This is a genomic window from Bacillus sp. 220_BSPC (assembly GCF_001054655.1).
GTDB lineage: Bacteria > Bacillota > Bacilli > Bacillales > DSM-1321 > Peribacillus > Peribacillus frigoritolerans.
The window spans coordinates 1-44,425 of sequence record NZ_JVPL01000279.1 but is presented as its reverse complement, the minus strand read 5'-3'; the positions used below and the strand labels follow the sequence as shown (position 1 = coordinate 44,425).

Below are 44,425 nucleotides of genomic sequence, written 5' to 3'. Positions count from 1 at the left end.
AAAATAAAAAGAGCCAAAAGGCTCTCTTAAATCATCGAATGGAGTTTAAACTCTAATGCTCCCCTCAATTTTATACCTAATTCAGGATACTCATTTAAACCGGTCCATACATTAACCCAACCCTCATTTTGTTCAAACAGTTTGCTTATTAGTGTATCATCATTTTCTTTCAAACCTTTTTTTAAATTTCATTGATTGCCCTCATTATCTACTATTTCAGTATAATCTTAATATCAGTTTCTTGATCATCCTCTACTTTTATATCTGTTGTAATTTTGCTCATGACCCAAATCCACACAAAATCCTCGAAATCATCAAGGGTAAGAATATCTATTCATCGATATTTACAACTACGTAAGACTAAAACTGTAACGCCTAAATGTTTGTACTTTGTGTGCGTGGGAGGCTTTTTGGCCATTCTTCTCCCAATTCGTTGTTTAATTGGTTTGCATGTAAGCCTTTCCACAAAATGATGTGCAATGGATTCAGGAGAAGTATCTCCAGTTTGTAACTTTTGTATGCTTTTAGCGGCCTGATATCCCAAATCGAAAATATTAATGTCTATAGAAGAAAAGGCAGGTAATGATAGTTAAGTTGAATGGACTTCCACACTGTGTATAGAAGTCTTTTTGTCTGTTATTATTTAGATTATTGGATAATTCAGCTCGTAATTTGGATAGCAATAGTATGGTGGTCTAAGTGCTATTTTAGACATTGGCCAAGAATCCTCCATATAGACCATCTTTACTTTTTCATTTGAATGGTTTACTAGCAATAGCTTTACTTCTGGATTAAATTCATATCTCACAATGGTAACTCCCTTCCATTAGGAATGTGTGGATTCTCCCCCATCAACATGAAGAACTTGACCAGTAACAAAACGAGAATCATCAGAAGCAAGATAGACAAAGGTTGGTGCGAGTTCAAATGGATGGGCAACTCGTTCCATTGGATTAAATGCTCCATATACAGCAACTTGGTCTGACGAGAAACTTGCTGAAATAAGTGGGGTCCAAATTCGGCCGGGGGCCACGGCATTGACTCGGATCCCTTGTTTCACGACATTTTTAGCCAAGGCACGTGTCCAACCAACTATTGCGCCTTTTGTGGCCGTATAATCAATCATTTGCTGCTCACCTACATACGTCACCACTGAAGAAGTGCCAATGATTGAGCTACCTGGTTTTAAATGAGGAAGCGCTGCTCTTGTTGTGTAAAAATGAGAGTATATATTAACTTTGAAGGTGTCATCGAATTGCTCATCTGTAATGTCAAGCAGACTGAGTTGTTGGAATTGGATACCAACGTGGTTACAAAGAATATCGAGACGTCCAAACGTATTTACTGTTTGTTCTACAATGGAGATACACTGTTGTTTGTCTCGCAAGTCACCAGGCATTAGAAAACAACGTTGTCCGAGTTGTTCAATCCTCGTTTTTGTTCTATTTGCATCCTCATGTTCATCTAAGTATGAAATAGCAACATCTGCACCTTCTTTAGCAAACGCAATTGCTACTGCTGCACCAATACCACTGTCACCCCCAGTAATAAGTGCTACTTTTCCTGTTAACTTTCCACTCCCTTTATAGTTCGGGTTTTCGATAATTGGAAGGGGTACCATAAATTTTTCCACTCCGGGATGGCGCAGCTGGCGCTGTTCAGGTAAACTTATCGGAATTTCTTCGTAACGTGTGATTTTTCCATAGTTAGGGTACATGGGATAAGGTTGAGTTTTCATGTTCGCTTTAAACATTTGTTGCATTTGCTTTATTTGGTCTAATTGACGACTTTGATCCTTTTGATCCATGGAAACCTCCTATAGAAATAATTTTCTTCTATAGAATGTTTATGTTGTTCACTACAAATAAAGTAAAGAAAGTGTGAAAAAAGTTGTTTACTTTCAACACAGAAGCGTATTCTTCCTCAAAAGAGACACCTTTTTTCTTTATTGAACTGACCTTTAGGACAAGGAGCTTTACTCACCATTCTACCCCTTTAACGGATCAACTTATTGTTACTTAACAGTTCTTTAATCCCGGCTACCTCAAGAATAGTACCTAAAAAAACAGGTCAACCAGAAAAAACCGGCTAACCACATAATACGATTTGGCCCTATTGCTGAATAACAAAAGCATACATTGAAAGATTTTAAACATAAATCAACAGCTTGATTTAGAGATAGCCGCCCCTGTTATCTATGAAAAAGAAACAGATTCTAGCCATAAGCTAGAAAATCACACAGGTATTTTAAGTGGCCTAAGAAGTCGAATAAGCACTTTTACACTACGACCTTACTTTTAATAAAAAACACCTTATAAGGTTAGCTAGGCAGTCCATGGCCGGGGGAATTCATTTTCCTTTTTTAAAGGAATCGAAATCATATTAAAGAAACTAATTTTAGATCTAGAACATTTGAAAGACATTAGCTAAAACTGAACAGGGATTTATGGTGTGAGGGTATTAAGTAATTCTGTTCGAAATATCGGAGGGAATTCACACCAGAATGTAGAATAGGTGAATTAAGAGTGATATCAGTGTGAAGGGAATGTGAATCATGAAAATTAAGGAAATATTGGACGACCTATTGATAACAGGAAATACCATAGCCAAGATCGCAAAAGAGAAAGTTCGTATTGGTGAGAAGAAGTTAAAAGAAGCTTTACACAATGCTGGATACGAGTATCGAAACTCTGGGCAAAAGGGCTGGTACTATATAGGTGAAGGGGAAGAACCTCTTTATACATCAGTGTTTGAGTTCATCAAATCAAATAATAGTCACCCTAAGGTGAAACAGATTACACCTATACGTGCATTCAACGTGAATCAAAGTTCACACGACACGAAAAAGGGTTCACATCCTATTCCCCTCAACGTGAATAGCGCACGAACTCAAGATAAAAGTTCGATTCACACGGAATTCACACCAGAAGAAAGAGCGATTCTTAGAGATTTAATAAGAGGATATGTTCTTAACGACCAGCAAGATAGTCATGACGATGACTTGTATCAAAGGGTAGTGACTTTAGAAAAAGGCAAAAAGGTACGGAAGACGATGGTCATAAATGAGGAGGTTGGTGCTTTGCTGGATAGCTTCGCAGACCAACAGAAATTCAATAAATCCGATCTTATTGAAATTGCTATCCTCGATTTGGTTAAAAAGTACAAATAAAAGCCCTTCTCCAATACATGCTGCTACTTTCTTAGAATACTTGGGGCATCGATGGTTTTCTTTTTCTTTATTCTACCTGATTTCAATAGAATTAGAAAAAGACAGCCGGGGATGGCTGCCTTTTCGGGTGAGGGAGGGAAGTAATGATAGGTAAAGAAATTACTCGTGAGGTTCTAAAGAAGAACGGAAAAGGACCATATAACCAGAGAATAATAAAAGAAGAACTATTGAAAATCAAGTTTCTTTTTTATGTTTTTCGTATATTTATGTTATAATGTGGAATATATAAAAAAGACGAGATGCGCTAACATCTCGCCTTAGTAACCAATCCAAAGTGGGTCGGTTGCTCCTAAATTTTGCGCTTATTAGAAGGCCGCCCGTGCTTTTTGGACAGAGAACGGGTGGTTTTCTTTTGGACTTTTTTAGCAGGAAGCAAGCTAAATAAATAAACAACTGTCGAATTGGCAACGGTTTTAGCCACTTCCACTAGTACGTCTTTTAGAATATCCATTGCGGTCACCCCCCTTCACTCTTAGATATAAGAGATAGGGTTAGGGCAACCTCCCACCCGGCCAGTTACATACGGTAATTATACCATATTTATGTAGAAACGAGGCGGATGTTTGCTAAAACTTACATAATAATGGTTCATATACACACACATACTAATTCAATTACCAAGTCTCTAATAATATGAAATGTAGGTGTAAATGTAATAGGAAAACTCAAACAAACTTTTTTTAATGTCCAGTTAATTGACCAATGAACTCAACATCATCAACCTTCCATCCTTGCTCTTTCACAAAAATGAGCGAAGTTTTAACGATAACCGTGTCGGTTGCAGCCACATTGTTAAATTCCGTAGTGAGTTTAAATTCATTAAAAAATTCAGCTTCCGTTTTAGAGGTCTGATATTCAAATGGCTTCAGGCCCACCATGGACGACTTCACCGATCCTTCCGAATCTGGAAGTTCTGTTCCGGAAGGATGGGTCGCTTTGAATCCTTGATCGGTCATGAATAGTTCAACTTTTTTATACCGTTCGGCAGTAGTTTGATAGGTGAAAAAACTCTCCAGAAACTGGCGGTTCACCTTTAAAGCATCCGTGTTTTGGATGGAGGATAGGGACTGAATCTGCTCTTCATAGTTCCCCTGGTTGGCTCTGACTTCCTGTAGCTGTGAACGCAAACTGAAAACGTACATAATAATCAAAGCAGCAATGATGAATACTATCATTAAAAGCAAGAAATTTTTCTTTTGGGTTGGCTCCATGCCCTGCACCTCCATTTCTAGATCCGTCTAAAACCTAGGAAGGGATATAAGTTTTTCCATTCTTCAACGGACGAATAAGAAGTTCCACCACTGCTATTGGCATTGATAAATTGACCATTCCCCACATACATGCCAACGTGCGAAGCCCCTGGTTTATAGGTGGAGAAAAAAACGAAGTCACCCGGCTTTATATGTTCCTCTGAAACCGGCTTTGTTTTGTTGTACTGCGATTGAGCTGTCCCGTACATATCCACGCCGACCTGTGCAAAAGCATATTCCAACAGCCCACTGCAGTCAAACCCTCCTGCTGCTGGTGTCCTGCCTCCCCATACATAGGGTCTGCCGAGGTACTGTTTCATGATGTTATGAACTTCCTCTACATCAAAAGATTGCGAACCGTCCCCCATGACAACCACGCTTCCATTTCCAACCTTGTAATATTGCATGACATGGTCCACATAATTCACATCACCGTAACGGCTCCACCCTTCCCTAGCAGCCATCCTATGACTAAACTGGGTGGCTACTTAGCCTCCACGCTCCAATGCGTATCCGATAAATCCATCTCCAAAGTTGTAACTTTGCAAAGCTAGGTTTACATCACCTTTGGCTTGCTTCATCACTTCTGCAAAATGTTTCACGCCTACCTGAATGGAATACTCCGGGTCGGTAATGGCACCGGGTGGGAGCCCGATTGATTCGGAAGATTGCATCACATCCAATTCACGTCCACCTGATTCCTGTTGGATCATGGCCAGGATAAGTCCGACATATTCCCCAACCCCATTTTGTTCCGCATATTTCCGGATTAACGGCTCGTATCGTATGACTTCAGAAGACACCTGCGCTGTTCCCTCTGCTCCTTCACCGGACTTACCTGATTCAAGCTGGTTCTCACCGCCCAAGCTAATTGAAATGAACAAGGCAAATCCGAAGAGCGATGTAAGGAGGAGAAGGATGCCTGCAATGATCCAAGAGAAAGGGTTTTTGAGAATGGCAATGGTTCCTGCGGCCTTTGCACCTTTCTTTAAAACGCCTTGCATAGGAACTCCTTTCTAAAAAGAGATTCTGACAAAACAATGAGTGTGTATGTTCACAAACATACCTGTCATGATAACTACTCACTTCTCTCGAATTATCATTTTCGATCCTTTTCGGTCTCCTTGGCTTTGGGTTTACTGCCCTCCGAACGTTTGACGGATACGGAAGGTGATACTTTAGCTTTTCTAGCATCAATCTTCTTTTGGATTTCCCATTGCGTTAGGTGTTTGACTGGTTCTCTTGATGCTGCTGCTTCTTGTTTGCTTTCCATTTTTGTGGCCGGATTACGATGCGGGGAAGTTTGCTTTTCAGGCTTATGTAATCCCTCTCCGTTGCCTGGGAGGCTTAGGTTGTTCTGGTTTTCTATTATTCTCTTGACTAGTTGAATTCGGCGGGTTCGCACCCGGCTTACGGGCTCCCGAAACCGTACGCTCAGAACTTTGTGAAAGGTGGCCACTGACTGGTCCTTTGCCTGTTGCCCCTTCATCCTTTTCACTTTTATAATCCTTTAAATCCACAATCGCAGCTCCCGCATTTCGTGAAGCTGATCGGTTGGCCATTCCTGTATTTAAACCCGTTGCTGTATTGATTGACCCTTTTCCGATTGCTTTTTTTCCTTGATTTCCCCCTACACCTGGTTTTTGAGGTGTATTCTCGCCAACCACTTTTCGATGTTCTGACCTTCCACTGTTTGCTATAGTTGGATGGGCGTAGGTCTTTAACCCCTCCCTATTTTCTCGTGTGAGGGAGGCAAATTATATATATTCTAACGAGGTTTATTTTAAAATAATCCAAATGTTTATTGTGGTTTTATCGCCAATATATCGGGTAACTTCAATATTTAGCTTAAATGGATTATATCTTTTTTAAATCAATTTTTTTAGTCATAAAATATGTTAATATGCTCTCTTCCTAAGGTCTAAATGATAATTTCCCCTAATCCCCATTTGTGCATCTTTTTAGCTGCAAGCAAGGGTTCCGAGCTTGTAGAAGATAAAAGGCTTATTCCTTTCTTAACCCGATTGCACAAAGGAAGAACAATCAAATCGCCTCTGGCTATTTTACTAAAATTTCCATTTAACCAAAACAGATATTTCGTACCTAATCGAATCAATGGACCATATGTAATAGCTTCCAAATCGATAGAGGCCCACCAAAAATGATTCAAGGTATTGGATCCAGCTGCAATTCTTTTTTTTTCAATTAATGCATCTGCTTCATTGTTCACCTACGAAAAATAAGCTAACAAGTTGATAAGAACACTAGAATGTGTTCAACATCCATCAAATAACCACAATACTAGCGTTCCATTCCCTTTTGTCTATGTCTCTTGTTTTTATTCTTCTGTTCAAGTTCATCTTCTCTCCATTTTCGATCAGCTTCACGGATTGCACTCTCAAGAATAGAAAAGAAATCAGTTCCATCATAAGACAAAAAATTAGAATTTTGATTAGATTTCGGACCGAAAGTAGTTGAACGCTCAAGTTGGGAGTCCTCTTCTTTACCAATTGACTGGACATCAAATGCACTTTTAAGTTGATTCATTCGTTCTTGGCTAATTTCATCTGAATATTGCATGCATTCATAATAGAACATATGTTTATAAGATTGATTATCCGTTTGGAAATCTGGATACTTCTTATTTAAGAGCTCAATAGATTGATTTCGTTTATATGTATTCATATTACCGTTATTAATTTGATAAAAAGAGAAAATAATTTCCATTTGTTCATCTTTAGAGTATTTCCTTGGTGGGTTTGAAAAATCCTCAGGCCTAATGCTTGTCCCATAGTACTCTTCTGCCATGAGAAAGAATTCCTTTTGTTCAACCGATAAATAATTACGTCCATCCCAATTAGGATACATACCTTGAAGTCGGTGATCATAAAGCTGACCCAACAGGCCTAATGATTTATTCAAATTCTCTTTTTGTTTTAATAAAAACTGCATTTTACGTAACTCTTTTTCAGAAGCATTTTTGATGGTTGATCCATCAGCAAAATTAACCCCATTTTTCAAACGCAAATTCTCGAACTGCTTTTCTCCACGTTGTATTTCTTTTTGTATGGAAAGAACAAACTGTGGTCTATTGTTCAGTAAAACATATAAGTCCTTTTCGATTTGTTTTTTCTCTAAATCAATTATAACTTTTTCAATTTCATGGCTACTTAACCTTTTATTCTGCGTGACCGTCGTTTCAACAACCTCAATTTTTTGTTCTTTAGAATGATCCTCAATATTAAAATTCGGATAATACTTTTCTAAAAACCTATTGGCCTCATTTTCCAAAATATTTTCAGCTTGATCTAACATGTCTGTTTCTCGTTCAATCCGGTTCATTTTTTTAAATGTATCAACGGAATCCTGACTAAACTCTAGTCGCGCATGCCATTTGTCTAACTGGCTCCTTCTAGTGTTAATGTTTTCGTAATTGACAAAAAGTCGTAAGGATTTGGCTGAATCACGTAGCTGTTTTTTCTCTAAAGGAGTGAAGCGGCGAACAAACTTCTCTGTTCTTTCTTTTATCTGTTTTTCTTTCTTCACTTCTGACAGTTCGATAATGATTTTGTTGTACTCTTGACGCTCCGTATTTATCCGAATTCTCTCAGATTCTTTTCCTTCATTTTGCAGCTGCCTTGCAACAACTCCTTCATGAATGGTCGGGAGTGTTTCAAGCCCTTGATCTTTATTCGATAAATGTGTGATTCTTTCAGGAAAACCATTTTTCTCTAAGAATTGATTTGCATAAGTCGCCCACTGCTCTCTCCAGTAAACAAGCTTTTCTTTGGTATTCCAATCAGTTGTATGTATGGCTTTTATTTGTTGTTTTCCATTCATGATTTCTTTAATCTTCACTTGTTTATTTCCCCATGTTCCCTCTTCATTAAAAGGTCGAATGGTTAACATGATATGAAAGTGTGGGTTTTCTTCATCATCTCTATGGATCGCTAAATCTGCAACCATTCCATCCTTCACAAAAACCTCATTACAAAATTCAATCGCTAATTGTTCTTGCTCTTCATGAGATAGTTCCTTTGGTAAGGCAACATTTATTTCACGGGCCAGTTGTGCATTCCATTGTCTTTCTACTTTCTCCACTTCATTCCACAATTGCTGACGATCATATACCCATTTAGGAGCATGACTAGGCGCAAGAATATGAGTAATCGGTTCCACTTGTCTTTTATAGAACTTGGACTCATTGGTTCTTTCATCTACCAATCTCTCACCAGATCGATATGCAGCTGCAGCAATGGTATTTTGTTGCTTTTTTCTTGAAATAATTTGATTTGAGAAATGATAGATGGCCACGGTTCAAGCACCCCACTTTCTTTTCATAACATGAGCGAAGCAAATTTTTCAGACGCTTCACGAAATTGGTTTCTTCGAAGAAGGAGCCAATGCACAATACCACGATAGTGGTATATAAGTGCGCCCTTGATCTTAATCTTCGGGATCATTCTACCACTTTCCATATTATAGGACAAGTGCTACAATTAGGAAAACTATCCGTAAGGGGTGCTAGTGTTGGTAAAACAGAATACGAAAGAACAAATTTTAAGTATTGAAGAGCAAATCAAAAGATTGAAGGAAAAACAGAAAAGGATATTGAACAACACTCAAAGGGAGATTGGGAAATATCTAATGGATTCATGGGAAGTGGAAGATGTGAATGAAGCAAAGGAATTAATTGATTCATTTAATCATCAAGTGAAATCATTAAGTGAAGCCTCTTCTTCAAAAGAGGATGATGAGGAAGAGAAGAATTTTCCACAAAATCCACCTAAAGGGTAATTCATATGCCTAATGAAGAATTACAAAAAATGAAGGACAGAATAAAGGTTCTGGAGCAAAAGAAGAGGGTTTTAGAACATAAAGTTTCAAACGAAGCCAGAAAAGAACGAACGCGCAGACTGATTCAAAAAGGAGCACTTTTGGAAAAGTACTTAGAAGAAGAAAGTATGTCCCTCAAGGACACTGAAAACTTACTAAAAGTATTAGCTAATTTTACAAATAAAAATAAAGAATATGTAATTCGACAGATAAAAAGTTTAGATGAAGAAGTCCATTAAAAATAAAGATAAAGCCATTCTTGAACGCCCCATAAATCAACCACTCATAAACAGTTTCGCTATTTTCTTCATTTCAATTTTCGTAATAGAGGCATCATTTTTTATCCTTTTAGTTTTTTTACTTAGTATAAATTATTTAGTTCTTATCAGTAAGGGTATTATTTTGTCTTTAAATTATCATTAATGAAAAAACCAAAATTAGATCAAGTAAAATAAACACAATCATAGATTGTGTCGCTTCAAAAAAGGCAAACACATATTAGCCATGACTAATATGTGTTTGCCTTTTTACATCGATTTTAGGTGGTAATTCTTGATAAGAATATGCAGCTCTCCTTGAACCTTTTATTCTCTTTGTCTTTTAATATCTTCTGGTTTCAGAACGTTCTATGGTGTCGATAACCCAAAATATGACTAAATGAAGCAGTTTTAGGGTTGTACAGGTAGTGGTTATCAATCGATATTAATGCCGAGGCACACGTACTTTTGTCTTAAAAAGGGGATCCCTTCTTGCTATTCAATATCTAGACTTGTCCTTATCTTACTCTGTTTCGGGTAGGACATGCCCCCTCTTACCTTCTTAATCTAACGGCGTAGTAGTAAAACAAACAACAAATTTTCTTTTTTTTTAACTATCCCTCTTTATTGGAAGTTCCATGGATTCAAATAACAAAATAAACTAAACCACTTCAAACTAGTCTAATCTAGATTAGACTAGTTTGTTTTTTTAAAAATCCAGACCAGACTAATCTAGGTTAATTATTCCTTGATCAACCTCAGAATTTTTGCACTAAACCATATTTGACCAAATGGCATTTTAACCAGCAGACGTCCATATACTATTTAAAAGGAGGAAGGAAAATGGTGTATAGACCTACCGTAAGATACCCGGACGTTTATAAAAATTATATAGATAATGTGTATAAAGCGACCAATCTAGACCGTAATCAAATCATCCGTTTGGCCTTATTTGTTGCCGCACATTCAAATGAGTATAAAACTATCCTTCAAAAACATAAAATTGCTGACGTCCCTCTCCCCTGCCCAGATTGGGGGCGGGATGAAGATGGTTGCTGGACAGATCAAAACTATATTACAAAACAGAATCAAGCCCCATACAAACTCACTGAACAGGGTGGAATCAAGATTATTTTAGGCTAATTATTTCTTTTTAGATTATTTTAGGCTAATTATTTCTTTTTAGATTCATTTGTGCTCTTTACGTAATGTAGTGTGGATGCCTTATTAGCAAGCTTTTCAGCCAGTTCTTTTGAAATATCTTTACTCATTTCGTATCACCTCACTTAAAAAAAGCCTTGCCACAATCCCTAGTAAATATACCTCCCTCCACTCTTGGCATAGCGTAACGATGTAACCAACTGACCAACCAACCCAAAGAAAAAGACGATTCTGAAAGGGGAAAACCAAATGGGAAAGGTTAAACATTTGAATCCGGTTCTCTCTTCTTCTAATAAAAAAACGATTGAACCACAAAAAAGAAAAGTTCGTTCGGATAAGCTTCATGACATAAAAATCCCCGTGGACGAACCCATGGACATGATTTTAAGGCGGGAATCCCGACGATACTGGAATGGCTCCAAAACAGCATTTGGCACGGAAATACTGTTGTTTGGTCTTGAACAGGTGCTCGTATACCCTGACGTCACCTATACAGACCAGCCTTACACGGTTCATTGCAAAGTAGATCATGAAACGTATCAAAAGATAGGTGATTATGCGGCCGGTTGGAAATGCAGCGTTCGAAAAGCAGCTCATCGGATATTTATAGAAGCATACAAAAAAAGGCAACTAGGGGGCGTAACCGATGGGGAAATATAGCCAAGCCAATCTTATAGATGAAGAACTATCTTTAATTGGATCAACAAACTTTATCGGAAAGCTACTCCATAAAGTAAATAAATCTTCAACCATCTTACTGAATATAGACGTCCCCTTGAATCTATTTCTAAGAGCAGAAGTTTTCTGTGAAGATATTCAAGACCTATCAGACCTGCATTTCGAACAAAACGACTTGATGAATCTTTTATATAATGACTTTTTGCTGTTTGCGAAAAAGAATCCAGACTCAAATGCCATATTCCGATTGCTCACCTCATTGGATAAGTATGCTGGTAAAGATTCAAGACTTGAAAAGTATGGGGAATCTGCTTTTAAATTAATCCATAAAGAAAAGAACCAAGAAATAAAAACGTTGAATTTACGCATGAGAAGGAAATACGCCTTACGTGGAGAGATTTTGCTTGCCGATATGGAGGAAGTTCAGCCAGAACATGGTTACACACTAGAAAGGGTATTTGAGCTTCTTTATATAGACTTTATTGATAAATTTCGAAAAGGTGATCATGCGGGTGTCATAGAAAATATCCTGCGCCTGCTTGATGATGAAACCGAATAGAATATACGAAAGGCTACGGAACACATTTGAAGGGGAAAGTCCATTAATCTCAGACTAAATTTCAAAATATGAACCTATGCATACACAATGCAATTTGCATAGGTAATGAACTTGTATAAGTTTCTCCAAGCTCATTACCTATGCTTTTCGGTGTTCAGCACTAGCCCCCTTCGTTAACCAATAACTTCTCTTCTATTTCATATCACCGGACTATTGATCCAACAATATTTGCATCAATAATCACCCCAAATTTATCGGATATTGAATTGGCTTACTGGCTTACACAGGGAGACAAGTACAATCTATTGTTAGTATTTGTAGCAACATTTGACTGACGGTTGGATAGTTACTTTTTCGGCCTGAACTTTTCACAGTTTGTTGCGAATATGTAACATTAGCCCTTTGAGGGAATAGTATATTTCGAGCAAGGCAACTTAGTCACCAATAGCACTTTCACCAGCGATCCTTGCTCTCTGCTTCAATCACAAAAAATTATAATGGCCTCAATCTTTATTGCTTGTTCAATAAACTATAAACCTTCTTTTGTTTGTTTATTGTTTAAAAGCATTTAAATCATCACTCGAGACACTCATTTCAACATAAATATTTAACACCGTTTTATTTCACCTACAAAATAACTGATTATTCTTCCTCCCCTCAATATTTATTTCAGTGAAAATTAGGATGAATTTTTCTTAATTATTGAGATGATGCTCCGTATGATATGTTAGGAAAATCCAAAAAAAATAAGCACCGTTTAGATGCTTATTTTGCATTTAACCACTCTTTCATCTTTTCTAAGCTGACTGTATACGGGCGTTTAATTAGAGTTCTTTCATACCTGGACAAGGTACTATGGGAGATTCCCATTTCCTTAGCTGCCTCTAAAATGCTTAATCCCCGATCCGTTCTTTCCTTATTTATCGTTTCAGGAGAAACCTGCTTTTCTTCAACCATCTCCTTGGTTGCACCAGTCTCCCTATCCGTCATACCCTTCAACATCGTTAGAAAATTCTCTGTGTCATAGTCCTGATCCTCAATCAATAATAAATCCTGGTCATCTCCCATACCCGTGATTTCTGTAGGTGGGATGATTTGGACACGTGCCTTCAACCAGGTGTTTGCGAACCAATTTCTCTCCTGCTCAATTTGCTTCTCAAGGGTTGTTTCCTTATAGCTCCACCCTTTAATGATTCCATCCTGCTGCAGGGTGTCCAATATTTCCTCAAATTGTTCCCTGATCCTTGAACCATATCGCGGATTCACGTCCAAATCCATGACTTTTAAAAGCCCTTTGTCCCCCCCAATATGATAAGCCCTGAGATAGTCTGCACTCTTCTGGCGAATCCTCCACTGCCAGGACAGATACCTGGATAACCGTTTATGGTACTTTTGCTTAATTGGATGGTATTCTAGAGTCTTTAATGCAAGCAGCCCACTGCTCCTTTGGGAACCGTATAAGAAGTTTGCGAGCAATTCCCCTGGACGAATGCTGCATTCATAAATACCAATCGGATTATCCCCCCGATAGGCTACCGTCACGCTATCCACCAAAAACAGGGGATTAAACTGGACTTGTCCAATTTCCTCAAAATCTCCCTGATCCTCATTAATGAACCTCAAATTCTCTTTTTCAATTCTTATCCATATCGTTGTGAGAGCGGCCAACCTTTTCATGATATCGTCACGTTCTTTTTTTCTATAAGACATTTGATAGCCGTCTAAATCTTCTTTCCGACCTTGTAATCTCCTTAGATTCAAAGCATCATCCGTATGGAAATGAATCATTTGGTCCTTATGAGTTGCCTGTTGCATCCAAAGAATCGAGACAATATCAAAAATATCTGCGGTTAAGTCATCCATCGACGTGATGGCTTGAGAGGTGAGATTTTTCCATTGTTCGATCGCTACATTGGATTTCATCATCAGATAATCATTTTCTGCCCTCACTTGAGCTGTCGCTTCTAAAGCCCTCTCCGCAATCCTTGCAGTAGGAATCTCGGTCGCAATGTCGAATTCATTTTTACTGATGGTCTCCCTTAATTTATGAAATAATAAGGCCGAACCGGACTCGGCAAAATTTTGATTCAACAAGGCATTTATCACTTCCCTGTTGTTAGACTTTGGGGAAGGTGCTGAATTCTCTTCTCCTATAATCTGTATGTATGGAAGGACAAAATTTCTAATTTCTTCTATGTAATCATCAACCCATTGTTCCATATCCTCGAATTTCAATCCATAATCTTTCACCAAGCTATCCAAAATCACAAAAAATGCTTTTAATGTTTGGCTAGGCTGGTAATCATCTTGACCTGACATAAGATGGTTGATATCCATATTCCAATCGACAAAGAGTTGAGGATAATCTGGAAAAATCGTTTTCATGACATTCAAAAATTTCGTTTGCAGGGGTTGTAACATTATTCTTTAACCCGCCCTTCTTTTGTTGACTCTATGTCCTCAAATGAGTACTGTTGGATGTAATCTTGAAAAACAACGGTTTCCAAAATACCCAAATCGTGCAGAAAGCTAACGGACTCAAAAGAAAGGAACTGAACGATCGGATTTTTTTCTAGGATGGCATTTTTCAACTGTTGGATGTCCTTTTCCTGATAAAGGATATAATTTCCCATCTGTTCTTTGATGTCGTTAGGGGAATAGATCGTATCTTTGAGAGGTTGATTATGCATACATTCATAGACCATCTCATCTTTTATATAATAAGTCCTGACACCAAAATCTTTCCCAACCTTATAAAATTCGATTTGTTTTCGAAACCATATGGGACCACTGTATAATTGGACCACAGGTTTAGGAAGCACCCCACGCAGCTGATAGGTGGAAACCTTTCTCCGATCCCATCCGAGAATTTCCCCCACCTCTTTAACTCCTACTAAAAAATCCATATGTGTTCCCCTTCTAATCTAGTAATATGGTAATTATGAGTGAGTATTGTTGCTTTTGTCAACACACGATTCAAACGTGCAACTTTTTTTATTTTGACGTTTGCTTTCACAATGTGCACAAAACACTTCTTCTCTGTTCACTTGCAATATGTGCCCTTTAAACTTGCGAAGCGCATCCGTTCACCAAAAGGGTAAAGCCCCCCTTTTGCAAGCAGAACGAAAAACTCGCATAAACAATCGCTCCTGCGCAAGCTGGGCACTTAGTTTTTTAAATTGCGCTATCGTCCGTAAGTATACATTTGGTGCCCATTGATCTATTGGCTGCCTTCTTGGCTTGCGATGCTTCACCTTCGGAATGCAACTGGTAAAAATAAAGCAAAAAAGCAGCCGATTGGAAACTCTCCATAAAATTGCAACTTATCTTTCCTTTGACGTTTCCTCTCACAATGTGCACAAGCCTGTTTATTAAACTTCTATTAAAATATAGGTTCTTTACCAAAAGCTTTGCATAAGACTCTCCATCTGGTCAAATAAAAAGGGAATTGACGTTTCCTTTCACATGTTATTGTGCAAGTTTGGCGATTTTAGTTCGATTATAGATGGCTTTTTTCATTAGATTGTTGATATACCAAGGATTGCATCATCCCTAGATGATTAAAGAATGACGTTTCCTTTCACAATGTGCACAGCATTATATGAGATTGCAACTTTTCCTCCATTGGACGTTTGCTCTCACAATGTGCACAATGATAAGGGATGCAAGTTTATCTTTCGTTATCAACCTCCCCTAAACTAGGCTCTTTCTTGCATCTCTCGCTCAGCCATAATAAGCTGTGCAACTTTTTCTGGTTTGACGTTTCCTTTCACAATGTGCACAATTCCCCATTTTTGAACGGAGATTTTGCCAAACATTTTAATCAACCAACCTTGTATACCCCTAAATTACCAACAAAATTTCAGCAAAAATGAAAAGCCCACACATAATAGTGCCTAAATTTATCTCTTTTTGTTCTAAAATGAAGAAAAATGACGTTTGCTCTCACACAAACTTGCACACAATTCTGTGCAAGTTTTTTTATTCTTGTCCATTTATATATGAACTATTTCATGAAAACATTGATATATCAGTGTTTGTCCTAATTTACTTATCTATCCATTCATGACGTTTCCTTTCACAACATGCACAAATGGTGTGAAAAAATGACGTTTCCTTTCACACAAAAATTTTTAGTGTTTTTTTCAATCCCTTGCCCCCCAAGGGATGAGCACACGTTGTGCAACTTTGAAATTCTCTTAATAAAGGACAGCATTTCCTGTTTTTCCATTCTGCTATAATTCAAACTAGAAAAATAGACGAGAGGAGGGCCTAAAATGAAAGAATCCAGAATAAGAATCGATGGTTTTAGAATGCATCACGCCATCTTAAAAGAATTCCATTTTCTTCGTGATCAGTCATTTGAGCGCCCTCCTGCCTCTGCCTATGTCGTATATATGACCATGTTAAACCAATTACAAGTAGAACAAAACCAACGTGGCATGCTTAAGGAATATAATCTTTCTTACTGGGCAAAGAAACTTGGAATCTCTTATTCTACCCTTTGGGGAGGAAAAAGGTTTTTAGAAGATCATCATTTTGTAAAAGAGGAAATCCACGAAGGGTTACCTGTTATCATGTTAAAAGATGTTGATAAGTATAATACACCTGAACTTAATGGTGTATCTCTCAACTACCTAATCATACCGCACGCCCTTTTTGAAACGAATATTTTAGCAGAATTCGTACGTACCTCGAACCCTGAAGGTATCGAACTTCTCTTATCCTTACTTAACCAGTTCCGGACTGGTCTGTCTTTCAGCAAGACAGGTGAAATGGAGAAAATAAAACAAGAACGGACAATGAAGACACTTAAACTTCAACTAAACAAAAATGCAAAAGGGGTTCGTAAAACTTTAAGCGTTTTAGAAGCTCTTTTTTCCATCGAATTCACAGGGATAGAGATTCGTGGCAAGCAAATATGGATAAAAAAAGCCTCCTTTTCCTTGAAGCCGGAATGTGTGGAAGAAAACACGGATGAATTCAATGTCAACTCACTCATGGCGAAACTATCAAAAGAGCTAACCTACTTCTTTGATGGACATCAAATTAAATTTAAACCAAGAGACCAAATCGATGTCATGATTTCCTTTAAGCAAGAAGTAATGAATAAACTGAATTATCTAATGGATGAGGACTATGAAAGCTTTACCATACGTGATGGATTCATGAAAACCTTCTTTTTACAAACAATGGATCAGATTGGAATTCATATACATACAGAAAAACAACGAAAAGGTTCTTTCCATTTCTACTCGATTGGCGCCTTTTTCAGAATGGCCTTTAGAAAGTATCTTCCTGGGGCCTTAAAAAAGATTCCTTATGAATTAATCCATGAAGCCAAAATTAGAGAGTACACCAAAACCGGCCAAGCACCAGAGCTACACGGTGTAATTTAATAGCTTAACCCAGCCTTGTGAAAAAATAAGACATTCACAGGGCTATTCGAATATACTCAAAAAAAATATTGACCTATTCCCTTCAAACAAAAGTCTTTCCTTCCCTCTTCTGTCACGAAATCTGGCAGAATTTTCGAGAAGGATTATTTTTTTACGCTTAATAGATTCCGAATATAGCCTTGTGAAATAGTGGATATTAAAAATACCCTCCTGTGAATATGTAAATAGTTAAAAAAAAGTCCTGTGTATATGTGACTTCATTTACATTCTATATGTGGGAAAGTGGAAACTCTGTTAAAACGACTCTTAGAAATGGCTAGAACCCTTGTCGCTCAAGGGATATACCTAACAATAGAAAAATGCCTATTACTTCTGTTTCTTTTATTAAATCTGTTTTCTCTTATTAAATATGCCTTTTTATTAAATTTGTTTATTTACGAAATAAATCACTTCAAACAGAATTTAAAATAATAGATTAGTAAGAATCATTTACTCCCGGTAAAACAATGAGCCTTTCAATCATTAGAAAACAATCAGCCACAATAGATAAATTAAAGTTCATTTATTATAAGTTTTATACAATCAACAGAAGAACCATGTAATCAGTTGGGGCAAACTTAAAACGACCACTATGAAAATTCAGCATTAGTGAAAGGAGCAACATTCTATAAAGCTTTTCACTAAATCAATTTCCCACCAAAATTTTGCAAGCCATACCTTAAAAATGAAAAACTTTTGTAAAAAAAGACCACCCAAGCCGGTGGTCTAAACTTCTATCCAATTCCTGCATTCAACCTACTTAACTAAGGGGTAAGGACCTATTTCCCCTTTTAACTGCTACAAAGCTTAGAGAGCTCATAGAGAAGCCATGGAATCATTGTTCTTCATAAAGGAAAAGAACACACTTGTTCCTCATTTGAATCTACAAAAAGAAATGTTAATACCCAACTTCCAGCAAGCGTCCTACGTATAAAAGATCACATAGACTAAAAATAAATAAGATTTATTAATCCTCCATCGTTTGTTCTAGTACTTCCCTTTCATTTGTTAGAAGTGCTGTTTCGGATTTTAATCTTTTTTCTAAAGCAAGTGATTCTTCTTCCATCTGACTGATCTTCTGCCTTATTGTATCTATTTCTTCAATGAGTTCCACTTCTATATGGTCAGCTTTGATATCCCTTTCATCCACTAGTATGTCAGATTCTATATTGAGAGTATCTTCTGTACTTTTTTTTGCAAAGAAAGAGAAAAAGCCTGTATTTTTCTTTTGCTCCAAACTTTTTCGTAACACATTCGCTGCCTGTCGATCCATTTTTCGATTTAACCGATGATTTTTAATCTTTTCTTCTATAACTTCAATTTGTCTTTGTCTATCAGCTATTCCAGTTCTCCTTCTCAGCAACTCCACTTCAATTAGATTGATTGTGTTTTGTAGCGTGAAGGTTCTCATCATAACATTCTGCCTTCTATCAAATTCCGAGAATAATTGATCTAAGGTATCCTCATTATATTTACTCCCTTTTGCTTTTCCGCCATTTTGTTGAGGAATCGACTTTAGCGATAACTTAACTTGAATATCGGAAATCGTTTCTCCCCTCTCAATGGACAGTAAAGTCATATGGATTTTAAAAACAGTGAGAAATGGCAATCGCTTCTTTCTACCTTCTACATAAATCTCTAAGTATCCCTCTAGCATCCTAACGTAATACCTTAACGTCGAATTAGCGATATTAAAGATCTTATCGGAACAATCGGTGGTTGAATACATGGCATTCGAATCCAATTCTAGTATATCTTCTTTAAATAGTTTGGCACTGTATTCCTTATCAAGTACCAACGAAGTGAATAAAGCATCGTCACGAAGTGCTTCTATAATGAAATCCTTATTTGCCTGAACTCTGTTTGTCACGATAACCCTCCTCTTAACGCTAGTTTAACTATAGCTTATTTTTATCTACCTATCGCTAAGCGTCAATTTATCTTTATCTATAGTTTACCTACTAGATAAAGACTAATCAACTAGGTTTATTTGCTTTAATAGAAATAATGAAAGAATTCGTCTATTTTTAATCTAGTCTAGATTAATCTCTAAGTACAATAGCAGCCAATCTAGTCTAATCTAGTTTAGATTTGTGATGAGTTTCTTCTACATTTCGTGCGTTAAATAACCGATAACATTAATTTAGCGATAGAATGCAACGTTATGAAATTATTAGCGTTAATTTGTGGATGATTATCTCGTTACTAAACTAATCTAATCTAGTTTAGTATGGATTAAATGAAGTGAATTATCCTACAACCTGTAACGTTAAATGACCGATAACGTTAATTTGACGATAAGTAGCAATAACGCGGAATGGATTAGCAATAAATCGCGATTAACTTTCTCGTGATTAAAGGCGTTAAAAAACCGCTAACGTCAAATAACCGTCAAATATGTAGTTAAAACAAACCTGCTTATCACAAAGGTGTGTGCTAAGCGACGGGATACCGCTAAGTTAACGATATTAAATTAGCGGTGGAATATCGTTAACGTCAATTTAGCGCTAGTTTTTCATTGACTTTAACAGGAAGTCTCTATATATTGGATAGTAAGTAGACTAAACTAGATTAGTCCGAAGGAGGAAGACCATGACAAAACTTGATTTTTTATTTAAAGAGGATTATTTAATTGCAGGAGTGGATAGCGGGAACATTTCTAATAAAATTACGTATATCAATCAAAATGGAAATGTTGTTTCATTAAATATCGCGAGTATTATCGGGGAAAACGCGGAAACGACTGCAGAAGATATGCCAGATGAAAGCGCAGATAAATCTTTTCCTGATGATATGATCCTTCATTTACATATTAAAAGTAAAGCCTTACCAAAGAATCGAACAAATGCTTATTATACAGTAGGGGAATATGCTCAAATTTCAACGAATGACAAAAATAATTTAAGAGAAACCAGCAGTGATGCAAGAGATAAATTAGGGAATGAAATCCATGTTGTAACAACTTTAGCGGGATTAGCCTTAGCTGCTTGGAAATCGGGTAAGACCAATAAGGTAGATGTTCCATTGAGTTTTGGGCTTCCAATTGAAGAAGCCAAACAGGCGTCTTCGGAAAAAATCAACTTATATATGGGTGAACATGAAATTACAGCAATAAAAGGGCCTTATAAAGGCAAAACCATAACCATTAACATTACGGATGTTCAGCTTAATGTGGAAGGCGTAACGAGCTACTTAGCATTGGCCTTTGATTTAGTGGATGGTGAAGTGGTGGAAACTGAATTTTCAAAACAAATCCAAGATGAGTTTGCCATAGCTGATTTGGGAGCTGGAACATTGGATTTAGCTCTTTATGATGAAAATGGTTTAAATTCAACTAAATCTACAAACCATCTGATAGGTACAAATAAATATATTGATTTAATCATGAAAGAAGCAGCTGAACTAAAGGAATTCGACAGCATAAGGGCTCGTTTTGAAAGGGTGAATAAAACTCCTAAGATTTCGTTTACACGTGAAGAATTCATGAGGAAGTTCATCAAGCCGGAAATCGATAAAATGGTTAATAAACCTAAATATTCTCCTGTCTTTAAAGCGACATGGCAGTCCAAAACAGCAGATATCACCAAGATTGTAGAAAAATATACAAAACAATATGCCGAAGAAGTGAAAGATAAAGTCATCCGGTATTTTGTTGATACAAACGTTGGGCAAATGATTATCGTCGGGGGAGGGCTTCTCTTCGCCTATCAATACCTAGCGGAACTTAAAGATGAAGATTGTTTATTTCCTCCGAATATCGATCAAGCCAGTTTCTTTACAAGTAAGGCATATCTCTTGAAAAATATTATTGCTGAAATCGAAAAGCAATCAATTGAAGCATAAAAATTCAAGAGTGGGAGCAGCATCTTCTTTAGTTGTGATACAAGGTGGTGGTAACGTTGTCCAATAGAAAAGTCACTCCAGGTAGGGGAATTCAATATACCCCAAAAACCTCGATAAAATGGGCTAATGAATTTAATGAGTTGGTAGACAGCTTTAAAAGCAGAAATGAACTTATTAGCGCGCTTATTGAAGATGGATTAAAGGTTCGGAATGGATCTTATAAAGAACAAGGTATTTACCTTCCACTAGACACCTTTTCGAATGATCAATTAGCACTTTTGAAAACGGAGGAAGGGCAAAGGATTCTTTATAATATCGTTTCTTTAATTGTAGGGAATCCCGAAGGGACGGCGCTTGCCCAGCAAATGGTGCAGCCGGTATCCCAGAAAAGTAAGCCAGCTTCCTCACCAATCGTTCCATCTGAAGCGCCTGTGAATCATGAAGAAGATGCTAAGGAAGGTAAGGGTCAATCAAACGAAGCCCTTTCTAAACTATTGAAGTTGGGGAAGATGACCAATTTAAAGGGATAAAACACTTTTAAAAATAGAGCTCAGATATATGTAAGAGGCTGATTCAAAAGGTCGTTGAATAACGACTAATTCGAATCAGTCTCTTTTAACTGGAAATTTTATATATAGGGGGTTCTATAGAGTGGCTGGATCTTTATACAAAGTTCTCAAAGCAGGACGTACATTTTATATTCGAAAGTTTTGTCAAAATTTGTATTAAAGTAGCATTGGAAAATGTAAGCGTTTTCTTTTATAATAAAAACAGGCAATGGTATCTTGGCGTAGGCAAGGCCAATACTACATTTATAAAAATGATGATTTATTAAATATTACTATATCCAAACGGAAAGTGTAATGAATTTCAAATTGGTGTGTGCTTAGGGTTCTGAATGATATTAAAGATAAAGTAAAGGGGAGGAAAAGATGGAAGAGGAAAATAAAACCCCATTTGTCCATTTTATACAGGAAGATCGATTTGAACTAAACTCCTACCTTAATTATTTATTTAACCAATTTAATGAATATGTTCCAAAGCATATGGAAGACGTTAAGATGATGGAACAATAACAGTAATATAACAACAAAAATACGCGGCTGTATTATTCCTTGAGAATAATACAGCCACGTATTTTTGTTTTCTTCCTTCTTAAAAGAAGGTTTTTACCGTTATGAACTTAAAAATCTTAATTGAAATTAGTTCTAGCCAGAAAAGAATAGATCAAGGATTAGTAAAAAGGATAATAACAAGACTAAAGTCTCTAGAATACTAACCAGAAAAGTTAGGGTTATATGACTACGAATCCCATCAATAGGTTCATTTTTTGTAATTTTTTGGCTGATTTAATCAATAAAAGGAATATCGCTGGTAAAATACAAACAAGAGAAACGTCAAAGGTATTGCAATAGCATCCTTTTTAGTGGGAGGGAAAATTGTTTGTGTATGAGATACAGATGAACTCTAAGTTGTTGCATTCTGTAAAATCATTTCGACCCAGTAAGGAGATGAACTTGTTATGAGAAATGATTCGATTGAAAGATCGGTCAACGATTCCGTGCTTACGATTGCTGACTCTATTCTACAAATGATTGAACAGTCTAAACAAAAAAGTTTAAATAAGACAAGTCTCATGAACCAGGAAAAGAAGAGTTTGAAACAAGATTCCATTTCTTGGTCAACCGAAGAGAGGACAGAGGCTGAGTATGAGCTATATTACGCCATGATAAAGGAACATCACCCTCAGTTATTTGAAATAAAAGGCAATTATATTGAAACATTCCCAGTCGATAAGGAAAAAAGTGTTTTTTTCATCCTGAAGGATAAAGATGCATACTTCGGGGCCTATAAACAAGAATCTAAGGAAGCGCACATCGTCACACCAGGATTTCCAACCAAAGAGGACCTGCTTCAAAAAACACTCGGCACCTCCCGATTCGAAAAGTTTAGAATGCACTCATTCTTCCTTATGGGAGATGGAAAAGCTTTCTCCCTCCATGACAATAAACAACTTCGGCTAAATTTAGCAAAATCTTATACAACCCTAAAAACCTATGAAAATATAGAACAAGCACGCACCTTTGTTGTAAAAGAGGAACTTAAAAATGATCCTAAACTTAGAAAACAATCTCTTCGTAGGGCTTTAGAAGAGCATTTTATTCCTTCAGATCTTTTAGGAAAGACCGTTACAATCCAAAATATTTCAAATGATGGTCAAGGGACAAGGTTATCATTAGTAGAGAATCAAAAAGAACGAGACGTCTGGTTGCCTGACATTGCAGAAAAATGGATGGAAAGAGTAAGAGATAACCCCGGAATGAAAGTAATGTTTGATGAAGTTATCATGGATAGTCGTTCTATTGCAGAAGGTTTCCTTGCCTTTTATGGAATGGAAATAAAAAAAGAAAGCCAAGCGAAACAACATGATTTTGAGGTGATTTCAAATCAAGTTGGCTCGTATATTGGGAAATTGAGTGGTAATGGCAAAGTGAAAAAAGTTTCCCCTTACTTCTCTGAGAAAGAGGCCGAGAAACAGTTGGGAAATTTAAAAAATCATATTCAACTAGAAAAGCAGAAAGAAATACAGGTAAAAGAGGTGGAAACCGATATTCAATTCAAAGAAAATAGGGAAAACGACTAAGGAGGAAACATATGACTTCGTTAAAAAAATTACAAATCTTACTGATGTTTACTGCAATTCTTTTACTTTTACATATCGCCCCAGAGCAAGCATCTGCAGCAGCCAATGTATCAGCAAAAATCAAAGAGGGACTGAAACAAGTGCAAACATTGTTAACGGGGCTTGTTGTTACAGTAGGCATCTGCGTATCCATATGGATCATCATTAAAAAATTACCAGGCGTGGATGATCCTCATACCAAAAACGAAATGTTTCGTGGAGTAGGAATGGCTTTGGCAGGGGTAGGGTTAGCAGCCGCAATCGTATGGCTTGTTCCGTGGATGTACGCGTTATTCGCGTAATTGAGGTGAACTAGAGATGACTGAAAAAGAAGAGCTTAGAGAGGCTCTCAAAGCGTTACTTGGAGAAAAAAACAGTCGCAAGGGGAAAACGTTTGTTTTCCCTGATAATGTCGATCGATCTTATAACATTGTTAAGGGCTTATCATTAATGAATTTCTTTAGATATATATTACCGGCGGTCGTTATTTCCGCCATTATCTTGTTCATTCCCCCTTATACATTGGGATTTATGATGGTTAAATTGTTCTTTATGGCCCTTTTGCTGTTAAGCTCCTTAACCTTTGCTGTTTTACGTCCCATATCTGCTCGGTCAAATATCACATATAGTAGCTATTTAAAACGAATTATTTATTACAACAATAGACAGAAGATGTTCTTTATGAAATCGAATAAAAGGGATGATTTCCGTGGTTAATTATAATAAGAAAATGGATAGGGAAGAATTTGACTATGAAGTAGAAACCCTTATTAAAAAAGGGAAATCGACAATTCAAGACATAAGTATTATCGAAGGGATATACAAAGACTATGTCCTTTTGAAAAATGGTTATCTGACGTCCATTCTGCAAGTGAGTGGTATCAACCTTGATTTGTTGGCGGAGTATGAACAGAATCGTTTATTTGAAGATTACGGTTCATTCTTAATGAGTCAAGTCCATGATCAATTACAAACCATATCGATGACGGTTCCAGTGGATTTCCGTTCCTATAACTTAGGTTGGAAAAAACGCTATTTGCACGAACTGGAGAATAAGGATAACACAGGTAATGAATACAAGCGAGCCCTAATCACATCTTACATCGATCATTTCCAAGGGATAAGGATGAAAGATGAAATGTCGACAAAACAACATTTTGTTGTCATTAGGGAGAAAATGAATAAACGTACGTTCCAAGATTTAGAACGTGCTGAAACTATTCTAACAAAAAAGGTGGAGGAAATGACAAACTCCCTGCGATCTACTTTTGAAACGTACGATATAACGATTAGAAAATTGTCTGAGAAAAATACGTTATCGTTGCTATACAGATCCTTTGATTTTGAAATGTCAAAACTATACGGATAACCGGTTCGGAAAGGAGCAAGTCAAATGCCTTTTTCTTTAGCTACTTTATTTTCTTTAATAAAACGTGAAAATAAGCAGGACGAACAGGTGAACCAAGGTCCCGAAGACATTTTGCATGGGATGTTAGAGACCGAAGAACTTAATTCCATTTATCCTTTTGTCTGGAAGGAAAATAAGAATTATATCGAAAGTGGTGGCAACTTTATTAAGGTGCTGGCTGTCGTTGCTTATCCTAAAGAACAAAAAGGGAACTGGCTATCGGATCTGAAGCGCTTAAAAGGAAACATATCCTTTGTCCAGTACCTAGAACCGTCCAATTCAGAAGGCATGATTAGCTATTACAATGACTCTATTAAAAATAAAGATGCGGAACTATTAAAAACAAGAGATCCAGCCACACGCATCAGGTTGCAATCCGAACTGGAAAGCGCAAAATATCAACTAAATCAGGTACTATCCAACCGTTCTACCTTTATGTATCTGTATACATACATCTTCATTCAAGCTGCATCCTTAGAAGATCTGAAGACCTTAGAAGACAATGTCCAGAGGATATTAACGAAACTAAGAATGAAAGCTCTAAACCCTCATTACGCAACACCGATGGCATTCTGGTCGGCTCTGCCTTTAGGGGATAATCAATTAAAGGATTATACCTATCAGATGTGCAACAGTGAAGCGGCCTCCTCTTTCTTTCCGTTCGACGATTCAGAGATTTGCTATTTATCCCCGACGGCTCAGGTGGAAGGGATCAATAAAACAACCAATTCGTTGGTTGCGATAGACTATTTGGACACACAACGTACATTAAATCAAAATATGGTGGTCATTGGGACATCAGGTGTTGGAAAATCTACCTTTATGGTTCAAAAGATTCTTCGCTGCTACGCCATGGGAATCAAGATATATATCATTGATCCAGAAAATGAGTACTCGCATATTGTGAAAATCCTTGGAGGTGAAGTTGTTCATCTCAGTAGTAATAGTTCAACGAAAATCAACCCTTTGGAGATATTCTCCACAGAAATTACGGACACCGAAGAGTTTAATGATGATTCGGAATTCATAAGGGACCTTGTTAAACAAAAGGTTCAACGTCTTAAGGCCTTTTTCAAAGTTTTAAAAGCTGACTTATCCCAGGTTGAATCTAGTATTTTAGATAAGACACTGATCAACCTTTACAATCGTTTTTCCATTAATGAAGAGAGCAATTTTACAAGTTTAATGGCAAAGGACTTCCCGATTCTCGAGGACTTTTATGACGATTTAGGTACATTGAAGACAAATGATTTAGAACGCTATGAAAAAATACAGGATTTTTATTTTATCCTGGAAAGTTATGTTCATGGATCTAACTCGTTATTCAATGGCCATACGAACGTGAATATCAACAACTCTCTATTCTCTTTTAATCTAAAATCCCTACAAAATGAAGTGGATGTGCAGGCTGCTTGTTACTTTAATATCTTTGGTTTCCTATGGGATGAAGTGACGAAAACAAAAGAGGAATTGGTGTACCTATTTATTGATGAATTCCACTTCTTATCAAAGAACCCGGATTCGATGAGATTCTTTTATCAAGCTTATAAACGATTTAGGAAGTATAATGCCGGCGCTATCGCAGGCACGCAACAAATTATCGATGTACTGGATACCGAGGATAACCTAGGGGCAGCTATGATTGAAAATAGTCACACAAAAATATTTTTTGGACTGGACAATAAGGGTGTTGAAGATGTGGTTAAAAAAATCAATCTATCATTCTCTGATGAAGAGATTTCCTTATTACGAGCGAAACGTCAGGGAGAGGCATTAATTGTTTACGGGTCTCAACGTGCATTTATTCGGGTTGAGCTCACGCAAGAAGAGCTACGACTTTGGAATAAAAAACGGTACCTTGAAAAATATGGTTTAGATCCTGATGAAATCCCTGATTATGAGGGAAGGAATGAAATGACTCCCATTGAAAAAGAAGAAGTTCGAAATTTTGTTCTGTAAAGGGGGAGACAACAGTGAAAATCCAATTATTTGAACTCGGAACGTTATTCATCCTTAAAAATAGGCACTATCGTTTAGAAATTGCGACAAATAAGGTGTTGGCTGAACGGGTAGAGGACCTTACAGAACTTCAGGAAGAACACCCGTATTTCTTTACACTGAAAGATATAAAAAAAGAAAACGATCGCTTGATTCTTGATTATGAAATGGAGGAATGTTACGAACCTCTACAAATAGCCAAATCATATTCAACCGTATTACGGCTTGCTTTATTAAATCAGTTGCTAGAATTGGATCCTTTACACAATTTTAAGGGGAAAGTGCTGATCCACCCAAGAAACATTTTCTTTAAAGATATGAAAAAACTAAAGTTTCTATACAGAAGCAATCAATGGTTGCCCTTTGAAGGCCATATTGAAAAATTAGAACAATACAAAATTTTAACCCTATCAATGTTTTCCCGTTTTTCCTATGAAAAGTATAAACGGGAAAAAGAAAATCTGCTTAAAAAGGAAAAAGATGAGTTTTTCTTCCGGATTGAAAATGCTGGCTCCGTTGAGGATTTGAAAGAGCTGATTGCTAGTAAACTTCAGGAGGAGGAAACGATGCATTTTTTCGGATTAGAAGCGGAAAAACAAAAAATCAAAAAGCAAAAGAGGATCCTTACAGGAATTTCTATCGGAATCTTTGCTGCAGTCTTTACTTTGGCTTTTTTTCTTCAACAAATGGCAGTCAAGGAAGCGGAAATGGTTTATGCAACAGAACTTGAAAAAGCTGAACAAAAATCAACATTTTATAAACTATTAAGTGAAGACAAATATGATGATGCCCTTTCCTTGTTGAAGAAAACGGGTGGTTCAAAAAAAGAGTTTGCGAATCTTTTCTTTGAAAAAGGTGAATATCAACAGGCAATAGAGGCAGACGATAACTTGATAAAGCCTAGTGTGGAAGCCTTATATAAAGCGAATAAAAAGGAAAAAATACTAGAATTAGAAGCTGAAAGTGACTATCTGGACATCGAAAAGAAAATAGTAAGCTATGATTACAGCGTTTTGTTATCGATGCAGGCTTTTACAAAGGATGAGGACCAACAACTTCGAATCGGACAAGCCTTTGCTGAACACGGGGATCTAACAGATGCCAACGATCTCAATAAGAGGTTAAAAAACAAAGAATTAACGGTTACGATCAGAAAAAAGGAATTGCAAAACCAAGTGGCTCAATTAGAACAACAAATAAAGAGTCTCAAAAAAAAGAAAGACGTAAAATCAAAAGATATTAAGGAACAGCTTGATCCAAAGAATAAGGAGCTCACAACATATAAAACGGAACTTGATAAACTTGATAAGAAATTGGGTTTTAATTAAGTGTCGGCAACAGTTGCTGTGAAGGGAACCGTTTTTGTTGTCCGGTACTGGAAGGAAATTACGATAGGCGTCGTATTCTCCTTAATATTAATGGCGGGCTTATTACTCGGAACTCAATCTCAAGAGGAGCCAAAGGGATATATTAACTCACCATTTGGAACGGCTAATGTTCCACCTCATATTGAACAATGGAAGGGCCTGCTTCAAGAATATACGACGAAGTACGGAATACCGGAATACACGGATTTTCTACTGGCCCTCATGTATCAGGAAATAGGAAACTCACAAACCTTGGATATTATGCAAAGTTCTGAATCTGTCGGGTTACCGCCAAACGCCATTCAAAACCCGGTAATGTCCGTGAATTTAGGGGTTCAACATTTTAAATCGGTGTTAGAGGATGGACAAAAGAACGGGGTGGATTTTCCAGCTATTGTTCAGTCATACAATTTCGGTTCTGGTTACCTGAGTTTTATTTCTTCAAACGGAAAAAAACATTCCATTGAATTAGCCCAACAATTCTCATTGGCCCAAACTGAAAAACAAGGATGGAGTTGTTTGGATTGGAGGGCACCTTACTGCTATGGAGACTATACGTATGTGGAGAAAGTGATGGGAAATCTAATGCCGACGGGAATTGCTGTCGGTAGTGAAGATGTTTCCCCATTGGGGGAACAAGCATTTAATGCGATTATCACAGAAGCGAATAAATATGTAGGCTGGCCATATGTATGGGGAGGTTCAGATCCCCATAGAGGATTTGATTGTTCGGGATTTACACAATGGATATTTGCTAAAGTGGGGATAAAGCTACCACGAACTGCTCAAGAACAATATGATGTGTCGTCGAAAATTTCGCCATCTGAAGCAAGACCAGGTGATTTTATCTATTTTACTGGAACTTATGAGACCAACAAATATATCACACATATCGGGATTTACATAGGAGATGGCAAAATGTTTGATTCTAACGGTTCGGGTATTGGAATCCATGACATACATTCGTCTTACTGGAAATCTCATTTAGCTGGTTTTGGTAGAGTGTCCCATTAGGAGGAAAACACCATGAATAAATTTTTCGCTACGTTGTTAGGACTATCCATCCTAGCGAATATGATTTTAGGATTTATGTATGTTGGTCAAAAGACCATAATGACTCAAGCAGAAGATCAAAATATCGAAACCAAAAAACAGATGGGTCAGTTGAAAAGTAAAGTGAATGCAAAAGACAAGGAACTGAATACCTTTCAACGGAATGCAACCTATTATGAAATTGAACATAGTGAAGAGGTTAAAAGCTTTGTAGACGAAACTTTTAGAGGACTTTTTAATTACGATAACAAAAATTATGCTTCACGTTTTGATCAGGTCAAAGGTCGGTTAGCAGAGTCCGTTATTTCAAAATTGAAAGCTTCAGGAGAAATGGGCAGTATGGAAATTGAATTCAAAAATGAAGTGAAATCTTTACATCTTTATCTAAGTGCTGTTGAAAAAGACCAAGCAAAAGCGCTGGTAAAGATGGAAACACAATACTCTGTAGGTGGCAGTGCATTCCCCAGGAAAAATCAACTGTATGAGGTCACGATCGCTTTGGATGGAGAGAAAAGGCTCGTTGATAAATTAGAGTTAATGGGGTCTTTCGAACCTTTTGAAGAGAACTGAGTGTATCGAATGTTTTGTCGGATTTACAGAGATTGAAAGTAATCAAAAAGGAGTGGATCCTTTTGAAAGTGATGGGAATACGCCTATTGTTAATGGCCTTTTTATTAGCCATATTTGAACTGATTGTGATCAACATAGCGGGTATTCTTCCGTTTCTTGCGGCACATCAAGCCAACATATCCGGTGCCCCGTTAATGGCCTTTGTCATTGAAAACCTCATGAACCCTATTGGAACATCCACCAGCATGATTGAAAAAAAGAATCCACTTTTCCTCATGGGTAGTGCAGCTGTAATCGTATTAGCCGTCTTTATGGTCTTTTTTACGAATGGCGGCAAGGGTAAATATGAATTAGCGGATAAATACGGTGTTCATGGTTCAAGTAGATTTGCTCAAAAGCACGAAATATTTACGTATGGTGAGACGGTTGAGGTTCCAGCCAAACAGCTTATGCAGGATCTAGATGCGAGTATGCTAGATTCGAAAGGGGAGAAATGACGTGGCTTCCGATTTTATGAAAAATAATGGGATCATAGCAGGCGTTTTAAACCATTCAGTGATTGTGCAGCCAACGGATTCGAATCTTCCAAATCGAAACCACTTTGTAGTCGGGGGCCCTGGTTCATCCAAAACGCAAGGGTATGTTGTGCCCAATGTGTTACATGAAAAAGAATGTTCCTTAGTGGTAACGGATCCCAAAGGCGGCGCGACACGTTCCTAAGTGAAAATCTTAGGCATTGTCGAACTCTATAGTTCATCAATGAACTGTTATTCCGAGAAGTCAAATGATGGGGTAACGCCCTGAAGGGCTTCCTTTAATCCTCCGACATGCGAGGTAGTTAGCAAGAACTTAATCGTATGAAGCTCGGTGAAGTCGGCTGAGAGATACCGTAAACTCTTTATGAGTTCGAAAGTCGTCCAGAGGTGGTCGATGTATCCTATAAGCCGGAAGTCTAAAAAACACCTATGGTTAGGATGCACATAATGAACCAAATGCGAATTGTGGTTTGTGCGGACGAATCCCTGATGGTACGGGTCTATATCGGAAGTAAGTCGAAAGGCTTACAGACACATATAAGTGTCGCTACTGTGGATTAGTAAGACTCGCCTTTATGAAAATCCATATATCGTTACAGGCGATATTACGGTAGCAGGCTCATAGGGGAAACCTAATGGTGTATGTACAGATAGGAATAACGGAACGTGGTAAGCTGCTAACGTTGAGGACTTGCTATCCAATGAAACGGTTTTAGGGAAAACAATAGGGATAGTACCTACTTGTATAACCTAGATTTATAGCAGTGAAAGTGGTGGCATAGTACCTATGAAACGTGTAACGAACGTGGAGGGATGGCCACTAGTCGATTGAAGACTGACAGTTACTAGAATGGTTCATACATGGTTTCGAGTAAGACTAAGAGATGTAATTCTCCAGATAAGACAGGAGGTTACAGCCCATGTTGAAGAAAACCAAGTTGCGACACAATGAATATTACGACATGCAAAAAGTGTATGACGGACTTTATTCAAGTAGTCAAAACGGTAACAACTTTTATAAGTTAACTGAAATTATTGGTTCAGAAAGAAATATACGATTGGCATATCGTAACATCAAAACAAACAAGGGTAGTAAAACGGCTGGTACTGATGGTCTTACTATCAAGGATATATGGCATTTAAATGATGACCAGATTATTTGTGAAGTAAGAAAAAGGTTAACGAATTATACGCCACAGCCAGTGAGAAGAGTATTTATTCCAAAAGAAGGTTCTGACAAGAAAAGACCGTTAGGTATCCCGACGATTTGGGACCGATTAGTTCAGCAGTCTATTCTTCAAGTACTTGAACCAATTTGTGAAGCAAAGTTCCATCCTCATAGTTATGGTTTTCGACCGAATAGGAGTACACATCATGCATTTAGTAGGATGGTAAGCCTCGTAAATGTCGGAAGACAACATTACTGTGTTGACATTGACATTAAAGGTTTCTTCGATAATGTCAACCATGGAAAATTGCTCAAACAGATATGGACTCTAGGAATAAGAGATAAATCACTTATAAGCATTATTTCCAAGCTACTAAAATCTGAAATTGAAGGTGAAGGAATTCCTAATAAAGGGACTCCGCAAGGTGGAATTATCTCACCACTTTTGTCAAATATAGTTCTGAATGAACTAGATTGGTGGATAAGTAGTCAATGTGAAACATATAAGCCCCATCGAGCAAATTCTATTGGATTCAGACAGTATGCTAGGAAATATACAAAGCTTAAAGCTGGTTACATCGTACGCTACGCAGATGATTTTAAAATCATGTGTCGCACATACCAAGAAGCCAAACGTTTCTATTATGCGACTGTTGACTTTCTCGAATCCCGACTGGGATTAGAAGTTAACGAACAAAAATCTAACGTAGTTAACCTGAAGAAAAACTCTTCTGACTTCTTAGGATTCAAGCTCAAAATTGTCAAGCAAAATAAAGCCAGATATGGCTACATTGCGAAAACATCAATGAGCAATAAGTCAATTTCAAAAACGAAGAGAATCTTAAAGAATAGAGTTAAAGAGATACAGCATGAGCCTACTGCTGAAGCAGTAAAGAGGTTCAATATTACCCTTGTTGGAATTCAGAACTACTATAGATATGCCACAACAATTTACATGGATTTAACAGATGTGAATTACGCTCTCTTAAAATCCATAAAAGCCAGGCTGAAAAAGAACGCTACAACGGTAAAGTTCAGTGAAACAAGCGTACTGTTTAGAAAGAAAACTAAAGGTATAAAACCTAACACTAAGATATTTTCTGTACAAGAAGCGCCACTCCTACCAGTTACAGGGGTTCATCATAAAAACCCATGGAATTTTAGTCAAAGTATCTGTAACTATACAAGAGCAGGCCGCAGTAAAGTACACAAAGGTCTTAAAGCGATTCCTAGAGATGTTCAAACACAAGTGATGAACACCTACTCTAAAAATAGGAGCATTGAGTACAATGATAATCGTATCTCAAAGTACATCGCACAATATGGAAGATGTTATGTCACAGGTGAGCCGATTGGAGTTGATCGTGTCCATTGCCATCATGTTATACCAAGGGCAGAAGATGGGTCAGATAAATACTCCAACCTAGTTATTATTGATATTTTCGTACACAGGCTGATTCACATCACCAGTGTTGATAAAATCGCTAAGTACCTTAGGTACTTCAATCTAAACAAGAAACAATTGGATAAACGGAACTCACTGAGGAAAGCGTCTGGCAATGAACCGATAACAACGTAGCTTAAATAAGTCAGTTGGAAACGATGGAACGCCGTATGCGCGGAAACGTGCTCGTACGGTGTGAAGTGGGGGAAAAGACGGCGATAATTTCAAACTCTTACCTATCACTATAGGTCTATGAACTAACTTCCGAAGTCAAACGTAGACAAGGCTATGAAGTCCATGTGGTGAATTTTTCAGAAATGGGATACTCAGATCGATATAATCCCTTCGATTACGTTAGAGAGGAAATACAGGCTTCCACGGTAGCGAATGCCATTATCGCTTCCAAAAATGACCCGAAACGAAAAGATTTTTGGTACAATGCCCAATTTAGTTTGTTAAAAGCACTTATCTTATACGCCGTTCATGAATTACCACCCGAACAACGTAACATGACGGGTTTGTTAGATTTCTTACAGGAATTTGACCCAGAAGCAAGTAAAGACGGAGCAAGTGAGCTAGATGGACAGTTTTTAAGAATGGACAAAACACATCCAGCTAGAAGGGCTTATGAGTTAGGATTTAAAAAATCCCAAGAAAAAACGCGAGCGAATATTATTATTTCTTTACTTACGACGATAGGTGACTTTACTTCAAGTTCGGTCTCTCGATTTACAAGCTTTTCCGACTTCTTTTTAGGTGATGTGGGAAAAAGGAAATTGGCCTTATATGTGATTATTCCCGTTATGGATTCTACATGGGAAGGGTTAATTAATTTATTTTTTAACCAAATGTTTCAGGAGTTATATAAAGTAGGAGCTCAAAACAGAGCTAAGCTTCCTCAACCAGTGATCTTTATTTTAGATGAATTTCCGAATTTAGGAAAGTTTCCCGACTATGAAAAATTCTTGGCAACCTGCCGGGGCTACGAAATTGGAGTACTTACCATCGTTCAAAGCATCACTCAATTGCAAGAGAAGTATGGCCGGGAACAAGCAGAATCCATTTTAGGGAACTGTGGAACAAAAATCTGTTTAGGGAATGTCAATGAAACGACCGCTAAATACTTTTCAGGGTTAATGGGAAAAACCACCGCGAAAATGGAAACTGGTTCAATTTCAAAATCAAAAGGACAATCATCCAGTTCGTCTTCTTCCTCAAGCTTTTCTTATTCAGCACGCAACTTGATGAATGTCGATGAAATTTTAACGATGCATAAAGATGACGCTATCGTAATCATCACTGGAAAACACCCAATAAGGGTTAAAAAAGCCTATCAATATGTCCTGTTTCCAAATGTAACGAGCTCATTACGTGTAAGCCAATTAAGTTATCAGAATAAACCATCACAAGAAGTGTTGGATTGGCTGGAAGGGAAAAGAGAGGAATATGATGAGTATATTAAATCAACGGAACGGCAAGAAACATTAGAAAAAGCGGAAGTTGAAATGCATGAGAAACAGGTCGTAAAAGCTGAAAAAGAGGCTGAAAGACAAGTGGAACTGGCCATGAGCTTCTTTTCTAAAATGAATACTACTTCTAGTACCAATCCATCAAAAGAAGGGGGATCTTAAGTTGATAAAAATAACGTTGTTTATACCAACATTCATTTTACTTCTATTACTCGCTGCTTGTAATGGAGGTGGTGAAAGCTTTGAGCCGAAGGTTGAGCAAGAAAAGGCGACAGAAGTGATAAACAGTGTGTTAACTTCATTTGAGGATCAAGAGAAGGTGGCTGAAGCAAAAACAAGTGATGAAGCAAATGTAACCGCTTGGAAGAAGTTAAAAGAAAAAAATATTGCTGCTCTCTCAAAAGATTTAGAAGTAGAGGATCAAAAGAGGCTACTTTATCTTTTGACGCTTAATAAAGCTGACGATCTTAGTAATGGAGAAACAAAATCTAATATATTATTTACACATAATACAGAAATTAAAGATGTTTCACTTGACCAAGAAAAGAAGATATTTACTTTTGATATAGAGCGCAGTGGATTTGATCACAAATTAATTACCTTAGATAAACAGGAAGACGTTTGGAAAATCGTAACCGTTCAGGATCCTGAATAAGAGGTGAATCAATTTGTTTGATTTTAAAGAAAAGATTGTAGAAGCCATTCAGGGAATGCTAGAGGATTTTATTGAATGGGCACTTTTAATGTGTAATGATCTTTTACTGAAGCAAAACGCTGAAGTAGAGTTCCTTTCATCCGTCAATAATCTTTTGCTTGCCCTAACCTCAACGATAGCTGTAACGATCATTTTATATAAGGTTATAGAGGTTATGTCAAGAAATGCGGCAGGAGATGCCATTGCATATGGACCTGTGATTGTAAATACGTTAAAAAGCGCCCTACTGATTCCAGCGATGCCTTTTGTTCAGAAAATCTTATTAGAAGAAGTTGCTTATAATATGGGAAATTGGATGATTGGAGAAGGAAGTAAGGTTAGTCAGGAAAAAATAGCTGCTATGTTAGAACCCAGAAACTTTGAAACACTTCATTTCCAAGGGGCTGCTCTTCTTATATTGTTAGCTGTCTTTGCAATAGCGTTTATTGCATTCTTATTTTCAGTAGCGATATTCCACGCGGATGTGATGTTCCTATATTTATTAAGTCCGCTTGCTTGTGTGTCGGTTATTGCGGATGATAATGAATATTTAGGAGTTTGGTGGCGTGAATTACTAAGTCAGATCGTTACGATTCTTTCCAAAATCTTTTTATTTGTAATAGCTTTAAGTATATTAATCAATGAAAATCTTACATTTCTTAATTTTCTATTACTCATGGGATGCTGTATTCTCTTGATTAAGAGTCCTTCGGTCCTTAGAAACATGTGGTATTCATCTGGGTCGGGCAGAGGCATGATGGGGGCTATGGGTGGGACAACGAAACTAGCTGCTAGAAGATTTTTATTAAAAAGGTAGAGGCGACTTAATTGTCGTTTTTATTTTGCACGCAGAATAAAAGTGTTGACTTACATATTCTCTTATTCAACATTGCATCGTCCTAGTTCTGGAATACATAAGTAAGTTGAACAAAAAAACTACTCGATAGGAGAGTTAAAAAGAACAATCCCATAGATTCCAGAAGAAAAATTTATCTTGTTGCTCTCGTGAGGTTTACTTGTAAATTATTTTAGAAATAACCTCGATAGAATATATATTTCAATCTAATATGCAAGTATACAAGGTGATTCAAAACAAATGTTTCAAAGTGATTTGATTATGATTCGAATTGTATACAGGATGAGTTGAAGGAAGTATGGTGATGAATACAGAATAAGTCAATAAGATGATTTAGGAGGGAATTGCATGACATACTTGGAACAATTTGCACGTAATCGGAGAAGAAGAGAAAAGACCGAGGTATTAACCGCACGCATCCCAGAAAGCTTGTACGGTGATTTCAAAGGTTACTGTGACGAACTGAATTTATCTATCAGTGAAGCGGTTTGTCTCCTGGTAGAGCGTGAAATGGCAGGGAATGAAAGGGTATCTGGGGAACTAGCAATCACGGACGAATACAAAATGAATGATGATGTAGTCAATGTGAATACAGAGGTAGTCAATAAGGTTGCAAAAAGAAGTCATTCAAATACAAATAGATTTGTAACGACACAATGGCAAGTAGACGCACAGCTTCCATGTCCATATTGTGGTCAGTGGTTGGCAGCGACTAACTTCGCCAGACATGCCAAGCGACACTTAACAACCACACAGGATATTTTTACGAATGAGAGATTTAGAGAGAAAATCAAAGAAATGATCCAGACGAAAAAAGCTGAAAAATGAACTAAATGAAGAGGTAATTTTGGATTAACAATAGTATATAAGGGGGAAGGGAGTTTATTCCTTGAAAGAGCAATCAAATAATAAAAACACAGCTTCAATTAGTGAAAACAGCATAGGCTGGTGGAAAGCAATTATAGAGTCAATCAATGACGGTGTTCTAATGATTGATCATAATGGGTATGAACGAATGATCAATCTTGAATATACACGTATTACTGGTTTACCACCAGATATCATTGGGAAGCCACTGGGAAAATATCGGCCCGGGCGCAACCTGAACTTTCCGCAGATTCATTGAGACCATCAAAACTTACTAAACGTTGTAAATCCACATTTACTTATGCTACCCCAATTATGTTTTTACTCTTGGAAAAATCTTTCAATCTACACTATTTTTTTGTATGGTCTTATTAGGAGGTGATTTATGGTGAAAGAAAAATGTTCCCTTTACGATAAATTACCGTAAGATTTATTTGCTGGGTTTTATTTTGAAATAAATAAGAACATTGAAAAGGGAATCTTGTCTGATGCCATGTATCATGAAATTAGATTAATGGAACAATCAGCATTAAGAAGGGGGATCTCACTTGAATACATACATGATAATGGTCCCCGTATAATTGAAGCTGAGAAACTACTAAGAGGAACAACCAAGCAACACTAAATCGTAGAGTAAGAATTCTAAAAATGTTTTCTAGTAATCCTTGGAAATGTAAGCGCTTTCTGTTATAATAAAGATGGGTTGGATGGCATGTGTGGCTGTCATAGTATCTGGCGTAGGCGGGGCCGATACCGGAAGAGGGCTTAGAGAAAATATCCTTTTTTAATTGAATAAAATCATACATAAACAATAAAAGAGAAAAACGATAGACCCTTTGGCTCCCAAAGGGTCTATTTTGGTATAACTTCATTTAATGGAGATGTGATTTTTAATTTAATCGATTAGAGAGAATTGCTCCTAGTGCGAAAGCTAGGCCTTTTTTGTGAAGGATGTTTTTTCAAAAAAAACAGACCGACAGCCAATCTTTCATATTTGCCCTTTAACTGAAATTCACCAGTTGGTTGAAAGAATTTTCAGAATTTAGCTATTGTAATTTATCAGAATAGTTAGTATTATTATACCTAACTAAATTAGTTAGGTGGTATGTTGATGACGAAAAATAAAATTAAAGACGTTGCATACAAGCAATTAGCTGAGAAAGGCTATGAGCGTGCAACTCTTTCAAGCATTGCTAAAGAGGTGGGTATTAAAACGCCGTCCATTTATGCTTTTTATAAAAGTAAAGAAGATTTATTTATGGCTGTATATAAGGATCTGTTGCAAGATAATCACCGTCACATAAAAAGTTCAATTGACAATCTAACAAATGGAACGGTAAAAGAAAAGCTTTATCAAATATTAGAAGCGATATGTCATTATCATTTAAGTCAACCTGAGAAAACGGCAGCCTATATGAAATTTACCTTTTTCCTTCCTCCGACTTTAAACGATGAAGTAAAAGAAACGTTTAGCGAGATGGAAGAGGTTCTTGGTGAGATGCTTGAAAGTATCTTTTCGGAGGGAATTAGGCAGGGGGTGTTAAAAAATCAACCTATTGATGACTTAATTGCCTCCTTTCTATGTTTAATGGACGGAATCTTTTTGGAATTGCTCTATTATCAACACCAGGAAGACAAATTTAAAAGACGGGTAGAGCAAACCTGGAGCATTTATTGGAATGGAATTTATAACGATCATGAAAAAGCAGCTTCCTCTGATGAACAAAGTAAAAAAAAATTGTGACTATAAATAGGGGGCTGCGTCTATGAAAGAGGAAAAAGTTATTACAGATTTTGCACGAGAGGCCGTACCAAAGGAATTGCGAAGATCATGGTTTTCCATGTTTTCGGTATTAGTCGCTATCGGGGTCGACTTATCTGCGGTTATGTTAGGGGCGGAATTAGCGAATGGGATGCCGTTAAATCAAGCAATTTTATCGGTTTGTGTCGGATCGCTCATTCTTGCCATTTTATGCACGATTTGTGCGATTGTCGGAGCTTCCACCAATCTTTCTACATCAATGATTACAAAGTATGTATTTGGAAAATATGGTGCTCAAGTGTTTTCTATTGTCCTCGGAATATCTTTACTTGGGTGGTTTGGGGTACAAGTGGGCTTTTTTGCTACCAATGCGCACACAGTTTTACAAGACGCCTTTCACGTATCCATCAACGTTAAAGTCCTTTCTTTAATTGGCGGTCTACTGATGATGACGACCGCCATTTTTGGGTACCGGGCTATTGAGAAATTAAGCGTGTGGTCTGTGCCGCTATTATTAGGATTAATGCTGTTCACCTTATTTTTAACGCTGAAAAATTATTCGATACCCGTAAGTATTCCAAAAGCAGGAGGATTTACGTTTGGCAGTGCGATCTCGCTTGTTATTAGTATTTTCATAGTAGGAGCAACGGTGCAGCCGGATATTTCACGTTGGGCAAAAAGTAAAAAAGATGCAATCATTGCTACATTTTTCGGAATTTTTATTGGAAACAGCTTCATGATTATCCTAGCTATTTTAATGTCAAAGGCAATGGGAACTGATGATATGATGAAAATTTTTATCACGCTTGGACTGGCGATTCCAGGAATACTCGTATTAACGCTCGCACAATGGACGACGAATACGTCGAATTTATACTCTTCTTCGCTAGGTTTTTCGATAGTTTTCACGAAAATTCAGAAAGAATGGTTAACGATTATTTTAGGAATCATTGCAACAATCCTGGCAGTTCTCGGTATTTATGATCAATTTCTTTCATTTTTAAATATTTTGGCGATAATAATTGCACCGATTGGTGGTATTTATGTAGCTGAATACTTTTTTGTCAAAACAGAGTTCCAACGCTATGACCTACATTTAGAGGCAAAGGCAGTCGTAAATCGTTCGATCATTGCCTGGGTTGCTGGAATGCTGATTACTTATTTGACAACTGCACAGCCGTCAGGATTAGCTTTATTTTCCCTTACAAGCGTCTCTGCCCTTGATGGCGTTTTAAGTGGATTTATTGTACAAACGGTGTTAGGAAAACTATTGAAACAAAAGGATTCGTTTCAACAAGTAACGATCGACAAAAAAGAAAATGAGGAGTTTGGACAATGAGATATATAGATGAACAGACAGTTGAAAAAATCGCATTAGGTGCAGCCGTTTTAGGAACAGGCGGCGGTGGAGATCCCTATATTGGGAAATTGATGGCGATAGAAGCCATTAGAAAATATGGACCCGTGAAGTTAATTTCATTAGATGAATTAGAGGATGACCAGTTGGTAGTAACTGTATCTGGTATGGGTGCCCCAACTGTCGCAATTGAAAAAATACCGTCAGAACATGAAATGACAGCACCATTGGAGATGTTAGAAAGAGTGCTGGGGAGAAAAGTCGATGTGGTAATGCCAATTGAAGTAGGGGGGATCAACTCTTTATTTCCAATTATCGCTGCTGCTAAAAAAGGTTTGCCAATGTTAGATGCGGATGCGATGGGGCGTGCGTTTCCAGAAGCACAAATGGTAACCTTCTATTTGGACGGGTTTGACCCATCACCTGTTACAATGGCTGATGAGAAAGGAAACACGGTCGTGTTGTATCCACAAGATGGAGTGTGGACAGAACGATTAGCACGTGCTCTCACGATTGAAATGGGAGGAAGCTCATCCGTTTGTGAATATAGTCTGTTTGGAAAGGATGTCAAGACGTCGGTTATTCCTGATACACTTTCTTTGGTTGAACGAATAGGTGAATATTTGTTAGATAATCAAGTGAAAGAACAAATAGGAATCAATAAAATGTTAAAGGAATTAAATGGATATTTTTTGTTTGAAGGCAAAATTTCAGACATTGAACGGAGGCTTAGTGGAGGCTTTACAAGAGGTAGTGCAAAGTTGGAAGGTAGTCGTAAAGACCAAGGGAAAACATTTTCCATCTATTTTCAAAACGAGCATTTAGTAGCGAAAGAAGGCGAGCATTTATTATGTTCTACACCAGATTTGATTGCTGTTTTAGATGCTGAAACGGGTTTCCCTATTACAACAGAAAGAATGAAATATGGTACACGTGTTGTAGTCGTTGCATTTCCTTGCCATGATAAATGGAGAACGCCAAAGGGAATTGAAACAGCAGGACCTCGTTATTTTGGGTACGATTTTGACTATCAACCAGTAGAAGTTCTACAGAAGGAGAGAAGATAATGTATCGCTTAGGAGTAGATGTTGGAGGAACTAATACAGATGCAGCTTTATTAGACGAACGTTTACAGGTTATTCATACGGTTAAAGTACCAACTACAAAAGATGTAGAAAGTGGGATCTTTGAAGCCATCGCAAAAGTGGTACAAGAAAGCAGAATAGAGCCTAGTGATATTGGATATGCCATGCTTGGAACAACGCATTGTACGAATGCTATTGTTGAGCGTAAACGTCTAAATAAAGTAGGTGTTATTCGAATTGGGAAGCCTGCTACAACAGCTATCCCTCCGTTTACAGATTGGCCACAAGATTTAAGAGAAGAAATTGAAGGAGCTTCTACTATTGTTTCTGGTGGCTATGAATTCGATGGACGATTGATTTCTGAGATAAATAGAGAAGAAGTGTTGAAATTTTGTAAAGAAATAAAGGGGAGTGTAGAAAGTATTGCTATTTCGGGTGTGTTTGCGCCTGTAAATAAAGAACAAGAAGAAAATGTTTCAATCTGGGTAAAGGAAGAACTTGGAAATATTCCCATTTCTCTTTCTAATGAAATTGGTAGTATCGGTTTACTAGAACGTGAAAATGCCACTATTTTAAATGCAGCCTTAATGACAACGGGTCAAACTGTTATTAAGGGATTTTCTAAGGCATTAAGTAATCTCGATATTAAAGCGGAAATGTTTTTCAGTCAAAATGATGGGACATTAATGAATGCAGCTTATGCCCTTCGTTATCCGATTCTGACCATGGGGTGCGGGCCAACAAACTCTATTCGAGGTTCAGCCCATTTATCAGGATTAAAGGATGCCATTGTACTTGATGTTGGAGGAACAACAAGTGACCTTGGTGTATTAACAAGAGGATTTCCAAGACAGTCTTCTTTAGCTGTAACAATTGGTGGTGTAAATACTAATTTTAGGATGCCTGATATTTTATCAATTGGGCTGGGCGGTGGAACTCGCATTTTTGGATTAGACGAAAATTTTACGATTGGGCCGGAGAGTGTAGGCTATGAGATTACCAGAAAAGCACTTCTTTTTGGTGGAGATGTATTAACTACTTCAGATGTTGTGACGCGTTTAGGACATGCTTTTGAGGATAAAGCAATGCAGGTTGACCAGTTATCAATAGAGCTTTGTAATAATGTATATAAAAAAATGACAGATATGTTAGAGGATGCAATTGATCAAATGAAAACGAGCTCAAAAGAAGTACCACTTATTTTGTCAGGTGGTGGGAGCATTATTGTTTCGAATTCTTTGAAAGGGGTTTCAGAGGTCGTTAGGCCAAAACATTTTGAGGCCGCAAATGCAATTGGAGCAGCACTTGGTCAAATTAGTGGTGAAGTTGAAAAGGTTTATAGTTTAGAAGGAATTTCTCGTGAAGATGCTATCCATCATGCTAAAAAGTTAGCTACTGAGGAGGCAATAAAGGCGGGAGCAAATAATGCCACTATATCGGTGGTTTCTGTAGAAGATATACCACTTTCGTATTTACCTGGAAATGCATTACTAATTAAAGTAAAAGTAGTCGGCGACTTAGTTGGTTCTGGTGTAAAAATTATTTAAAAAAGTCACAGGATATTACCTTTAAGAAAATTTAAGAAGGTGCTTATAGGTTTTTATAATTTGAAAGATTGGTATTGTTAATAGAAAACAGAGTACTAAACCACATAAACAACGACGTAATTGAGTAGAAGATTACTTAAAAACGAATTATCTTGATTTTGATGTTAAGCTGCGTGGTAAGGAAAGAATTGAGAGTTCTAAAAAGGTGTTGAAGGGGGAATAATATTGCTTCAAAAGTTAAGCGATGAATTATTAATTAATACCTATCTTAAAGCAAAAAAAATAGAAATTGACCCCAGTTTTATATCGTTATTAACCAAAGAAATAAATAAAAGATTTCGTTCTGATGTAATAAAATCATTAAATTTTCTAGAACTATCATAGAAATACACCCAAACCAACAGATAGGCTTTGCAAATGAAATTGTACCAGTAACATTGAAAAAAATTTATAAGGTACAAAAACAACTCAAAGAAAAGTAGAGAAGCTAAAAACATTTTGAAATAATTGGAAAATAATATTCAAAAGAAGAAGTAGAGACAATTATCCAGTTGAAAAGCCTATTAATTAGGCTTTTTAATGTGTTTAAAAATTAAAGCAGGGGTCTTAGTCATAATTAGGAAAGGTGGAGAGTATCCTGACATTTGGTACAGTTATAAAGCAAAATGCAAGTAAGTACAAAAATAAGCAGGCTGTTATTTTTCAAGATAAAATCAAGACATATGAAGAGTTGAACACTCACGCGAACAACGCAAAAGGCGATAAAGTAGCTGTCATGTTAAAGAAACATGCTGCTTATGTCGAGATCATGGCCGGGCTGTCCAAAATTGGAGTCATCATTGTACCGATAAACTATCGCCTGGTTGGACCGGAAGTAGAATATATACTAAGAAACCCTGAAAGCCGGGGATTCATTATTTCAGAAGAATATGAAGGGATTGCCCAAAAGTTGCTTCCAAAAAACTCTCAATTAGAAACCGGACTGGTAGTGGGGGTGCGACCAATGAAATGATATTAGGATTGAAATCATTTTACACAGCTACTTACATTATGAGTGGCATAGAAGCGATGCATGTGATCAAAAAGAAGCAAGTTCACCAAGGAGTGAAGTCTGCCCAAAATCATAAATTGTTTGGATTGGCTTCATAAGCCAACAATGTAAAAGAAATCGACACTCTATGTTTCTAGCGAGTAGTTTTTGCACCAGAACCATATTATCGGTTCTGGTGCAAGAACTTGAAGACAATTGAAATTAATCTTTAAATCTTGGACATACTGATACTATTACTCTAAAAAAAGGTGTGTGATCG

At 37.2% G+C, this 44,425-nt stretch carries 42 protein-coding genes and 2 pseudogenes; 33 read left to right on the top strand and 11 right to left on the bottom strand.

The genetic code is table 11. The features are described from left to right. Nucleotides 1-826 precede the first annotated feature (826 nt). The gene (locus ADA55_RS22160; RefSeq protein WP_048687630.1) at nucleotides 827-1,807 is read right to left on the bottom strand and encodes an SDR family oxidoreductase; all 981 of its coding nucleotides are present in this window, start codon (nucleotides 1,805-1,807) and stop codon (nucleotides 827-829) included. Nucleotides 1,808-2,554: 747 nt separating this feature from the next. Between ADA55_RS22160 and ADA55_RS22155 the strand changes: the two genes are divergently transcribed. Beyond that, on the top strand, nucleotides 2,555-3,169 hold the full coding sequence (locus ADA55_RS22155; protein WP_048687629.1) for a hypothetical protein: 615 nt from the start codon (nucleotides 2,555-2,557) through the stop codon (nucleotides 3,167-3,169). A 349-nt stretch (nucleotides 3,170-3,518) separates the two neighbouring features. On the opposite strand, the gene ADA55_RS29645 is transcribed toward ADA55_RS22155, so the two are convergent. The 7 genes from ADA55_RS29645 to mobQ form a co-directional block, all read right to left on the bottom strand. Beyond that, a complete protein-coding gene (locus ADA55_RS29645) occupies nucleotides 3,519-3,680 on the bottom strand; it encodes a hypothetical protein (RefSeq protein ID WP_016236194.1) in 162 nt (53 codons plus the stop codon). A gap of 229 nt (nucleotides 3,681-3,909) precedes the next feature. Beyond that, a complete protein-coding gene (locus ADA55_RS22150; RefSeq protein ID WP_048687628.1) occupies nucleotides 3,910-4,440 on the bottom strand; it encodes a hypothetical protein in 531 nt (176 codons plus the stop codon). A gap of 17 nt (nucleotides 4,441-4,457) precedes the next feature. Next, complete coding sequence (locus tag ADA55_RS28870; RefSeq protein ID WP_161798635.1) at nucleotides 4,458-4,886, bottom strand: C40 family peptidase; 429 nt, start codon at nucleotides 4,884-4,886, stop codon at nucleotides 4,458-4,460. An 81-nt stretch (nucleotides 4,887-4,967) separates the two neighbouring features. After that, nucleotides 4,968-5,483 (bottom strand): lysozyme family protein, encoded by a 516-nt coding sequence (locus ADA55_RS28865; protein ID WP_048687627.1) that lies wholly within the window; start codon nucleotides 5,481-5,483, stop codon nucleotides 4,968-4,970. Nucleotides 5,484-5,578: 95 nt separating this feature from the next. After that, on the bottom strand, nucleotides 5,579-5,752 hold the full coding sequence (locus tag ADA55_RS29640) for a hypothetical protein (protein ID WP_153246162.1): 174 nt from the start codon (nucleotides 5,750-5,752) through the stop codon (nucleotides 5,579-5,581). A 43-nt stretch (nucleotides 5,753-5,795) separates the two neighbouring features. Then, nucleotides 5,796-6,146, bottom strand: a complete 351-nt coding sequence (locus tag ADA55_RS22135) for a hypothetical protein (protein ID WP_048687626.1) — start codon at nucleotides 6,144-6,146, stop codon at nucleotides 5,796-5,798. 634 nt (nucleotides 6,147-6,780) lie between these two features. Further along, on the bottom strand, nucleotides 6,781-8,793 hold the full coding sequence (mobQ, locus tag ADA55_RS22125) for a MobQ family relaxase (protein WP_048687624.1): 2,013 nt from the start codon (nucleotides 8,791-8,793) through the stop codon (nucleotides 6,781-6,783). A 216-nt stretch (nucleotides 8,794-9,009) separates the two neighbouring features. Here mobQ and ADA55_RS22120 point away from each other — a divergent pair, with 216 nt between their 5' ends. From ADA55_RS22120 to ADA55_RS22100, 5 genes are all read left to right on the top strand, one after another. Next, complete coding sequence (locus tag ADA55_RS22120) at nucleotides 9,010-9,276, top strand: hypothetical protein (protein ID WP_048687623.1); 267 nt, start codon at nucleotides 9,010-9,012, stop codon at nucleotides 9,274-9,276. Between the two features lie 5 nt (nucleotides 9,277-9,281). Further along, nucleotides 9,282-9,554, top strand: a complete 273-nt coding sequence (locus tag ADA55_RS22115) for a DUF3847 domain-containing protein (RefSeq protein ID WP_048687622.1) — start codon at nucleotides 9,282-9,284, stop codon at nucleotides 9,552-9,554. Between the two features lie 861 nt (nucleotides 9,555-10,415). After that, nucleotides 10,416-10,715, top strand: coding sequence for a hypothetical protein (locus ADA55_RS22110; protein ID WP_048687621.1), 300 nt, complete (start codon nucleotides 10,416-10,418; stop codon nucleotides 10,713-10,715). A 267-nt stretch (nucleotides 10,716-10,982) separates the two neighbouring features. Continuing rightward, a complete protein-coding gene (locus ADA55_RS22105; RefSeq protein ID WP_048687620.1) occupies nucleotides 10,983-11,393 on the top strand; it encodes a hypothetical protein in 411 nt (136 codons plus the stop codon). Next, a complete protein-coding gene (locus ADA55_RS22100; protein ID WP_048687619.1) occupies nucleotides 11,380-11,970 on the top strand; it encodes a hypothetical protein in 591 nt (196 codons plus the stop codon). The genes ADA55_RS22105 and ADA55_RS22100 overlap by 14 nt, the downstream gene beginning before the upstream one ends. A gap of 765 nt (nucleotides 11,971-12,735) precedes the next feature. Here ADA55_RS22100 and ADA55_RS22095 read toward each other — a convergent pair. Together ADA55_RS22095 and ADA55_RS22090 are read right to left on the bottom strand one after the other, a co-directional pair. Further along, a complete protein-coding gene (locus ADA55_RS22095) occupies nucleotides 12,736-14,391 on the bottom strand; it encodes a helix-turn-helix domain-containing protein (protein ID WP_048687618.1) in 1,656 nt (551 codons plus the stop codon). Then, a complete protein-coding gene (locus ADA55_RS22090) occupies nucleotides 14,391-14,876 on the bottom strand; it encodes a hypothetical protein (RefSeq protein WP_048687617.1) in 486 nt (161 codons plus the stop codon). Before ADA55_RS22090 ends, ADA55_RS22095 begins: the two co-directional genes overlap by 1 nt. A gap of 1,371 nt (nucleotides 14,877-16,247) precedes the next feature. Between ADA55_RS22090 and ADA55_RS22085 the strand changes: the two genes are divergently transcribed. Further along, nucleotides 16,248-17,369 carry a hypothetical protein gene (locus ADA55_RS22085; protein WP_048687616.1) on the top strand — a complete coding sequence of 374 codons (1,122 nt, stop codon included), beginning with the start codon at nucleotides 16,248-16,250 and terminating at the stop codon, nucleotides 17,367-17,369. A 1,006-nt stretch (nucleotides 17,370-18,375) separates the two neighbouring features. Here the strand turns inward: ADA55_RS22085 and ADA55_RS22080 are convergent. After that, on the bottom strand, nucleotides 18,376-19,278 hold the full coding sequence (locus ADA55_RS22080; RefSeq protein WP_048687615.1) for a hypothetical protein: 903 nt from the start codon (nucleotides 19,276-19,278) through the stop codon (nucleotides 18,376-18,378). Nucleotides 19,279-20,000: 722 nt separating this feature from the next. Between ADA55_RS22080 and ADA55_RS22075 the strand changes: the two genes are divergently transcribed. The 26 genes and pseudogenes from ADA55_RS22075 to ADA55_RS28850 form a co-directional block, all read left to right on the top strand. Continuing rightward, nucleotides 20,001-21,251 carry a ParM/StbA family protein gene (locus tag ADA55_RS22075; protein ID WP_048687614.1) on the top strand — a complete coding sequence of 417 codons (1,251 nt, stop codon included), beginning with the start codon at nucleotides 20,001-20,003 and terminating at the stop codon, nucleotides 21,249-21,251. Between the two features lie 56 nt (nucleotides 21,252-21,307). Next, the gene (locus ADA55_RS22070) at nucleotides 21,308-21,781 is read left to right on the top strand and encodes a hypothetical protein (RefSeq protein ID WP_048687613.1); all 474 of its coding nucleotides are present in this window, start codon (nucleotides 21,308-21,310) and stop codon (nucleotides 21,779-21,781) included. Between the two features lie 402 nt (nucleotides 21,782-22,183). Beyond that, complete coding sequence (locus ADA55_RS30150; RefSeq protein WP_171339038.1) at nucleotides 22,184-22,327, top strand: hypothetical protein; 144 nt, start codon at nucleotides 22,184-22,186, stop codon at nucleotides 22,325-22,327. Between the two features lie 446 nt (nucleotides 22,328-22,773). Further along, on the top strand, nucleotides 22,774-23,895 hold the full coding sequence (locus ADA55_RS22065; RefSeq protein WP_048687612.1) for a hypothetical protein: 1,122 nt from the start codon (nucleotides 22,774-22,776) through the stop codon (nucleotides 23,893-23,895). A gap of 11 nt (nucleotides 23,896-23,906) precedes the next feature. Further along, on the top strand, nucleotides 23,907-24,236 hold the full coding sequence (locus ADA55_RS22060) for a CagC family type IV secretion system protein (RefSeq protein ID WP_065421206.1): 330 nt from the start codon (nucleotides 23,907-23,909) through the stop codon (nucleotides 24,234-24,236). Nucleotides 24,237-24,252: 16 nt separating this feature from the next. Next, entirely contained in the window at nucleotides 24,253-24,651 is a 399-nt protein-coding gene (locus ADA55_RS22055; protein ID WP_048687611.1) for a hypothetical protein, read from the top strand. Beyond that, nucleotides 24,644-25,303, top strand: a complete 660-nt coding sequence (gene trsD, locus ADA55_RS22050) for a TrsD/TraD family conjugative transfer protein (protein ID WP_048687610.1) — start codon at nucleotides 24,644-24,646, stop codon at nucleotides 25,301-25,303. Before ADA55_RS22055 ends, trsD begins: the two co-directional genes overlap by 8 nt. A gap of 24 nt (nucleotides 25,304-25,327) precedes the next feature. Further along, nucleotides 25,328-27,301: a VirB4 family type IV secretion system protein gene (locus tag ADA55_RS22045; protein WP_048687609.1), complete on the top strand. Its 1,974-nt coding sequence runs from the start codon at nucleotides 25,328-25,330 to the stop codon at nucleotides 27,299-27,301. A 14-nt stretch (nucleotides 27,302-27,315) separates the two neighbouring features. Then, a complete protein-coding gene (locus tag ADA55_RS22040; RefSeq protein WP_048687608.1) occupies nucleotides 27,316-28,668 on the top strand; it encodes a type VII secretion protein EssB/YukC in 1,353 nt (450 codons plus the stop codon). Continuing rightward, nucleotides 28,669-29,721: a lysozyme family protein gene (locus ADA55_RS22035; protein WP_053087450.1), complete on the top strand. Its 1,053-nt coding sequence runs from the start codon at nucleotides 28,669-28,671 to the stop codon at nucleotides 29,719-29,721. It begins immediately after the preceding gene. Nucleotides 29,722-29,733: 12 nt separating this feature from the next. Beyond that, nucleotides 29,734-30,330: a hypothetical protein gene (locus ADA55_RS22030; RefSeq protein WP_048687607.1), complete on the top strand. Its 597-nt coding sequence runs from the start codon at nucleotides 29,734-29,736 to the stop codon at nucleotides 30,328-30,330. Between the two features lie 62 nt (nucleotides 30,331-30,392). Further along, complete coding sequence (locus ADA55_RS22025; RefSeq protein ID WP_048687606.1) at nucleotides 30,393-30,827, top strand: hypothetical protein; 435 nt, start codon at nucleotides 30,393-30,395, stop codon at nucleotides 30,825-30,827. Between the two features lies 1 nt (nucleotide 30,828). After that, on the top strand, nucleotides 30,829-31,050 hold the full coding sequence (locus ADA55_RS22020; RefSeq protein WP_048687605.1) for a type IV secretory system conjugative DNA transfer family protein: 222 nt from the start codon (nucleotides 30,829-30,831) through the stop codon (nucleotides 31,048-31,050). 736 nt (nucleotides 31,051-31,786) lie between these two features. Next, nucleotides 31,787-33,613 (top strand): group II intron reverse transcriptase/maturase, encoded by a 1,827-nt coding sequence (ltrA, locus tag ADA55_RS22015; RefSeq protein WP_048687604.1) that lies wholly within the window; start codon nucleotides 31,787-31,789, stop codon nucleotides 33,611-33,613. 125 nt (nucleotides 33,614-33,738) lie between these two features. Beyond that, nucleotides 33,739-35,109: pseudogene (locus ADA55_RS22010) on the top strand (VirD4-like conjugal transfer protein, CD1115 family); the annotation flags it as partial. Nucleotide 35,110: 1 nt separating this feature from the next. Then, complete coding sequence (locus ADA55_RS22005) at nucleotides 35,111-35,602, top strand: hypothetical protein (RefSeq protein WP_048687603.1); 492 nt, start codon at nucleotides 35,111-35,113, stop codon at nucleotides 35,600-35,602. A gap of 13 nt (nucleotides 35,603-35,615) precedes the next feature. Further along, complete coding sequence (locus ADA55_RS22000; protein ID WP_048687602.1) at nucleotides 35,616-36,458, top strand: conjugal transfer protein TrbL family protein; 843 nt, start codon at nucleotides 35,616-35,618, stop codon at nucleotides 36,456-36,458. A 387-nt stretch (nucleotides 36,459-36,845) separates the two neighbouring features. Next, the gene (locus ADA55_RS21995) at nucleotides 36,846-37,325 is read left to right on the top strand and encodes a hypothetical protein (RefSeq protein ID WP_048687601.1); all 480 of its coding nucleotides are present in this window, start codon (nucleotides 36,846-36,848) and stop codon (nucleotides 37,323-37,325) included. Between the two features lie 61 nt (nucleotides 37,326-37,386). Next, a complete protein-coding gene (locus ADA55_RS30780) occupies nucleotides 37,387-37,623 on the top strand; it encodes a PAS domain-containing protein (protein WP_048687600.1) in 237 nt (78 codons plus the stop codon). Between the two features lie 852 nt (nucleotides 37,624-38,475). Continuing rightward, nucleotides 38,476-39,108 carry a TetR/AcrR family transcriptional regulator gene (locus ADA55_RS21985; protein WP_048687599.1) on the top strand — a complete coding sequence of 211 codons (633 nt, stop codon included), beginning with the start codon at nucleotides 38,476-38,478 and terminating at the stop codon, nucleotides 39,106-39,108. Nucleotides 39,109-39,130: 22 nt separating this feature from the next. Next, entirely contained in the window at nucleotides 39,131-40,465 is a 1,335-nt protein-coding gene (locus ADA55_RS21980) for a cytosine permease (RefSeq protein WP_048687598.1), read from the top strand. Then, on the top strand, nucleotides 40,462-41,550 hold the full coding sequence (locus ADA55_RS21975; RefSeq protein ID WP_048687597.1) for a DUF917 domain-containing protein: 1,089 nt from the start codon (nucleotides 40,462-40,464) through the stop codon (nucleotides 41,548-41,550). The genes ADA55_RS21980 and ADA55_RS21975 overlap by 4 nt, the downstream gene beginning before the upstream one ends. Beyond that, nucleotides 41,550-43,115, top strand: a complete 1,566-nt coding sequence (locus ADA55_RS21970; RefSeq protein ID WP_081088635.1) for an ROK family protein — start codon at nucleotides 41,550-41,552, stop codon at nucleotides 43,113-43,115. The genes ADA55_RS21975 and ADA55_RS21970 overlap by 1 nt, the downstream gene beginning before the upstream one ends. Nucleotides 43,116-43,340: 225 nt before the next feature. After that, nucleotides 43,341-43,499 (top strand): sporulation histidine kinase inhibitor Sda, encoded by a 159-nt coding sequence (sda, locus tag ADA55_RS28855; RefSeq protein WP_105718837.1) that lies wholly within the window; start codon nucleotides 43,341-43,343, stop codon nucleotides 43,497-43,499. 241 nt (nucleotides 43,500-43,740) lie between these two features. After that, nucleotides 43,741-44,127 carry an AMP-binding protein gene (locus tag ADA55_RS21965; RefSeq protein WP_048687595.1) on the top strand — a complete coding sequence of 129 codons (387 nt, stop codon included), beginning with the start codon at nucleotides 43,741-43,743 and terminating at the stop codon, nucleotides 44,125-44,127. Then, a pseudogene (locus ADA55_RS28850) lies at nucleotides 44,127-44,264 on the top strand (IS6 family transposase); the annotation flags it as partial. The gene ADA55_RS21965 and the pseudogene ADA55_RS28850, both read left to right, overlap by 1 nt. Nucleotides 44,265-44,425: the final 161 nt, after the last annotated feature.

Excerpts from the sequence above, each read along its gene's own strand:
- ADA55_RS22160 (WP_048687630.1), bottom strand. The coding sequence starts at position 1,807 with ATGGATCAAAAGGATCAAAGTCGTCAATTAGACCAAATAAAGCAAATG.
- ADA55_RS22155 (WP_048687629.1), top strand. The coding sequence starts at position 2,555 with ATGAAAATTAAGGAAATATTGGACGACCTATTGATAACAGGAAATACC.
- ADA55_RS29645 (WP_016236194.1), bottom strand. The coding sequence starts at position 3,680 with ATGGATATTCTAAAAGACGTACTAGTGGAAGTGGCTAAAACCGTTGCC.
- ADA55_RS22150 (WP_048687628.1), bottom strand. The coding sequence starts at position 4,440 with ATGGAGCCAACCCAAAAGAAAAATTTCTTGCTTTTAATGATAGTATTC.
- ADA55_RS28870 (WP_161798635.1), bottom strand. The coding sequence starts at position 4,886 with ATGCAATATTACAAGGTTGGAAATGGAAGCGTGGTTGTCATGGGGGAC.
- ADA55_RS28865 (WP_048687627.1), bottom strand. The coding sequence starts at position 5,483 with ATGCAAGGCGTTTTAAAGAAAGGTGCAAAGGCCGCAGGAACCATTGCC.
- ADA55_RS29640 (WP_153246162.1), bottom strand. The coding sequence starts at position 5,752 with ATGGAAAGCAAACAAGAAGCAGCAGCATCAAGAGAACCAGTCAAACAC.
- ADA55_RS22115 (WP_048687622.1), top strand. The coding sequence starts at position 9,282 with ATGCCTAATGAAGAATTACAAAAAATGAAGGACAGAATAAAGGTTCTG.
- ADA55_RS22110 (WP_048687621.1), top strand. The coding sequence starts at position 10,416 with ATGGTGTATAGACCTACCGTAAGATACCCGGACGTTTATAAAAATTAT.
- ADA55_RS22105 (WP_048687620.1), top strand. The coding sequence starts at position 10,983 with ATGGGAAAGGTTAAACATTTGAATCCGGTTCTCTCTTCTTCTAATAAA.
- ADA55_RS22100 (WP_048687619.1), top strand. The coding sequence starts at position 11,380 with ATGGGGAAATATAGCCAAGCCAATCTTATAGATGAAGAACTATCTTTA.
- ADA55_RS22095 (WP_048687618.1), bottom strand. The coding sequence starts at position 14,391 with ATGTTACAACCCCTGCAAACGAAATTTTTGAATGTCATGAAAACGATT.
- ADA55_RS22090 (WP_048687617.1), bottom strand. The coding sequence starts at position 14,876 with ATGGATTTTTTAGTAGGAGTTAAAGAGGTGGGGGAAATTCTCGGATGG.
- ADA55_RS22085 (WP_048687616.1), top strand. The coding sequence starts at position 16,248 with ATGAAAGAATCCAGAATAAGAATCGATGGTTTTAGAATGCATCACGCC.
- ADA55_RS22075 (WP_048687614.1), top strand. The coding sequence starts at position 20,001 with ATGACAAAACTTGATTTTTTATTTAAAGAGGATTATTTAATTGCAGGA.
- ADA55_RS30150 (WP_171339038.1), top strand. The coding sequence starts at position 22,184 with ATGGAAGAGGAAAATAAAACCCCATTTGTCCATTTTATACAGGAAGAT.
- ADA55_RS22065 (WP_048687612.1), top strand. The coding sequence starts at position 22,774 with ATGAGAAATGATTCGATTGAAAGATCGGTCAACGATTCCGTGCTTACG.
- ADA55_RS22060 (WP_065421206.1), top strand. The coding sequence starts at position 23,907 with ATGACTTCGTTAAAAAAATTACAAATCTTACTGATGTTTACTGCAATT.
- ADA55_RS22055 (WP_048687611.1), top strand. The coding sequence starts at position 24,253 with ATGACTGAAAAAGAAGAGCTTAGAGAGGCTCTCAAAGCGTTACTTGGA.
- ADA55_RS22045 (WP_048687609.1), top strand. The coding sequence starts at position 25,328 with ATGCCTTTTTCTTTAGCTACTTTATTTTCTTTAATAAAACGTGAAAAT.
- ADA55_RS22030 (WP_048687607.1), top strand. The coding sequence starts at position 29,734 with ATGAATAAATTTTTCGCTACGTTGTTAGGACTATCCATCCTAGCGAAT.
- ltrA (WP_048687604.1), top strand. The coding sequence starts at position 31,787 with ATGTTGAAGAAAACCAAGTTGCGACACAATGAATATTACGACATGCAA.
- ADA55_RS21995 (WP_048687601.1), top strand. The coding sequence starts at position 36,846 with ATGACATACTTGGAACAATTTGCACGTAATCGGAGAAGAAGAGAAAAG.
- ADA55_RS21985 (WP_048687599.1), top strand. The coding sequence starts at position 38,476 with ATGACGAAAAATAAAATTAAAGACGTTGCATACAAGCAATTAGCTGAG.
- ADA55_RS21980 (WP_048687598.1), top strand. The coding sequence starts at position 39,131 with ATGAAAGAGGAAAAAGTTATTACAGATTTTGCACGAGAGGCCGTACCA.
- ADA55_RS21975 (WP_048687597.1), top strand. The coding sequence starts at position 40,462 with ATGAGATATATAGATGAACAGACAGTTGAAAAAATCGCATTAGGTGCA.
- ADA55_RS21970 (WP_081088635.1), top strand. The coding sequence starts at position 41,550 with ATGTATCGCTTAGGAGTAGATGTTGGAGGAACTAATACAGATGCAGCT.